A 57,671-nucleotide genomic window follows, 5' to 3' on the forward strand; every position below is an offset into this window, starting at 1 on the left:
TGTAGAAGGACAGGGCTTCATCTGCGCGGTTTTCTTCGCAAAAATCACCGATTTCCTTGAAATAGGCCATCAATGCACGGCCGCCATTGGCAGGCAGTTTGCGCCCCACCAGATCCAGCGCCTGAATACCATTGGCACCTTCATAGATCATGGTGATGCGGGCATCGCGCACATATTGGCTCATGCCGTTTTCTTCAATATAGCCATGACCGCCAAAGACCTGCTGCGCCATAACCGCATGGTCGAAACCTTTGTCGGTCAGCACACCTTTCAGCACCGGTGTCAGCAGCCCGACATGATCGTCAGCCAGCTGGCGCGCAGCTTCATCAGCAGAATGATGGGCAATATCGGATTGCAGCGAGGTTGAAAGCAGCAAGGCACGACCAGCTTCGTTAAAAGCGCGGATGGTCATCAGCGTGCGGCGGATATCCGGATGCACGATGATCGGATCAGCTTTTTTGTCCGGATATTTCGCACCGGTCAGCGCCCGTCCCTGCAAACGATCACGGGCATAGTCAGCGGCATTCTGATAGGCAGTTTCGGCAATCGACAGACCCTGCAATGCCACACCAAGACGCGCTTCATTCATCATGGTGAACATGGCACGCAGGCCTTTGTTTTCACCGCCGATCAGGAAGCCCGTCGCGTCATCATAATTCATCACGCAAGTTGAGTTGCCGTGAATGCCCATTTTTTCTTCAATGGAGCCGCAAGTCACGCCGTTGCGTGTGCCTGCTTCGCCATTGGCATCAAGATTGAATTTCGGCACGATAAACAGCGAAATACCTTTATTACCTTCCGGTGCGCCTTCAATACGCGCCAGCACCAGATGGATAATATTATCAGTCATACCGTGTTCACCGGCAGAGATAAAAATCTTCGAACCGGTAATCTTGTAGGAGCCGTCCGCCTGCGGCACAGCTTTGGTGCGCAGCAAGCCCAAATCCGTACCGCAATGCGGTTCGGTGAGGTTCATAGTGCCTGACCAGCGGCCTTCAATCATCTTTGGCAGATAGGCCTGCTTCTGCTCATCTGTACCGTGGGTAATAATGGCCGCAATCGCGCCCTGTGTCAGCCCCGGATACATCATCAGCGCCATATTGGCCGAGGACATATATTCACCAACGGCAGCATGGAGCAGATATGGCAGCCCCTGACCGCCAAACTCTTCCGGTGCGGCAAGGCCAACCCAGCCACCGGCACAATATTGATCATAGGCTTCTTTGAAACCCTGCGGCACTTTCACAGAAGCATCGGGCAGACGTTCGCAGCCCTCACGATCCCCGCTATAATTGACAGGGAACAATGTCTGCTCGGCGAGCTTCGCGCCTTCCTGCAAAATAGCTTCAATCGTGTCTGCGCTCATTTCCGCATAAGATGACAGATCATTACGGGACTGGACGCCCAAAACATCATTCAGAATAAACTGTGTATCCCGAACCGGCGCGCGATAGACTGGCATGCACTTCCTCCAAGTTTGACGTCGGCAGATGATTGCTCTGCCGGAATGCAGGCGGAGGTGCTCATGAAGACGCCACCTCTCCCGCGCGTTGTCATTCAAACATTCAGAACACAGAATAATCCGCGTCCTGTGGTGCCGTTCTCTTTCTGCCCTGATACGACCGGACTCCTCTCCGGCAGCATCTGCTCGCTTTCCCATGGCGTCTTTAGCAGCCTATCACGGGATCAGTCTGACAGTATGCACTCTTGCGTGAAAACCGTCATTTTTATGAGACAGCAAAAAACTTTACGGCACCTTCGGACTCCAGCCTAATAAATTTTGACGTTTGCGTAAACGTCAAAAATCCATTTTTGAAAATTTAAATTTTGGCTCCAATGCCACAACCCAAAGCTTCATATGCGTCCGAAGGCGGCAAATCACAAAGGGCAAAGCAATCCGGCGCGAGCCTGACAAACATAAAGTTAAGAATTATCACCAAAATTAACCGCTTATTTACCACGTTTCGACAAAACTGCGTCTGAGGCAAAGTCTGTGTTTCGTGTGGTGCCTAGCAACCACCTCAACAAAGACCTCGCTTTGATCCGCCAGCAAGACCTGCAGGCGAAAACAAACGGACAATCTGACCAGCTCCTTTAAGGCGCACAGTTTGAAAAGTGTAAACGGCGATGACAAATCAGCGGTCTCCTCTCGATAATCTGAATATGCGCCGTGAGCGCCGTCCGCTTGCATCGCTTGAGGAATTGAACCGCACTTTGTCCGCCCTTGAAAATCATCTTGTCGAGCGGCGGGAGGCGGAAGACTTTTCCCGTCACACGCAGGCTGCCGATGAAACGGCATCACCTGATGCTCTTGAATTTCTGCGTAATGATCCGGCAGTTGCACCGCGCGCACCATCTGCACCGGCTTCTGCGGACAATCCGCACAAGGAAGCTCTGGCTGCTATTGCCGACGAATTACAGCGTTTGCGCGCCCGTACAGAACTGAGACAGGCAGCAGCAATCAGCGAAAAACTGCATCTGTCTGATACAGGTGTGCAGCACAATCCGGCACGCCTTTCCGCTGCCGACCGCTTTATCGCAGGCACCAGCAATCTGTCCGCCAATAACAGCCCGAATACCGATGCAATTATGCGCCGTGATTTTGAGGAGCTGAAGCGGACTGTTGAGACTCTGGCACGGGAAGAATCCCTGCGCCGTATGAGCCATCGCTGGGATGCGCTGGATGAGCGCTTTGACAATTTTGAACAGCAGCAGACTGAAAAATTCCATGCAAGCCAGTCGGCACATATTGATCCGGCTCTGGATGCGATCACGTCACGTCTTGATGATTTGCGCCATGCCATTGAACAGCTGCCGGACAATCAGAGCCACTCCCTGCGTCAGCTGGACGAACGTCTGGATGAAATCAGCCGCGCAATTCTTGCGACCAGCTATCATCGCCAGCAGCCGGAGCAGGAAAATGCTGTTTTTGAAGAACTCGATCGCCGTTTTGCCGATCTAACCAGTCATCTGGACGAGCAATATCGCAACAGCGCCCATAAAACCGCGCTGAATGATGACCGGTTTATTCAGGCGCTGGAAAACCGCCTCGATCTGATTACCCGTCAGGTCTCGGAACAAACCGCTGTATTGCAGGCTGTGCCTGCAGCACCGGCTGCCGATCAGCAGCTGATGCGCAATCTCGAAAAGCAGCTTGGTTTTATCACAGAACAGCTCAGCAAGCCGGAAAGCCTGCTACCTGAACTGGCAGAGATCAAGCCGCGTCTCGATGTAATTGAACGCGCCATCGACATTAACCGCGACACAGTTCTGAGCGCTGCCCGTGAAGCCGCAGAGGAAGCCATTCGTCAGGTTGTGGACAAAGGCCCTTCCCGCGACACAGATTTTGCCCGCCAGCTTGCCGATGATCTCAAGGCGCTGGAACAGCTGACCCGTGATACGGATGAGCGTAACAGCCGCACCTTTAACAAGGTTCATGATACATTATTGAAAATTGCCGAGCGTCTTGGACAGATTGAAAAAGACAATCTGCAGAAGCCGCCTTTTGCGCAGCCTTCGCGTCCTGCTGGTCAGTCGCGCGAACAGAATAATGCAACACGCTTTACCAGCCAGTTCTCTATTCCTGAATGGGGCAATGATCCGGAACCAACAGCAGGTAATTCTTCACGCAACGCACCATTTTCCGCCGTGCCGTCACCGGCTGCGGCGGCTATTGAAGCTGCACGTGCCGCTGTCAAATCCGCTGCCAATCCTGCACCGGAGAAAATAGCTGCAGATACAGAGACCGAAACAACCGGTACAGCACGCAAATCATTGCTGAGCGGTCTGGCTCAGGCTGTGCGCCGTTCCAAGCCAAACAGTCCGACTTCGGCAACAACCGATGCTTTTGAGATTGAAGACGCAGATCTGCTGACACTGGATACGCCGCCTGCGGCAAACCGTATTCCGGTCAAATCCGAAGAAGAAAGCACCGATCAGACCCTTGCGGCAATGCCGGATCTCAACGCCATTATCCGCCGCGTGCGCGATGAACAGCGTGGCCGCGGGCCGGATCATAATCCCTCCTCCGGCAAATCCGATCTTATCAGCGCGGCACGCCGTGCAGCACAGGCGGCAGCGGATGAAACCGGACGCCTGCGCGATCAGAACCTGAGCGACGGTACTCTGGGCGGCGACATCACATCCGATGAAGACCGCACGACTGCTCCAGACAAGCCAAAGCGCTCCCTGCGCAAGCCGCTTCTGCTGGCTATCGGCGCCATCATCATTGCTGTAACCGGCTTGCAGCTTGGCAACAGCTATCTGACGGAAAAGCAGGACAGCGTTGTTCCGCAGTCACCGGATTTGGCCAGTGTGCAGTCTGCACCGGTTAATACCGCTCCGGCTGTGATTGAAGACAAGAAACCTGCTTTGCCGACAATCACCACGCTTGATAATCCGGCGCAGCTGGAAGAGCAGACTGCATCCACGCTTCAGATTACCAGCCTGAACCATGGTCCGGTTTATGACGGTACAGAAGCGCAGCCGCTTGGGTCACGCGAATTTCCGACAGAGCCTCTCTCCGCCAGACCTATGACCGGCAGCACACAGGCCGTTATCAAGCCTGTTGTTATTAATCCGCCGGTAGCAGCCGCGCCGGACATGCAGCCAATGCCGGAACTGCCTGCAAACAGCACGCCGGTTCACACGGCTCAGGCTGAGACAACAACACCCGATCAGACGACAACACAAAGCCTGCCGCAAAAGAGCGAAGCTGCTGCAACGGCGAATCTGACAGCAGTGCCTGTAGTGCCGAAAGAGGCCGGCCCGATTGCCCTGCGTAATGCTGCTGAAAGCGGCGATGCCCGTGCTCTTTATGAAATCGGTATGCGCTATACAGACGGCCGCGGTGTTGCCAGCGATTTTGCGGAAGCTGCCAAATGGTATGCTCTGTCTGCGGAACGCGGTTTTGCACCTGCGCAGTACCGCCTTGCCAATTTCAACGAAAAAGGCCTTGGTATGCCGCGCGATGCGATCAAGGCAACACAACTCTATGAACAGTCCGCTGCGCAGGGCAATGCCAGCGCCATGCATAATCTTGCCGTGCTCTATGCCATGGGGCCGGACGGTAAGGCAGATCATGACAATGCCGCCAAATGGTTCTTCCGCGCTGCAGAACTCGGCGTAAAAGACAGCCAGTATAATCTGGGTATTCTGACCGCTAAGGGTTTGGGTCGCACGCAAAATCTGGAAGAAAGCTATAAATGGTTCGCATTGGCTGCCAATGCCGGTGATACGGATGCGGCTGACAAGCGCGATCAGATTGCAAAATCCCTCAAGCCTGAACAACTGGAGCGGGCAATCAACCTGACCAAGCTCTGGAAGCCGAAGGACATGATTGAGGATGCCAATTCGGTCAGCATTCCGGATGCCTGGGCTGATGACAAAGCTGTCACCACAGCTTCCGTCGATATGAAGAAAGCCGTCCGTAATATTCAGCTGATCCTGCAGAAAAACGGTTATGATGCAGGCACGGCAGACGGCGTTATGGGCAACAAAACCAGAGAAGCGATTTCCGCTTTTCAGAAAGCCAATGGCATGAAGCCGACCGGCGAAGTGGATCAGAAACTGGTTGAAGCACTGCTCGCCAAGAACAGCTGATTTGCACCGGCAACAATCAGTAATAACAAGAAATCATACCCCTTTGCCGTGCTGGCAGAGGGGGATTTTTATGGCGGTTACGCATAAAATTGCGGCCTAACTGCAACACCTGCCGCACACAATCTCCGGTGACTATTCAGGCTGACGGTTTCGCATCATCTTATGCACAGTGATGGTTTGACTTGGCGCTGCCAAAGGCGCAGAAAATTAACAGTTTTTTGCGACGATGGGTGTGTTGCATTCAAAAAGCACGCAAAAAACGACATCAGCATATGTATTTTCAGGTTTAACGCCGCAAATGGCGGTTAAACTCAGAATTCTGTCAGGTCACGAAGAATAACCGCCCGCCGCCATCGAAAAGCTGCAAAGTCTGACGATAGGCCGGGTATTATTTTCGGGAGAACTCTGCGGGGAGCTTAGCTGTACACCGGATAAAGGGATACAGATTTCAATCTCCGGCAGTGTCATAATAATGGTAGTGGGTCGTGGGTATTTATCTGCCAATAGCAGAAATTTCAGTCAACATGCTGGTTCTTCTCGGCATGGGGGCGGCTGTCGGCTTTTTGTCAGGTCTGTTCGGCGTTGGCGGCGGATTTCTGATTACTCCTCTGCTGATCTTCTACAATATTCCGCCCGCTATTGCTGTTGCTACCGGTGCCAATCAGGTTATCGCCTCCTCCGTTTCGGGCGCGCTTACGCATTTCAAACGCCGGACGCTGGATTTCAAGCTTGGCATATTGCTGGTGATCGGCGGTCTTGTCGGTTCTCTGGTCGGTATTTACATATTTTCGCTGTTGCGTGATCTGGGTCAGCTCGATCTGATTATCTCCCTGCTTTATGTGGTCTTTCTCGGCTCTGTCGGTGGGCTGATGGCCGTTGAAAGCTGGCGCACCCTGCGCCGCAACAAAGACGGCAAAGCACCGGATGTCCGCCGCTCGGGGCAACATAACTGGATTCACCGTATGCCGTTCAAGGCGCGTTTCCGCGCCTCGATGATCTATGTCAGTATTATTCCGGTACTGGCCATCGGCTTTTGTATCGGCCTGCTCTCATCCGTTATGGGTGTCGGCGGCGGTTTTATCATGGTTCCGGCGCTGATTTATCTGCTGCGCGTTCCGACCAATGTGGTTGTTGGTACATCGCTGTTTCAGATCACTTTTGTGACCGCATTCACAACGGTGATGCAAGCAACCAACAACCATACGGTTGATATTGTACTGGCCTTTTTGCTGATGGTCGGCGGTGTGATCGGCGCACAATACGGCGCACGAGCAGGACGCAAATTGCGCGGTGAACAATTGCGTATGCTGCTGGCATTGCTGGTTCTTGCCGTTGCTCTGCGACTGGCTTTCGGCCTGTTCATTCAGCCGGATAATCTTTTCTCAATCGGCTTTGCGGATGAGTAAGATGAAACAGATCATCCGCAAAAGCTTACTCGCAACTGTTTTGCTCTCCGCACTGGTACCGCTCCAGAGCGGTAATGCCGCGACACGGATAAAAGAGCGCGGACAGGAAATGGCCGCGGTCACCAATCTGCAAGATCCGCAGCAATTGCCGGAAACAATTGAGATCGGCCTTTCGACAGAAACGATTGCCATTGCATCCAATTTCAGCGGCACCAATCTGACAATTTTCGGCGCGCTGGATAATGCCGATCCGCTGATCCGCAGGCAAGGACGCTACGATATTATCGTGGTGCTGGAAGGCCCGCAGCGTAATCTCGTCGTGCGTGAAAAGTCACGTTATCTCGGCGTATGGGTTAATGCGGATTCAGAAACATTCACATCTGTGCCGCTTTCCTATTCTCTGGCATCCACGCGACCGCTGCAGGATATTACCGATGAGAAAACCTATCGCCAGCTTTCGCTCGGCGTCAATTATTTCGCGCTGAACCCTGAATATGGCACGCTGACAGATCCGAATGCTATGCGCTTCGGGCAGGAGTTGCGCGATCTGAAATCCCGTCAGGGACTTTACAGCCAGAAAGTCGGCTCGGTCGAATTTGTTTCGCAGACCTTGTTCCGCGCAACACTGGCACTTTCAACCAATGTGCCGGTCGGGCGGCACAAAGCCCGCGCTTTGCTGTTCCGCCATGGCGTATTCATTGGGGAAGCCAATACCCATCTCAATATTGTCAAAGCCGGTCTCGAACAGCAGATTTTTGAGGCCGCGCATCAATATAGTCTTGCCTATGGTCTGTTTGCCGTTTTTCTCGCCGGTCTCACAGGCTGGCTCGGACAATTGTTGTTCCGTAAAGACTAGAGCATTTCACAGTCAAGTTGGATCAACTTGACGGCAGTGATAATGCGACCAAATAAAGAATTTAGAGCGAGCGCTATGATCCAATCTGGACGTAAACCGCTCTAATTAATCTGGTCGCAAAAAACGCGGATGCACAGTGAATATCCGCGTTTCACTGCGCAAATGCACGTCAAAACCACTCACATCAAACAGCCCGCGGAATGCCTTATCCAGCACATTAAGGCTACCCGTATAGGTACCGAATGCCGGCATAATCAGGCGATGGCCATTATTGACAAAACAAGAGCGCCGCACGCTGCGCCCCTGCCGGATAATCTTTGCTGCGGGGTGCAAATGACCGGCCACCTCACCGGCATTATCACCCGCAAGCGGCTCATGCCTGAAGATCAGACCGCCCAGCCTGAATTGCGCCATGGACTCCCCTTCGAGCCCCGCCGGATGCACCGGATCGTGATTGCCTTCAATCCATAACCATTGGCGGCTTTTCATCATCTGACGAAGCAGACTGGATGCCTCATCCGCCAGTCGCGATGCCCCCTGACAATCGTGAAAACTGTCTCCGAGACTGATGACACAAGACGGCTGATAATCATCAATGATGGTCTTGAGCAGCGCTAATGTGGCCAGCGTATCATAAGGCGGCAGCATCATGCCGCGCTTAGCAAAGAATGACCCTTTTTCCAGATGCAGATCAGACACCACCAGCGTCCGGTATGACGGCAAGTATAATACCCCGCGCGGATCGAGATGGCACAGCGTATCATTGATGAGAATATCCGCGCCGCCCTGATGCGCCTGCTTAATCACACTTGTCAATTTTCCAGTGCCTCACGGGTCATGTCTTCCAGCAAATCGTCATCTGTTCCGGCAACCCGTTCTTTGCCGATTTCCAGCATCACAGGCAATGCCAAAGGCGAAATATGCGGCAGGTTACGATGAACAATGTGATCGCGTACACGCTGCAACATTGTTCCGAGACGGGCAATGTCCAGCAGCCCCGCTGCTGCCTCTGCCCGTGTAGCCTGCAGTAAAATGTGATCCGGCTCGTGGCTGCGCAACACATCATAGATCAGATCCGTGGAAATCGTCAGCTGCCTGCCGGTCTTTTCCTTCCCCGGATGACGCCGTTCAATCATGCCGGAAATCAGCGCACAATTGCGAAAAGTACGTTTCAGCAGATAGCTTTCATCCAGCCATGCCTCCAGATCATCGCCGAGCATATCCTGATCGAACAATGTATCCAGCGATAATTCACCACCTTCCATCATCGCATTCAGATCACGTGCCGCCCACAGCCCCAGCGAATAATCCGTTGCCACAAATCCCAGCGGCCGTGCACCTGCCCGATCCAGCCGCCGCGTCAGCAACATCCCCAATGTCTGATGCGCCAGCCTGCCTTCAAACGGATAGCACACCATATAAAACCGGTTCTGACGCGGAAAAGTTTCGACCAGCAATTCATTCTGTGCCGGCAGCAGGGAACGGTCACGCTGCAATTGCAGCCAGTCACGCACCTGATCCGGCAATTGCTGCCAGCTTTTGTCATCCGCCAGCATCGCACGGACTTCCGAGGCCAGATAAGTTGAGAGCGGAAATTTACCGCCCGCATAGACCGGCACTTTCGCATCCTCGCCGGAGGCCTGCGACACCAGACATTCATTGTCGCGGATACCTTCAAATCGCACAGTCTGACCTGCAAAAAAGAACGTATCGCCTTGTGTCAGCGTTTCGAGAAAATACTCTTCAATACGCCCTAATATACGCCCGCCGCGCATGGGGCTGGCAGCACTTCCTGCAAGTTTGCGCCCCTTACGGATCATGCGGATATTCAGTTCCGGTGCTTCAACAATCGTACCGATATTGAGGCGATATTGTTGTGCGACTTTGCCATTACTGACACGCCAGCGCCCGTCCGGCATCGGGCGGATTTTTGCAAACCGCTCATAGACACGCAGCGCATAGCCACCGGTTGCCACAAAATCCAGCACACGGTCAAACTGATAGTGCGATAAATGCTGATAGGGTGCTGCCGAACATATTTCCGCGTAGAGCACATCCGCATGAAACGGTTCGGCACAGGCCATGCCGAGTATATGCTGCGCCAGCACATCCAGAGCCCCGTCGGCCAGAGGCGGTGTATCCTGCACCCCTTCCACATTGGCCACCAGCGCCGCATTGCATTCCAGCACTTCAAAACGGTTTGCAGGCACCAGAACCGCGCGGCTTGGCTCATCCATACGGTGATTGGAGCGCCCGATACGCTGTGCCAGTCTGCTGGCACCTTTCGGCGCACCAATATGGATAACCAGATCGACATCACCCCAGTCAATCCCAAGATCAAGGGTCGAGGTTGCCACAACTGCGCGCAGAGCATTGCGGGACATTGCCTCCTCTACACGACGGCGCTGTGTGGCATCCAGCGAACCGTGATGCAGGCCAATCGGCAAGGTCAGCTCATTGATACGCCAGAGCTCCTGAAAAATCCGCTCTGCCTGCGATCTGGTATTCACGAAAATCAATGTCGTGCGGAATTGCCGGATCAGTTCATAGACATCGCCGAGTGCATAGCCGGCACTGTGACCGGCCCATGGTATCCGCTCGCCGGATTGTAATATGCTGATCTCCGGCTTTGCCCCGCCCTGCACAGTAACCAGTCCGGCAAGTGCAGGAGTATCGCCCTGCGCAACCAGCCAGCGACGCAGATCATCCGGCTCTGCCACTGTTGCCGACAGGCCGATTGTCTGCATCTGCGGTGCAAGATTGCGCAGCCGTGCCAGCCCCAGTGCCAGCAACTGCCCGCGTTTTGAAGTGACCAGCGCATGCAGCTCATCAAAAATTACAAAACGCAAATCCGCAAAGAAATCTGCCGCATCTTTGCCCGCCAGTAACAGAGCCAGTTGCTCCGGTGTGGTGAGCAATATATCCGGCGGTGCCAGTTTCTGCCGCTGCCTTTTATGGGCAGGCGTATCCCCTGTGCGGGTTTCAATAGTTACCGGCAGTGCCATTTCTGCAACCGGCTTCGCCAGATTGCGTTCAATATCAACAGCCAGCGCTTTGAGTGGCGAAATATAAAGCGTGTGAATACCGGAACGGCGCAGCTGATTACGCGCACCGCTCTGCGCACGCAATGTCAGATCAGTCAGTGCAGGCAAAAAACCGGCCAGTGTTTTACCGGCTCCTGTGGGTGCAATCAGCAATGTGGACTGCCCCGCCAGACTGCGCTCCAGCAACTCACGCTGGTGCTGGCGCAGCTGCCAGCCCTTATCCGCAAACCACTGTACAAAGACAGCGGGCAGAACATCTTGACCGGAAGATTTATCGGCAGCGGATATTGGTTTCACAGGGTGAATGTAGGGTGCATCCCGACAGGTGTGAAGTCCCGTTTGTGCTTAAAGCGTCACGGATTGATCTCTGTTCAGACAACAGAAAGCCGAAACCGTACCGGCTCAGCATTTTTGGGCAAGAAAGACATAGCCATCGAGATATTCTCCGCGATCAAGACGCAGAGCAATGCGCTGATAATCCAGTAATTCAAAACGACTGACTTGTAATAAATTTTCGATATAGCGGGCAGAATGGGTAAAACGTAAAGACGGCTGCAAAATCATATTATCACATGAACCGTCTGAACTCTGCGCTTCAGACCGGTCATGTGTTTCCACCGAGAAGGCAAACACCCCTCCTCTCCGTAAACATTCCGCTGCCAGAGCGAAAGCGCGCTCCAGCTGACCGATATAGATAAACACATCGGCAGCAAGGATCATATCCGGTTGTGGCAGAGCCTCATCGACCAGATCCGTCTTGCGGCACTGGTTTACATCTGCCTTAATCAGCCTTGTATAAATTTGCTTCTCATCCGCCTTTTTCAGCATGGCTTCTGAGAGATCCGCACCGCTCAGCAAACCGCTGCGCTGATGGATTTCCTCTCCCATCAGACCGGTGCCGCAGCCCAGATCCAGCACATGCTGGTAGCTGCGCTCCGGAAAATGTCTGGTAATCAGTTCCGCCATTTTTTGCGGCCCGCAATATTGCAGCTTATCGACCAGAGATTCCTCGAAATCCGGCGCATAGGCATCAAACAGTGCCTCAATATAGGCAGGCGGTGCCGCATCCGGTGTTTCACCAAGGCCGCATTGTGCCAGTTTCAGCGCCGCGCCAAAACGGTCTTCAGGATCAAGCTTCAGCAGCTGTCGCCAGAGAGCCACAGCTTCATCTGTTTCGCCCGCATTTTCATGCATTTCGCTGAGCATAAACAGACCCGCAGGCCATTGCCGGAACTGGGATGTCAGATAATCAAGCGATTGGCGCATCAGGTCGGCTGCTGCGGAATGGTCTCCCGCCTCAGACATCATGACCGCATAATGAGCACGGCGATCCGCTATCAGATCACCGGAAGAGAAAAATGCCCGCGCCATTCTTACCGCATTTGTTGCAGAGCACGCGATATGCAGTGATGCGGGGCATTTGACAAGATATTTTTTGAAACCCGAACGGATTTCACACAGCCAATGCGGGTTCAATTTTAGTGCTCACTGCAAACAGACGGCCGCATCGATCCGCACCGGCTATAGTCTTGTTTAATGCTGCGTCCGGACTATGTTATTTCCATGCGTCCCGAAGAGCTGCTGCACCCTGCCCCCGAGGGGCTCTATTGTCCGGCCGGTGATTTCTATATCGATCCGGTGCGACCGGTTGACCGCGCGCTGATTACCCATGGCCATGCCGATCATGCCCGTGCAGGCAGTAATCATGTGCTGGCTACAAGCCAGACGCTGGATATTATGCGCATCCGGTTTGGCGAGCATTATGCGCGCACCAGTCAGATCGCTGATTACGGAAAACCGCTCAATATCAAGGGCGTTACAGTCACCTTTTATCCGGCGGGTCATGTATTGGGCTCCGCACAAATTGCAGTGGAATATCAAGGAACCAGAATTGTCGCCTCCGGCGATTATAAACGTGTTGCGGACAAAACCTGCGCACCGTTTGAACCCGTGGCCTGCGATGTATTCATTACCGAGGCTACTTTCGGCCTGCCGGTTTTCCGGCATCCGCGGCCAAGCGATGAAATTACCAAGCTGCTGCAATCCTTACAGCTTTTGCCCGAGCGCAGCCATATTGTCGGTGCCTATGCGCTTGGCAAGGCACAGCGGGTCATCAGCCTGCTGCGTCAGGCCGGTTATGATGCCCCCATCTATCTGCATGGCGCCTTGGAAAAGCTTTGCCAATATTACCAATCTCAGGGTGTTGCCCTCGGAGAACTCCGTCCTGCCACTTCAGAAACAACACATCAAAAAACAGATTTCGCGGGCAGCCTGATTATTGCCCCGCCCGCTGCAATGGCTGACCGCTGGTCAAGACGGTTTCCTGATCCTGTGAGTTGTTATGCTTCCGGCTGGATGCGCATCCACCAGAGAGCCAAACAATCCGGCATTGAATTGCCACTGATCCTTTCCGACCATTGCGACTGGGATGAGCTGACCGATACAATCACGGAACTCTCCCCTTCGCAGGTCTGGGTGACACACGGGCGCGAAGAAGCTCTGGTACGCTGGTGCACTCTCAACTCCATTGCAGCGAAACCATTGCATCTCGTCGGTTATGAAGATGAGGCTGACATATGAAAGCCTTTGCCGCATTGCTCGACAGGCTGGTGCTCACGCCGCGCCGTAATGAAAAGCTGCTATTGCTGACCGAGTATTTCCGTGCGCAACCTGATCCTGACCGCGGCTATGCACTGGCCGCGCTGGCAGGTACACTTGAGCTGAACAGTGTAAAACCCGCACTGTTGCGTGCACTGACCATGACACGCGTCGACAGTGAGTTATTCGCCTATTCCTATGATTATGTCGGCGATCTCGCGGAAACGATTTCTCTGATCTGGCCTGCTGCCGATAATGTGCAGCCGGTCAATGACTTGTCCCTCGGCACTGTTATCACAACACTCCAGCAAACATCGCGCAATGCCGCGCCGCAACTGGTTGAGACTTTGCTGGATGCGCTTGATGTCTCTGAGCGATATGCTCTTTTGAAGCTCGTCACCGGCGGCTTACGGATCGGTGTTTCCGCAAGGCTGGCAAAGCAGGCACTTGCGGATTTCGGTCAGGTTGAACTCAGCGAAATTGAGGAATTGTGGCACGGGCTGACCCCGCCCTATCTCAGCCTGTTCAGCTGGCTCGACGGCAGCAGCAGCAAACCAGACAATGATAATCCGGCACCGTTCCGTCCCGTCATGCTGGCAACACCGCTGGATGAGGTTGAAACAGAGAAACTCACACCGGAGGATTTTGCTGCAGAATGGAAATGGGATGGTATCCGCGTACAGGCTGTCAGTGAAAACGGGGTCAAAAAGCTCTATTCCCGCAGCGGTGATGACATTACCCATGCTTTTCCCGATATTGTCTCAGCCATCCGTTTTGAAGGCGCCATTGACGGAGAATTGCTGATCCGCCATGCAGACGGCAAAACAGAGCCTGCCTCTTTCAATGCCTTGCAGCAAAGGCTGAACCGTAAAACTGTCACTGCCCGTCAATTGCAGGATTATCCTGCCTTCATCCGTGTCTATGATCTGCTGCATCGCGGCAACCGCCTCACCGGATCGGATTTGCGCAATCTGCCTTTTGCGCAAAGAAGGCAGCATCTTGAAGACTTTATCAAAGAGCTTGATCCGTCTTATTTTGATCTTTCTCCCCTGCTCTCCTTTCGGACATTTGCCGAGCTGCGGCACCTGCGCAACCACCCGCCGCATGCCGTGATTGAAGGGCTGATGCTCAAACGTACGGACAGCGTTTACAGTGCAGGGCGACCAAAAGGCCCGTGGTATAAATGGAAACGCGATCCCTATATTATCGACGCGGTTCTCATTTACGCCCAGCGCGGTCATGGCAAGCGTTCAAGCTATTATTCGGATTTTACATTTGCAGTCTGGTCTGATGCCAGTGAACAGGCACAACTGCTCCCCGTCGGCAAAGCCTATTCCGGCTTTTCCGATGAGGAAATGAAACAGCTCGACCGTTTTGTACGGGAGAATACAATTCAGCGTTTCGGGCCTGTACGGGCTGTCAGGGCAGACCGGCAGCACGGGCTTGTTGTGGAAGTCGCCTTTGAAGGGCTTAACCGCTCCACACGTCATAAATCAGGACTGGCTATGCGCTTTCCGCGCATTTCCAGACTGCGCTGGGACAAACCACCTGCAGAGGCCGATATTATACAAAATCTGATGCAGCTACTGCCGGATAATTGATTATTCTACGGTTTTAACCCGGATTGTATAAATATCGACGCTTTTGCCGGTGCCGTTAATATCACTGGTCAGGACAAGACGACCGGAACTGTTTGCCGACGATACTTCAGGAACCGGAAGATCAAACAGCAAACTGCTTTGCTGGTCTGTCACATCATAGCGCTTGCGTCCGCAATCGCCCAGAGAGCCCAGATCGCAACTGACAGACATTTGCACGGTTCCGCCGTCGTCACTGCGCACCATGACTTCAAATGTCGCCTGCTTGCCTTCAAGCTGATCCAGCACACCCTGACCAATGTCAAAACTGGCCGTATCTGTTGCAGTCGGCGATTTAATACGGACATAACGGGCATTGCCGGAACCGCCGATTTCAGCGGTAGCTTTTCCCTGAACAGAAATACGATCCGGCTGTGCAGGAGTAAAAATCGTCACCCAGTCTTTGCTGTCAGCCTCATTACCCTGCATCGCAGGACCGGCATTGCCGGATTGCGAAAGCGGTGCGTTTCCTACCGGCCCGATGGTGACAAAACTATTATAGAGCGACCAGCCGATCAAACCGGCAGTCACCAAAAATGCCAATGGCAGCGCCAGAGAGAAAATACGGGATTTTTTGCGTTTTTTAGGTTTTGCAGGTTGGCTGAGCCCCTGTTCATAACCCAGATCAGGCTCGGCCTCCGCTTTGCTTTTACGCTTACGGGAGCCCTTACCCTCAGAGCGTACATCACTATGATCAAGATCAGGAACACCCAATCCGCCATCATATTGCGGCGCAGGAGCAAGCATTTCCTCATCAGAAACACGGTTCGCATTCGCGCGCATTTCCTGTTCGATATGGGAAATTGCGGCCTTCAGCCTCTCGCGCCGCTCAGCACGTTGCGGGTCTGAAAGCTGGGCATTCGCGGCCATAGCGCGTTCATGCGCGCTCCAGACGGATTCATAAATCCGCTGGCGCATAGCCGGATCAGACGAATCCGCTTTGGTCAAAGCGTTGCGTATTGCACTTTCGATGCCCTGCAAAATTGTCCCTTCCTACTACCGGCTTGATGCGCTGTTACTCTTATTGATGCACGAATAAGCAGACCAACGCATTAACTTATTTTTAAGTCTTATGAAATCCTAACTATCACGGGGATATAAAAAGATTATATACGATCTTAACATATTGTTCCACAAAGACTATTTGTGCAAAAAACCTCTATTTCCGAAATATGCCGCACCGGCGCATCTTTAGTAAAATTGCCGGCATGGCATAAACATGTTCATTCTGCATATTCCACAGTAAATATTACATATAAGTCAACCGCCAAGCTTTACTGAACTAAAATGATGCGGTTTTTTATATTTTGCCTTTGACATCCTGCAATCCTTATCAGCAATATACCGTTTACGTTTACGTCAATTACGGGACTGCGACATGGCTCTACCGGATATTCTCAAAAACAATCTGCGCTTACCGGCAATCGGTGCGCCGCTTTTCATCATCGCCAATCCTGCACTGGTTATGGCGCAGTGCAAAAGCGGCATCGTCGGTGCATTTCCGGCGCTGAATGCACGCACCGCCACACAGCTGGATGAGTGGCTGGCAGAGATTACCGAAGGACTTCAGCAATATAATCAGGAAAATCCTGACCGGCCCGCAGCCCCTTTTGCCGTCAACCAGATTGTGCACCGCTCCAATCTGCGTCTGCAACAGGATCTGGAATTATGTGTCAAATATAAGGTTCCGGTTGTTATTTCCTCTCTCGGCGCAGTGCCGGAAGTGAATGCTGCAATTCACTCCTATGGCGGGATTGTTCTGCATGATGTTATCAATAACCGCCACGCCAATTCAGCCATCCGCAAAGGCGCGGACGGACTGATTGCTGTCGCCGCCGGTGCCGGTGGCCATGCGGGAACACTGTCCCCTTTCGCGCTGATTGCTGAAATCCGCGAATGGTTTGACGGCCCCGTCGCTCTGTCCGGCGCCATTTCAAGTGGCCGTGCCATTCTCGCAGCACAAGCAATGGGCGCGGATCTTTCTTACATCGGCTCACCTTTTATTGCGACCAAGGAGGCCAATGCTGTTGATGCCTATAAGGACATGATCGTGCAATCCAGCGCGAAAGATATTGTCTATTCCAATTATTTTACCGGCATTCATGGAAATTATTTGCGCCCGTCCATTGAAGCCGCAGGAATGGATCCCGATCACTTACCGGAGGCTGATCCAAGCAAAATGGACTTCCATAAAGCCACCACCGGCGCCAAAGCCTGGAAAGATATCTGGGGTTGCGGTCAGGGGATCAGCGCAGTCAAAGAAGTGCTGCCCGCCGGAGAGTTGGTGGAACGCTGGATTGAGCAATATAAAGAGGCGAAATCCGCGCTTTGCCAGGCTCAATAAAATCGTCAATTCGCTTCAGAAAACAGTACTATAGCTGAGATTTACTCCCTGACAGAATAAACAATCTTGTTCATTTTATCAGGGAGTTTTAAACTTCGAGAATGGCATAACGGAAACCGCTTCTTTTTGCTTTTGCGCCTTGCAATCAGAATGAGATTTCGCTATCACGCGCCCGAACAGACTGCATAAAATTATCGCGTTCTGTGCGGGAGCATCTCCCTGCCGCTTTAGCTCAGTTGGTAGAGCACATCATTCGTAATGATGGGGTCACGTGTTCGAGTCACGTAAGCGGCACCATAAAATCAATAGGTTGCTTTATATTTCAATACTCTAAAATTAATCCAGCAATCAGGGATTATCCGTAATTGTTAGGGAAACTATAAATCGCCTTGTAGCGTGAATTGGTAAGCCCACAGCAAGGTTCCCTTGAAAGGTGGCGCATGGTACGCACCGCCCGCATTGCGGCCATTACAGTGGTTTTTGTCATACCCTGAAAGCCAAGAACCATTAGCACGACGATACAGTGTCGAGACGGTTCTTTAGCCCCCGAAATAGCGTCGTCTGCAGTAAAATAGCGTTGCCTTTTCGTCGTTCTCACGAATATTGATGACCCGCCCGAAGAAGACGCGGTGCGTCGCCTGCTCAATGGCATTGGTGAGCTCGCACTCGAAACTTACCGATGCGTCGGCCAGTACCGGCACACCCGTGAGACCTTTTTCCCATTCGCCAAACACAAACCGATCCGCAACTGGCGTCTTGCCGCCAAAGACATCCGAGATCTCCTCCTGACCCGGCGTCAACGTGTTCACGCAGAAATGGCGCGCGTTGTCAAAAGCCGGAAAACACGAGCTTGTCCGATTGATACAGACGAGAAGCGTTGCCGGAGTGTCGCTGACGCTGCAGACTGCCGAGGCGGTAAAACCGTAGCGCTTGCCGCCAAAAACAGTGGTGACGACGCTTACGGCTGAGCCGAGCCGCGACATGCCATTGCGGAATGCCGCCCTGTCCACGATTTCCAGAGGTTGATCAAATATATCCATTCGGTCCCCGTATCGGGTTGAAGTGTGGGAGCTGGCCGCTAGAGCGTTTTACGTCCGGATTGGATCATAGCGCTCGCTCTAGATTCTTTATTTGGTCGCATTATCACGGGCGTCAAGTTGATCCAACTTGACTGTGAAATGCTTTAACGGCCAATTCCGGAGTGCAGATTTCGTGAAACCGCGTATTTGTTACTGAACGCGAGACATTGCTTGCAGCGCTAGAGCGCTGTGTGCCAGACTTGGCACACAAAACTCGCTCTAACACTTTAAAATTAGAGCATAATTTTACCTTAAACTGCTCCAGGTTTAAGGAGTTATGCTCTAGGCAGTGAGTTCTCTGCGGACGATTTCTGCGCCCGCGCTCAAGGCCTGAAGCTTACCCATAGCGATGGGCCGGGAGAGCGGAGCCATGCCGCAATTGGTGCACGGATAAAGCTTGTCAGCATCAACAAATTGAAGCGCTTTTCGAAGCGTTTGAGCAACTTCCTCAGGCGTCTCAATGGTGTTGGATGCCACATCGATGGCGCCGACCATCACCTTCTTGCCGCGGATAAGCTCAATCAGATCCATCGGGACGTGGGAGTTCTTACATTCCAGCGAGATCATGCCGATGCTGGATTGCTGCAGCTTGGGGAATGATTCCTCGTATTGCCGCCACTCTGAACCAAGCGTACTCTTCCAATCCGTATTGGCTTTAATGCCGTAGCCGTAGCAAATATGCACGGCAGTCTCACATTTGAGACCTTCGATTGCGCGCTCCAGCGTGGCGACGCCCCAGTCATTCACCTCATCAAAGAAGACGTTAAAGGCAGGCTCGTCGAACTGGATGATGTCGACACCAGCAGCCTCCAGCTCTCTGGCTTCCTCGTTAAGGATTTTGGCGAATTCCCAAGCCAGCTTTTCGCGGCTCTTGTAGTGGGCATCATAGAGAGTATCGATCATGGTCATGGGACCCGGCAGGGCCCATTTGATCGGCTGTGTGGTATGCTGACGCAAAAACCTCGCGTCCTCGACGAAAACCGGTTTCTGGCGTGACACAGCCCCGACGACAGTCGGTACGCTCGCATCGTAGCGGTTGCGGATTCGCACGGTCTCGCGCTTCTCGAAATCCACGCCGTCGAGATGTTCGATGAAAGTCGTCACGAAATGCTGACGTGTCTGTTCGCCATCGCTGACGATATCAATACCTGCATGTTGCTGGTCGGCCAGTGACAGCCGCAAGGCATCCCGCTTGCCTTCCAGTAATTCCTCGTTCTGCAGTTTCCATGGCGACCAGAGTTTTTCAGGCTGGGCGAGCCAAGAGGGTTTAGGCAGGCTGCCTGCGGTCGATGTAGGGAGAAGTGTTTTCAAGATAGGTGACCTCTGTTTCGTTTCAGTCAGGCGACGTCGTAAGCGGACCATTGATCGAGAACGGTCCGGTATGGCTTGATGAAATTTTCCTCGGTGAATTTGCCCTGCTCCACAGCCAACCGGCTGCGCTCTTCACGATCGTAGACAATGCGTGTCAGCGAATAATCCCCGTGCTTCAAATTCGGCCGGTAAACCGCGCCTGCAGCAGCGTTGGCATTATAGATTTCAGGCCGATAAATTCTCTGAAACGTCTCCATCGTACTGATGGTGCTGATCAGCTCGAGATTGGAATAATCGCCAAGCAGGTCGCCGATAAAATAGAAAGCCAAAGGCGCAACGCTGCCTGCCGGCATGAAATAGCGAACCTGCATCCCCATTTTTGCGAAATACTGATCTGTCGACGAGGATTCATTCTGCCGGTATTCTGTGCCCATTATGGGATGATGATTGTCAGTGCGATGATAGGTCTTGCTGGTCGAAGCACTGATGCAAATGACGGGCGCTTTGCCGAAGTGGGATGCATATGTCTCTGAGCGCAGGAAAGATTTGAAAAGTTTTCCATGCAGATCGCCGAAATTGGCCGGAATGCTGAATATGGGCTGGTTCTGATTGTGCTCGGGAAGAACAATACTGAAGTCGTAATCACGCACATAGGACGAGAAATTGTTTCCAACGATACCGTCGATGCGCTCATTGGTTTTCTGGTCGACAATGGTTGTCTTGAGGATTTCAATCAGCGGGAATTCATCGCCAGCAATCCCCAACGTGACGGAAATAATGTCCAGCTCGACCGAATAGCGATCGCCTTTGGGGTTATCCCAATGCGCCAAAGCATTGAACCGGTTGTCGATCATCCGCAAGGTGTTGCAGAGGTTCTCACGACGACGATCGCCTCTGGCCAGATTGGCAAAATTGGTGGTGATGCGCGTATTCTCCGAGGGAAGATAATCCTCGTTAAACGGAACGCTCTTGATAGCGAAATTGAAGTTCTGCGACATATTCTGCCCCAATGGAGTTGGGGGGCATGGGTCTGCGGACACATAGCAGTACAGGCCGCGATGCGGCCTCCGCTACGGCACACTGGGACACCCCGCCCGTGGACGTTCTTTCGCCAAGGCAGGTCTCCTGGCTCACGGGTCATCGCTTCCGTCCGTCTTCCCGGGTTAAATCCCAGTGACATGCTGGACGTCAGCTCGCCGCTTACAGTTGCGGGGGCAGCGCCGGCTTTTCCGCATAATACGGAGCACCGGCTTCCCTCTTAGCTCCGGCACGCTGCAGGCAACGACCGGAGAACCTAGGCATCTCTACCTAGCTGCAATCGCAACGAAGTGTCAAGCGCACATAAAGATATTTTTATATCTCCAAGTCTCAAAGTGTGGACACACCTGCGCGAGCGAAGACCATTCAGGTCTGAACCATTGCAAGCTAAAACGACATCAGGAGAAAAGCAGACAGCCCGCACATAAGCAGCACCAGATTGGCAATGCCTTATGATCCGCCGCAGCCGCTATCCACCCGATGCAATGACTCAGGCTGTCTTGCTGTAATACCGATTTCCGCTGCGATTGATTTGGTCGTACAGAATGAGAGGGATAGATTATCCTTAGCCCCGATTATGACGGCATCACAAAACTTGCATAGCCATCGCCAAGCGTCTTGTTAAGGAAACGCGCATATTGATCATAGACATGATCTGCGGTTGTAATTCGTCCAAAAACCGGCGCTTCAAAAACTCTTATCGGGATGAGTGCCAGAGGCACGGATACCGGCGTCAGTTGTGCGCCCTGCCCTGCACGCAATGTCGTGAGAATACCATACATTTCACCTGCGATACTCGGGCGCGAAAGCACCGCCATGCGGTATTGTCCGGACGTATTGGTCACAAGATAGACATGACCTGAGAGATGCGGAACGGAGACACATCCATGCTGCGAAAATGACACGTCGGTACGCTCGCGTTCTTCAAATTTCAGATGTGTGTTTCCGGCATCCCAGACGATGTCCGTGCAATAAGCAAAAATATCGCTGCTATTACCAAAAGAAGGACGAAGCGTGAGGAATGTTCCCTCAAGCCAGGAAACGGCAGCGCGTGAATAGGCACCAAGTTCTTCCGCCGCATGTCCGTTGGCAGCAGCAGGCTTTGGCTTTTCTGTTTCCGCCTGATCGCGCAGTTCAAATCCCATCGCCTGCTCAAGCCGGATGATCGTCGCAAGCGTGAAAGGCCTGTGCCCTGAGAGCGCTTTTTCAAGTGTCGAGAGGCTGATACGTGCTTCATCAGCCAGATGCTGGCGCGAAATCCTGCGACGCGCGATCTCCTCACGCACACGTTCAGCAACGCGGAGATTCAATTGATCGGACAAAACCGCATCGTGCTGAGACATGAGAACTTCCTGAATCCGTATTTTCCTTCACAATTCCACACATAGGCGGAGCCTGCAAGGTGGCTTGCGGCAAAGTACGGACAAAACTTGGCAAAGCTTACGCTGGTGAGGAAACAGCACTCCGGCGCAAATTGTCTCCAGTTATCCGACAGATACAGGAGCTTATAATGTCGCCTGCCATCAGACACTCTCACAACAACGCAAGGGCAATCAGCCTGTCTCAGTTCTGCAAATTCATCTGGTTTGTGAATATGCTATTACTGCCAATCCTGGCCGTTGTTCTTTCGCTTCTCAACGTGGCTTCCGCCCGTGCTGAACAGCCAGCCTATGTAACACCGAATGCAGTGCAAAGCGGCAGCCTGCTGCTGCAAAGCGGTGAAGCCGGCCAATATATCGAAGCACCACGACTTGCCAGTGATTTCAACATTGATGTCAGCGGCCCCACCGCCCGCGCCCGTCTCAGTCAGGTTTTTGAAAATCCGACCAATGGCTGGGTTGAAGGGCTTTATGTCTTTCCTCTGCCTGAAGACAGTGCTGTCTACTCCCTGAAGATGATTGTCGGCGACAGGGTTATTGTTGCCGACATCAAGGAAAAACAAGCCGCGCGCGAAATCTATGAGAAGGCGAAAAGCGAAGGCAAGAAGGCTGCTCTTATCGAACAACAGCGCCCCAACATCTTCACCAATGCGGTTGCCAATCTTGGTCCGAATGAAAAACTTGTCATTCAGATCGAATATCAGCAGGCCGTTCGCCTGAGCGATAATCGCTTTTCTCTGCGTGTGCCGCTTGTTGTTGCACCGCGCTATAATCCTGAAAACAGAGACCCAATTGTTGAAACCGCAGATGTGCAGGGCGGCTGGGGGCAGCAGAAAACAAAACCAGCGCAAAGTTCAGACAATGGCCCCATTGAAACACCCCTGATTATGCCGGATGAAGACCGCATTAATCCGGTGACAATCACTATCAATCTCAAAGCCGGTTTCCCCGCTGCCAATATTAAGAGCCTTTATCATCCTGTTAAGATCAACCAGCATGGCGAACTGGCCTCAACAATTACTCTGGATGGCAAGGCCACGGCTGATCGTGATTTCGTTCTCGAATGGCAGGCTGCTGAATCCGAAATGCCCACCGTCGGCCTGTTTCGTGAACATGTTGGCAATGACAATTATCTGCTGGCCTACATAACCCCGCCGCGCATCAAAAGCCCTGTGAATGAAACACGGGAAATCATCTTTGTTATCGACAATTCCGGTTCGATGGGTGGTACTTCGATCAAGCAAGCCAAAGCCAGTCTCGATTATGCCCTCTCCCGCTTAAAACCCACCGACCGTTTCAACGTCATTCGTTTTGATGACACGCTGACCAAGTTTTTCGATGACTCTGTTCCTGCCACAGCGCTCAATATTACCAATGCACGCGACTATGTCTCTGCGCTTGAAGCGGTAGGCGGCACAGAAATGCTGCCTGCTTTGCACGCGGCACTTGATGACAGCCACCAAAAGAATGGCTTGCGCCAGATCGTGTTTCTGACCGATGGCGAGATCAGCAATGAACGACAAATGCTTGATGTCATTGCATCCCGCCGCGACCGCTCCCGTCTCTTCATGGTTGGTATCGGCTCGGCGCCCAACACCTATCTGATGAACAAGGCATCTGAACTTGGCCGTGGCACCTTCACACATATCGGCGCGGTGGAAGAAGTTGACCAGCGCATGCGTGAACTGTTCGATAAACTCGAAAGTCCGGTTGTTACCAATGTAAAAACCAGTTTCTCACAGGAGGGTATCAGCCTGACGCCGGGTCTGCTTCCTGATCTTTATCAGGGTGAACCATTGGTGCTCGCTGCACGTACCAAACAGGTCAGCGGTACGATGACGGTTGAAGGCACAGTCGGAAGCCGTCCATGGACAGTGACCCTGCCGCTTGATGCAGCCAGTCCGGCGGAAGGTATTTCCAAGATCTGGGCGCGTCGCAAGATCGACGATGCTGAAGTGGACATGAAGCTCGGCAAGATCACCGAGCTGGCAGCCGATACGCGTATCCTCAGCCTCGCATTAGAGCATCATCTGGTAACACGTCTCACAAGTCTTGTTGCCGTCGATCAGACACCGAGCCGCCCAGCCAATACCCCGCTCACCCGCGCCGACATTCCTTTGCAGCTTCCTGCTGGTTGGGACTTTGAGACACTGTTCGGTATTCGTGCAGACCGCAGCGTGCTTGATCATGCCGATGCAGGCAAAGAGCAGATATTGGCTCGAGGCAAGAACCGTACTGCCGCACCGAATATTCCGGCACCCGTCATGTCACTGCCGCAAACCGCAACTCCGGCAATGCTGAATATGCTTCAGGGATTAGGCATTATGTTTATCGGGTTTCTCATCTTCTGGTTGGCACGTCGCAAGGAGAATGCATGATGGGTATTCTTGTTGCAGAAGATACAAAGGCAAAGGGGCGCACTTTCGTGCGCTCCCCACTCATCTTTCTGTCGATTGCGGTGATGGCCTGCGGCCTTATTCTTCTCAGTCAGGGGCTGTGGATTCATGCAAAAGCCTATGCAGCTCAGTTCCTTCTTGAGCGTGCTTTCACCCAGAGTATTGCAACAGGTGAAAAGGTTAAACCTTGGGCATGGGCGGACACGTGGCCGGTAGCACGTATCGAAGCGCCGCGTCTGGCTGCATCAGCAATCGCTCTCAATGGTGCAAGCGGACAAGCTCTGGCTTTTGGGCCCGGTCATCTCCAGAACACACCCAAAGCCGGTGAGACAGGAACTGCCGTTTATGCCGCCCACCGCGACACGCATTTTGCTTTTCTCAAAGATATTAAGAAAGGCGATCTTATTCGCATTACCCGCACTGACGGTAAAACTTATACCTATCGTGCCACGCAAATGAGTGTTGCGCGTTGGGATGAAGCGCAGATCGATATCCATGCAGCGGGTTCTCAGTTGGTTCTTGCAACCTGCTATCCCTTTGATGCGGTTACCCAAGGGCCGTTTCGTTATCTCGTTTATGCCACTTCAATCCAGTGATTTGAAATTGCTGCAGACAAGCAATTTTCATGGGGATTACGCACAAGCTTAACATTTATGTTTTTTGAATGAACGATGGGATCTGTTCACAGCACAACAATGTTCCGTCATTTCAACAAGTTGTAATTATCCTGAGACTTTGGCACGCTAAAGCATCAACCATCTGATCGGATATTGTCGGCGCCGGTCAGGCAAAAATCGACTGGGATGTCGCCGGGTACAGAAATGGGAAACCTCTCCCGCTTTCTCCGGCAATTTAGCTCTTGGAGCATAATAAACCTAATCTGCACTTCCTTCTCACCCCCCATATTTCTGTCGATCACAACCGCTTGTTTCAAGTTCAAGAGCTGGTTTTAAAGAGGTAATGTTACCGTAACAGTCGAATTCTAAACATCACTCCAATTCGATGCTTCACCTAAAAGCAGGTGACATAAAGATGGAGATGTTCTTTGAAAAGAAAATTATCAAGAAAATTCTATGAAAAACCATTCGAAATTTTCGTAATATTCATCGGAATTTGCCTTGCAAATATTGTAAACAATCACAAGATTTCCACGCCATCATACGAAATCACAGACAAATCCATTTCAACAAATGGATTAAGTCTATGATTTACAAAAAGATCAGATCCGCAATAAATTTTATGCTTTTAACGATCATACCCGTATCTTTACTATGGGGGCCAATCGCCATAGCTATAATATCGAGAATAGATTCACTTTGATATTAATCGCTTAACCTGCGGGGAAGGTCAAACTCACGACCAATCCCCCGCCAGTCGCATCGGATAATGCAACAGATCCATTATGGGCGCTCATAATCTGGGATACAATTGCAAGTCCCATCCCCGCCCCTTCAACCGCAGTACCCGCCCCTCTCACAAAAGGCTTCAGCATACTGCTCCGCTCTGCATCGGGAATACCCGGCCCCCTGTCAGTAACACGCAATATGCAAGGATGAAGCACTTCGATCACCAGCATTTCTGTTCCTTGCGCATGGCACAGCGCATTCATGATTAAATTATCCAGCGCCACCCGAAGCGCCGCCTCTGAGCCCGAAATGATTATCCGTTCTTCAGGTGCTTTGAACTCAATCTCCACGCCCTGCCTGAGAGCAGCCGGAACATGCTCAGCAACAATTTGACGGGCTGCATGCGCGAGATCAACCGGAGCAAATGCCAATGACTGGCCGGATAATCGCGCCAGTTGCAAAGAAGTCGTCACGATTGAAGCCAGACGCGCCGTATCGCGTATCAGAACATCACGTATTGCCGGCTCTTCTATCTTTTCAAGTTTTATTCTCAGCTTGGTCAACGGCGTTCGCAACTCATGCGATGCACTGGCAAGAAAAAAACGCTGCGCTTCAAACGCATCATCAATACGCGACAGAGCCGTATTAAATGCAGCAACCATCGGCTTTAATTCCGAGGGAGTATCACGATCTGAAATACTGCGGCCATTGGGCAGACCGTCAATCTTTTCCGCAGAGTTTACAACCCTTCTTACAGGCGATGCAATGACACGCTTAACCGCTATCGCCGCAATCGTCGCCGTAGCGACCAGCACAACCCCAAGCAAATGATACAAGCCCTGAGAGCCTATCCCCCATAATGCAACGAAAATTGTTTGCACTCCGGTAAATGAAACACCGCCCAGCACAACAAATGCCTGAGGATTGGCGTCATCAACAAGGCGCAGGCCTTGATAGGTTACTTCACCCGTTGTGTAATGAAACTGAAATGAAGATATTTGATCAGAAACTGTATTAAGTGCTTTTTGAACAGACGGGGGTACAACCCCATGGGTTATCGTCTGAGTTCCGTCACTCAGCAAATACCAAAAATCCGGTTGCTGCTCTGCAGAACCAATAATATCGGCAGATATGCCGCCAATATTAAGTTTTAACTGACCTGAGGGCGTATAGGACTTACTGGACTGCAGTAGTTTTCCCAGAATATCCAGCGGTACAGTTTGCCGCCCCTCCGTATCCGAAGACAACAATAAAAACGTGAGTGTTAATATTGTACTGATTGTCATCATCAGCGCCATGCCGATAACAAGCATAACGACAACCGGAAAAGCGATGGAGCGCATAAATTTCATTCCTGCACCATCATGTAACCTATACCGCGTATAGTGCGTATTGTTACATTACACTTGGCCTCCCGCAGACGCCGCCGCAGTCTCGACACATGGGAATCTATGACATTAGAGCCCAGTTCATCATCAAGGCCATAAACGGATGCTTCCAGATTATCACGCTGGACAACACGCCCCGCCCGTCTGATGAGCGCCTCTAAAATAGCAAGCTCACGTCTTGGCGTATTCATAATACTCCCCTCAACCATAGCGGAACGGTTGATAAGATCGAATGATAAATTGCCGAACTGCGTGCATCCGGTCTCATCCAGATTATATCTGCGAAGCACAGCCCGCGCTCTTGCAATAAGCTCCATTGGTTCAAATGGTTTACTGATATATTCATCCGCGCCTTTATCCAGAGCCGCAACAATATCAGCCGGATCATCTAATGCTGTTAATATCAGGGTAGCTGGTCGCGGCCGAAGCTGCCGTAAAGTGGGCAGCAGAGACAGACCGTCACCATCCAGAAGATGACGGTCGATAATTGCCAGATCAAATTTGAAAGCAAGCAAAGCAGATTCTGCATCTGCAACGGTGTCAAATGTGTCCGCAACACCAATGGATGCCTCCATCATAGCCTTCAGCGAGGCCGCCAATTCACGATCATCTTCTACTATCAGAATATGCATGAGCCGCCATTGATATGATCAGAGTCAAATTGATTGCACATTGCGAACACCAAAGTTTTTAGCATGTTTTCAGAGCCGCTTAGCTTACCACATTAAAAAACGTGTCAGTAAAAACGGACAACCGGAACTAGAGAAGATCCCCGCGGGAAACACCATATGCCGGAGGCGGATATGCCCTTCTCAAATGGTCTTTGTCGGACATATCCAAGCGCTGCACACATTGCGCATAGGCATCTGTTCCGGGAAGAAATCCGTATTCGTTACAACGGCCTCTATAGTCTGTCGTCTCGCAGCCCATCAGCGCCATCAGGAGACCTATCGCAAAATAATTACGCATAATATCCTCAATAAGTTTATATATGTCAGCATATGACCAATCCGGCCTGAACATTACGGCAACGTTACGTGGCAGGTGCCAAGCTATAAATAGTCATGCCGGTCAGGGAGTTGTTTGCGCAGACAGGCTGCTTTGTTTTGGCGCAGAGAGGGATTTAGAGCCTTTATCCGTCCATGACGGAGGCGCTCCCAATGAAGCGCCGATCGCCCCCAAAACACCCGGCTGACGACCGAAATTTTCGCAAAGAACCGATCCCGGCCTTCCGCCCAGTTTTGTGCGAATTTCATATCCGGACGGCAAACCAAGGTCAAAATTACCCGGCTCTTTACCCTCGATAATCAGTCTGGAAAATTCGGAACCAAAAGCCGCAGCCAAATCATAGGCATCCCCCACCTGCGACACACGCGCCTCACTGGTGAATGAGTTTGCCCCCTTCGACCAGACGATTGCCGCAACCTGAGCCCCTTGCGGATCCGTAGCCTCCGCCTCAACAGCCAGTCCGCCCAGCCCGAACGGCAATCGCGGAACCCCTACAGGTAAGACAATGGCTGTACCGATAGAAATCGCCTTTGCAGCGCCCGCAATACCAGACTTTGTAGGCACAACATCGGTAATAACGGTACGGATTGTGAGATCAGCCGGCTCACCGGTAGGAACAATTTTATATTTTTCACTCAGAGTGTAGCAAACAGCGCGATCAATCGCATTTACCAGCAGGGTTCTGTCCTGTACTTTATCAACGCGCCGTTCAGCAGAATTTATAAAGGACGTCGGAAATATACTTACGGTTCTTACTTTTTTTAACACGCCAAAATTCAAGTAAAGTTTTTTCTTGGCAAACTTTCCTTTCGGCTCACTTAAATTACTATAGGAAGTAAGAGTACCCCCCTCTTTTAAGGGAACACTCGCACAACCACTTAACAGGACGATAATCGGAAAATATTTTATCAAGTTTGATGTATTTTTTTGTAACGCCCAAGCTATTGTTTTTTCGAAATTTATTTTGTTGCTCCGCACGACCGGTAACCCCGCTTTTAAACAGCAATTCGGGGAGCAACCTGACTTTTGTACCTTGCGGCAACATTACGCAAATTATAACAATGAATTTTCTTTGAGTGATTTCATTACAAATATCGTAATATTACGGTAATGTTCCGATGTTCTTTTTCAAGAAAATTGAACAGGTGCACAATGTACATAACTCTTATGTTAATCATTCTTACAGTATATTTAATAATTCTGACCGGAATATTGTTAATAGCGATTTGAAAATTCCCGAACAATAAACAGTTTATCCTCAATTTGCTTACAGATTTACGCAATGCGCTCAATCATATTGCTCTATCGCTCCAGTTGCCGCCGCTTCTCAACCAAAAAATCAACGAAAACGCGCAGTTTTGCAGGCATCTGATCCCGTGAGGGAACATAGAGGTTGAAACCATCAAAGGGCGGACACCAATCTTCCATCACGCGCACCAGAGCGCCGGATGCAAGATGCTGGCTGACTGCAAAGTCCAGATGCATCACCAGACCTATTCCCTGAAGCGCAGCATTCAGCATGACATCATCATTATTCGTGGCGAATGTTCCGGCAGGCTGGAACAGCCTTTCCTCCCCTGTAAGCGGATCGGTCAGTTCCCAGCGGAATACAGCTCCGCTACCCGACAGACGAAAACCGAGGCAATTGTGCTGTGTCAGATCCCTGAACACTCTCGGCGGAGGATTAGTTGCAAAATAAGCAGGTGAACCAACCACGGCAAGAGAAACCGGCGGAGTGACCGGCACTGCAACCATCGTATCTATCACACTTTCACGCAGGCGAATACCCGCATCACAACCTTCCCGAATAATGTCACCTAACCCGTCATCGACAAATAACTCAACGCGAACCTCAGGATACCGGCGGGCGAACTCTCCGAGATACGGCTCAATAAAATGATGCGTGGCAACCCGCGGCGCATTCAGTCGGATTTCACCGCTTGGCTTTTCGCGTGCCTCACCGACAGCGACGACCGCATGTGATATCATTGCAAGACCCGGTTCGATCTGGGAAAGTAATTTCCGGCCGTCATCTGTCAGCGATACCGAGCGTGTCGACCGGTTAAGCAGACGAACGCCGAGCTGCTGCTCTAACATTCTGATCGTTTGCGACAAAGCCGATGGCGAAATACCGATACGACCAGCCGCACGAGTATAGTTCCCTTCGCGGGCAACCTCCGCAAAGGCAGCAAGAGCAGGCAGAAGATTACGATCCATTATACGCTCATTATGAATTACAGCTTCAAACTGATTGAAGGATGCTCCCATTTTTCCGTTAGGTCGAGTGGATTATGTTAAATTCATGAAATGAATATACGGAGCAAAATAATGAAGAAAATTGCAATCCTTGGCGCAAGCGGTCAGATCGCACAGCATGTGGTTGATATGTTGGCAGAACGCGGCGACACAGAGATGACGCTGTTTCTTCGCGATGTGAGGAAGCTTAGTCGGGATATTCCTGACAATGCCCGTGTGATTGAGGGCGATGTTCACGACACTGCCAAGCTGAGAGATGCCGTGAGCGGTCAGGATGTCGTTTATGCGAACCTTGCCGGAGATGTCGATGCGCAAGCTGCAGCCATTATCACCGTCATGAAAGATGCCGGTTCGCGGAAGCTGATTTTCTGCACAACGCTTGGCATTTATGACGAAGTACCCGGCCAATTCGGTTCGTGGAACAACCGGGAAATCGGTGAATATTTACCGCCATATCGCAAGGCTGCCGATCTCGTGGAGGCATCAGGTCTGGATTATGTTGTCCTGCGCCCTGCCTGGCTGACCGATGCAGACGAAGTTACGTATGAAACAACTGAGCGCCACGAGCCTTTTAAAGGCACGGAGATCTCACGCAAAAGCGTGGCTGCCTTGGTCGTGAATCTAGCCGAAACGACCGGTGCACTTGGCAACCGCAATATCGGCATTAACAAACCAAACACCGGTGGTGACAAACCTGCCTTCATGTAAACCGGCCAGTGAGAATGTCACTCGCCTCCGGAATTAAGGAGATCACATCATGGAAACCGTGAAAATCCGCAATCACGATATGTATTGGGATATCGCCGCCGATATCCACTTCCCGCCGCATTTCGACAAAACGAAGAAATATCCGGCCATCATCAGCGCACACCCGATCGGAAGCTGCAAAGAACAAACCTCGGGCAATGTCTATGGCGCAGCGCTGGCCAAAGAAGGCTTTGTTGTCATCGCCTTTGATGCAAGCTTTCAGGGTGCAAGCGGCGGCGAGTCTCGCTTTATCGAAGACCCGACACTGCGTGTCGAAGATTTCCGCCATGTTACCGATTATCTTGTGACGCTTCCTTATGTCGACGAAGAACGCATTGGTGTACTCGGCATTTGTGGTGGCGGCGGCTATTCAATCAATGCTGCAATGACTGAGCGCCGCATCAAGGCGGTTGGCACCGTTACCGGCGCGAATTATGGCCGTCTGATGCGCGGTAATTTCACTGCCCTTAATCCGATCGCCGCGCTGGAAGCAATGGCCAGACAGCGTACAGCTGAAGCGCGCGGCGCAGAGCTTCATGTTGACAATCTGCTTGCCAATTCTGTTGAGGAAGCCCGCGCTGCAGGCATCACTGATCGCGATCCGCTGGAGGCAACTGATTATTACCGCACACCACGTGGTCAAAAGCCCAACGGTCTGAACCGCTCGCTCCTGTCGCATCAGGCAGCAGCAGTGGGCTGGGATGCCTTTCATCTGGCGGAAGTACTCCTGACGCAGCCGCTTTGCATTGTGGTCGGTGATAAGGTCGGCGCATTCGGCGCCTATCGCGACGGCTGCGAGATTATTGAGCGCGCAGCCTCCAAACAGAAGGAGCTTGTGGTTCTCGAAGGCTGGTCGCATTACGACCTGTATGACAAGGAAGAACCGGTCAGACTGGCACTCGCCAAGCTCGTTCCGTTCTACAAGGAAAATCTCTAAGCACGCTCAGGCGGCTTCTAACGTCACAATCCTGATGAATGTTACAGTCCGTGCTCAGCAATATAAATCTTTGGAATTTTGAAAAATACCGCAGAAACAATACGGGCAGCTTTCGCTGCCCGTATTGTTATTATCCGTATAGTGATCCGGCTCAGAACTTGCCGATAAAATTCACAAACATGCCACGGTCATCAAGGCTCAGGTCACGCAGATCATCCGAAAAGCGGCCGAAATTATAACCGGCACCAACTTTGAAATTCTCGCCCACATGACGATAAACCGCTGCCAGCGCGCCAAAATCGGTAGTTTTGGCTTCCGGCATATGCATCACACGACCTTCAAGCAGCAGATCCCACTTTTTAACAACATGCAGATCGGCACGGATAACACCCAAATGGGCGGATGAACGCTGCCAGTCCTTGTCAAATTTATGATCATTTTCTGCCGGACGGTATTTCACGTCACCAATACGGAAACCGTATTTGGCACCGACTGAAAGCCACGGCACCAGATCATAAGTAAAGTCTGCCGACAGAATATGGCTGCGCTGTGCAGGCGCATAACGATAGTTGGAAACACCGCTGCCCAGCTGACCATTGCCCGGCATGTCATAGAGCCAGCTATATTTGAACAGCGCGTTCAGGCGGTCATTTTCCACCGGACGATAGGCATAACCGAATGAGGCTTCGACATAATCCGTGTTCTGGAACGAAGTGACATCCGATTTCGTATCCGAGAGAACCGCATCCACACTGACCAGTGCACGCCAGTCCGGATTGGTTTTCCATGAATAGGCACCGGCCAACAGATAAGTGTTCTGGTCACGGGTATGATCGTCTGAGCGCTCGACACGCACTTCACCGCGCAAACGACCGGTAATGCCGCGCTCCTCGTCCTTATAGCCGATGGCCAGCGACGGCGCATAACGGTCAAAGTCAGAATATTCAACGCCAGAGGAATTTGTGGTGTTGTCGCGAACACGGCCACCTTCAAAACCACCGTCAAATGTCCAGACATTATCCGGCGTATAGACCACACCATAAGTGTGTGTCAGCGCACTGCGAACACCAAACAAGTCATAATTGCCTTCCGAATAGGCTGAAAGCACATCATTCATACGGCGCTTCACACCGCCGACAATGGCACCCTTATCACGGCCGATCAGATCATAGCTGCGATTGAGATCAAAGGCTCTGTCCGGATCAAGACGGTAACCGACATAATAATGATCATCAGCATTCGGATCATAGGTCAGAGCGGCCAGACCGCCGAGACCATTTGTGCCATAGGAGATCTCTGCCTGTGTGCCGATTGTATCGGTCAGTTTCAGTTCTGTACCAACACCGATACGATCATTACGTTTGATATCACCGGAGCGACCGGCTGTTACCTGCCCGAAGACATAATAAAGGTGATCGTCGTCCTGACGGTAATCAATACGCATACCTGTATCTATGCGGGAACCGTCATAGCCGGTTTTGCCTGAGCGGATAGCGGTCGGTGACATCAGTTCGGTGTAAGTCACACCAAATGACACTTTCCAGTATTCGTCAATCTCATGGCTGACGGAGGTCTTGCCTTCACGCTTGATCTGACCGTCCGCATCCCAGAAATCATCATAGATGAGTTTCAGACGGGTTTTGTCCGTCACATCCAGATCGGCATGGGCACCCCAGAGACGCTTATCGACGCTGGTATTGTCGAAAAGACTGGAGAAACCGGCTTCTTTTTCTTCATAATAGCCGCCGATTTTACCCTGTACGCCGTCTTCCTGAATATCGGCCAGATCAACCTGACCTTTCAGGCGCCATGCCAGAGCGGTACGACCTTTATTGCCTGTAGCAAGGGTGTTGCTATTGGTCAGACCACCATCGGTGGAACGGGTAAAGCCAAAGCCCTGCCCGTCAGAACCGGCCACTTCCCCCTCGATGAAAGTGGTGTCGGAATGGCGCACACGAATATCAACGCCGCCGGCCTTCTGATCGGCAGTGCCGGTAGTTTCCTGATAACCGGTCGCACCCACGCGCACATTGTCATTCAGCCATTGCTGGCCACGGCCACCAAGGCTGTAGCCGTCGAGATCACCGGCAACCGGCTCAAACTCATATTGTGCCAGCACATAGGTTTTGTTGCCGCCCAATGCACCGTCACGTACCGGATCAGATGTACCGGCAGAGGATGAAAGCGGACGGTTGAGGATCAGCACGCCCTGCATATAATCAAAGCGGTAATCTTCTCCGGCTTTGAGTGTACGGCGCTCAATAACACGACCGGTTACTGAATCGCGGAACTCAACCGTAATGGTTTCAGAACCTTCAACAATGTTCTGGCGGCGCATGAAATAAGCCGAACCACCGGTTGCCAGATATTCCTCATATTGCGGCAATGTATCCGGCTGGGCAGCGTATAAATCAACTTCGGTTTTACGCTCGCCAAAGCTTGTTGTTTCTTCCGAACGGTAAACGCCCTGCGCACCATAAAGTGCCCGGTCAGAGCGCATAAACTCTGTGCCGGTGATGCGGGTTTTGAAATTACCCCATACTGCACGGCTGTCACCATGCTCTAAACGGACGTAGAATTTACCATTGGTCGGTGCATCTTCCAGAAAAGTAGAGTCGTCACCATAGACCGGATAATAATCATCCGGATCGAGCTTGCGCAGCAGATGACGCGGGTTCTGCTTGCCGAAATTACGGAACATCTTATCGAGTTCGTCATCGGTTGTGTCAGCAGCAGCCGTCAGCAGATACTCGCCTTTGATTTTACCTTTAAGATAAAATGCCAGACGGCCATTAGTCGTGGTGCTGTCATATTCACCCGGACGCACAGCTTCAATACCGCTGTCGCCGTTGCGCTTGCGAAGCGTAATGTCGGCCAAACCGACATAGAACCAGTCATTATCCGGAATATTAATATCGCGGTTAAAGGCCAGACCGTCGCCCTTCAACCCGTCATTAATGCCGACATCAATATCGTGATCGCCGGGACGCAAAATGCGCTGCACCACGAATTTCTGTTGGCCGTCAACCGGAATAGTTTCGCCAAAAGCTTTGACCTTATAGCCATCCGGTACATTGGTGCCATGAACTGTTACCGCACCGCCCTGCACACGAATATTGCGGAGTGCAGTTCTGTCTTCGCCCATACCCGGTGCAACAGCTTCCGCACGATCGCCCAGAATGTCTTTCTTTTCGCTACGGCGCAAAGTCAGCGCTTCGGTTTCGTCAAACCGGCCTTTTTCATCATAAACACGCAGTACATAGGCATATTCACGCTCATCGGCTTGTGCCGGCATCACCCATTGCGCTTTGGCATTAGTTTTTACCGGTACAACAGCCACAGGCTTATCAACCGATTTGCCGTCACCGATGGCAAAAATGCGGATTTCCGAACGCTCAATAAAAGCCGGATAGTTGGTGGTTGCCAGAAATTCGACAGTTTCATTGGCGCTATAGCTGCGACGCACCGGCATGGTCGAAACATTGAGGATCGGTGATGCATCCAGACCATCAAATTTGATCTGAATATCAACGCCACTCAAATCCACATCGGTTTTGCGCTCACGATCAATCTGACGTGGTGTTTGAGCTGTTGGTTTCGAGGCACTGGTTTCAACCGTGTCACCATCCACACTGATCATAAACGGAATATTGCCCGCATCGGCAACAATACCTTTTTCGGTATTTTCGCCGATTGTCAGATGACGCAGTGAGCTGTCATCCGACATTTTACCGCGCAAATCTGAGCCTTCAGTGGTTTCAGTCTTGGTTTGCGCCAAGACTGAAACGGTTGAGAAATGGCCTGCCATCAGTGCGGAACTGGCCAAAAGAGCGAGGCGGGAGAAAGAACCGAGTTTGAACTGAGACATTTTCATAACCTTAAATTGCGTGGCGGTTTTCACTGAGCGGCTCATTTGCTCACCTCCACGCGTGTCTCGATTTCAAGCGGGTAGTTATCTCCTTTGCGCTTCCACAGATCACCGATCTGCTTGCGAACATGTTTCATACGTTGTTTGGCCAGCGACTGCTCATTGCCTGCCATTTTGTAGCTCAGACGCAGAACCGAGATTTCCTGTTTCAGGACTTCCACGAGCTGCGGCAGGTTGTCAGCCCACTGCTTTTTCAGCTCGACGCGGTTTGCTTCAAAAGCTGCATCCTGAAGGTCAAGACGAACAACACGGCTGATCGATGCACCAAAATTCAGCTTGGTCATTTTACCGGCAGTCAGACGGACAACACGCGGGTTTTCAGTCGTCAGACGGTAGCCTGTCGGCAGCGTGCGGGTATCAAGCTTCATGATGAAATTGGAACCGATGCGCTGATCCGGCATCGCCGCACAAGGCACATGGAAACGACCATATTCGTCCGTTGTGATCAGCCAGCCCTTAGCGGTTGCAACACGCACACCGGCCAGACCTTTTTCGCCTTCGTCCTGATAACCATTGCGGTTCTTGTCATCAAAGGCAGTGCCGATGATTTCACCACAGTCGAAAACAGGTTCAGACATGATCTCGACAATCGCCTGTGCATCAGGTGCAACCGGCTTGCCGTCCTTGTCCGTTACGGTGGCAATATTGATGTGCTTGCCGGGACCTGCCGAACTCAGAACCAGCAGTTCAAGACGGATCTCGATCGTGCTGTTTGCGCCCATCGGCTGTCTATCAAAGCTGAGACGACGACCACTGATCTCCGGTTCAGTTTTTTCACCATTTACAGTAGCCGTTCCTTCAACATAGCGGAAACCGGAAGGCATAGTATCGATGATATTCAGCAAACCTACATTGCTCGACGAAGTGTTCTCAACCTTGATGATATAAGGTACGCGGTCACCACGACGAACCTGATGCAGCAATGCCTGTTTGGTGATTTTTACCAATGAAGGCTCGGTAGCAGGCAGATTGATTTTCGCCTTATCTTCCTCAGATTCATAAGGCTTGCCGTTACGCTGATCGCCCTTGGCCAAGGCAATATTGGTCAGCGTTTCCGGAAGACCGGCAGTTGCATCAATATCTGCCTGTGCCAATACATACGTTGCTTTGAAAGTCTGGCTTTCACCCGGTTTCAGGGTCACCGGTGCCGGAGTGATCGCGGACAGCTGATTGGTACCGCGCTTGCCTGCAAAAAGCGGACCTTCATCCTGCACAGTCACATTATTGAGCAGCGCATTCCCCTTATTGGTAACATCGAATGTAAATTCGAGTGTCTCACCAACTTCCGGATAGCCATTGCCGTTAGCGTCGTTCCATTCACCCTTTTTAATGATTTCCAGCTCAGGCAGCGGAGGCATAACCGGCACAATGGTCGGCTCGTCTGTATCCACTGTCGGGCCTGAAGGATCTTCAATGTCTTTCGGTGTGGTCAGATCGCCATAGGTGCCCTTCACTGTTGCCTGATTGATAACCTTTTCGGCATCAATATCCGCTTCAGTAATGGCGTAAGTGGCTGTGAATACCTGCTGCTCACCCGGCTGCATTGTGCCAACATTAAAGCTGTTTGGTGTGATACCTGCCAATGGATCATTCAGAACCACATTATTCAGCACCATATTACCGGTATTATGGACAGTGAATGTATATTCAATTTCCTGTCCGGCTTCTGCCGGTTCGGTCAGCTTGGAGTTCGCTTCCTTGACGACAGCAATACCCGGCTTCTGCTCCAGCGGAACTTTAATTTCCTCTGAAACATCCGGTGTTACCGGTTTCTTGGTCTTATCGGCAGGGTCAACATAGTCACCGGTAACAGTGGCCTGATTGACGACTTCACCTTTTTCAATATCGGCTTGTGTGACTTTATAAGTTGCTGTCAGCGTCACTGCGTTCGCATCACCCGGCAACAGCGTGGCAATGGTGAAAGGCATATCCGGCACGAGACCAACAAGCGGATCTTCCACAATGACATTGGTCAGTGTCAAATTGCCGGTGTTGGTGACGAGGAACGAGTAGGTGATGACTTCACCCACCTGTGTCGGTGAAGAAAAAGCATGGGTTTCCGATTTGACAATCGTCACCGATGCCGAGGTTTCCAGCTCCACAACGGTTTTATCGTCATTCGTCAGATCAGTACCGGAAATATCGGTTACGTCATCCGGCATACCGTTTACACTTGAGCCGATTACCTGTGCCGTGTTGGCAAAAGTACCTGCATCAATATCAGACTGTTTCAATGCATAGGTTGCAGTGAACGCATCCGTGTTAACTTCACCAGGCTCCAACGGACCAGTCCAGCCGGTCTGATTGATGACCTGTACATCGGTAACCAAATCAACAATGCGGATCTTTTCCAGAGTCACATTGCCGGTATTGTGGACGGCAAAGTTGAACTTGATAACGTCACCAGCCTTAGCAGGCTTCGGCAATGAAGACGCTTCAAGTGTTTTGATAAGCTTGATGGAAGGGTCGCGATCCAGTGGTGTATCGGTGCTGCTGTCATCCGTTACCGGTGTCTTGTCACCATGCTCAGGAACACCCTTAACATCGGCGGTGTTTTCAACCTTACCGGCATTAATATCGGCAACCTTCAGCTTATAAGTACCGTAAACAACAGTCTGAACTTCCGCATCATTGTCTTTAGCAGCGTTGATCGGCTGCAAAATCAATGTTTCCAGACGTGTCAGATCAGCAGCATCAATAACAACACCCTCGAGATGATCGGTCAGAACCAAACCATTAAGCGCGACGTTACCGGTATTGCGGATAGTGAAGCTGTAGCGAAGTTCATCACCGATCTTTGCCGGATTGCTCAGACCATCAAGAATAGCCACCTTCTCAAGGCTGATCGAAGGCTTATGTGCAAGCGGCGTTACAACTTCATTAGAATCCACCGGCGGTTGCGGGTCTGTCGGGTCTTCAAAATCAGCCTTGGCAGTGTTGACCACCTTACCATCATTCAGATGGTTCTGCTGGATTGGTGCTTTAACCATAAATGTACCACTTTCACCCGGTGCCAATGAAGCAAGAGATGCCGGTGCGATAACTGCACCCACCAGCGGATCGCTGACTTTGATATTATAGAGAGTGACATTGCCCTCGTTGGTCGCTGTCACAGTCCATTCCAGCATATCACCGGCATAGGCTGGTTCCGGCACAACCGAGCTTAATGCTTTCACAAGCGTCAGCTTCGGATCACGGTAAGTCGGAACTTCTACTTCTGAAGGCGGTGTGGTGATCTTCTTGTCATCAGGACCATAAGTGCCGGTGGCCAGTGCTTTATTGACAACTTTTCCGGCATTAATATCCTGCAATTTCAGCAGGTAATAAGCCTCAACAGTCTTCGTTGTTTTCGGCGCAAGTGTACCGATGTTAAAGGCACCGCTATCCACCACACCAGCCAATTCATCTGTAATCACTACATTGTTCAATGTCGTGTTACCGGTATTGGTGACTATGAATTCATAGGTGATCTTGTCACCAACAATTGACGGGGTTTTAACCTCTGACTGCTTCAGTTTCTTCTCAAACCTCAGAGCAGGTTCGCTCAGCGGCAGGTCAAATTTATCTGTTGAAGTAACCGTTTGCGGCGTGCCGCTAAAGTCACCCCAAGTCCCTTCAGTCCTCGCTGTATTTTCCAGCGTACCATTATCAATGTCTGTCTGTTTGACGACATAGGTCGCTTTAAAGGTCGTATCATTACTGGCGCCAACGGCGAGTTCTGCAATCTTTGTATTCGCAGTCCAGACCAGACCAGTTTTCGGATCGGTTACAACCACATCAAAGAGCGGTGTTTTACCGGTATTGGTAACTTTGAATGTATATTCAATCACGTCACCGGCTGTAATCTCGCCAGTTCCGCCAATGCGCGCACCGGTTTTTTCCAGCTTAATCGCTGCTTCCGGCACAATATTAACGGTGGTCGGCACGTTCCGGTTCGGATAGTTTTCACCACCGGCTCTGTTGTCTGACTTGTCCGCAATGCCGGTTTTGCCGGAATATTCACCGACTGCTGTAACGTCTGCCTGATTGGTCAGAACAAGCGGATTGGCTTTCCATGGTTTATCAGGATTAACCCGCACGACTACAGTGGCAATCAGCGTTGCATTCGGCTGCAGCACGGCATTACCAACGATCAGCGTATTGGTTGCACCATCAAAAGCAGACGACAAAGTGCCGCTGTTCGTGCTGACGGATGTAACCTTGTAGAACCCTGGCTGCGGAACATTATCCGCTGATGGAGAACCAAAATTCTGTGCGCCACCATTCAGAACATCCGTCAGCGTGATGTCCTTCAACGGTTCCTGACTGAGGTTTTTGGCTGTGAATGTATATGTGACAGTGTAAGTACCATCACCCATTGAAACAGGTGCATTGGCTACCTTGCTCAGGCCAACCGAAGGCGTGACGTGGAGTGTGAAGTTATTTTCAACACTCTTGGAATCTTTTTCAATGACAACCGAACCAAGGGTTGTGTTGTTCACTGATGAAGTCTTGCTATCATTATAATCATTGGTACCAGACACAGAAACACCGGTCTGGTATTTGCTGCTGTCCGGCACATTGCTGTAGCTGACCTGATATTCACCGGCAGGAACTCCTGTGAAATTATAATTACCATTGCTATCCGTGATTACTGTAAAAGTAAGCTTCTCATTATCATGCTGAGCTTTACCAGTCAGAGTAACGGTCACACCGTCGACGCCGGTATCCATACCAGTATTGAAATCAGCTTTTTCGTTGAAATCGACGAAGATTTTACCGCTTACCGAACCACCGAGAACAGTTTTAACACTATCGCTAGATGTATTATTCGCTGAGTTTTTGTCGAAAGATTTTGTCGCGACAGAAGCGGCATTGGTCATTGCCTCTGCCTTCATATCTGTAATCTTGGTGGTAAGTTTAATGACTGTTTTTTCCGCCGGTTCCATATCACCGAGTTCACATCTGATCTGACGTGTACCGATAACACCGAGACACGAACCACCCTTACCGCTGGTAATCTCAGGAACTTCAGTCAGCACCATACCTTCCGGCAAAGTGTCGGTGAGAATAACTTCTTCAGCAACTTCGAGGCCGTCACCTGACAGACTTTCAACCGTAAGCGTCCAGGTAAAACTTTGACGCAGGTCAACAACCGGCTCGTTGGCTTTTTTGACAACGCTGACATCGGACTTCACACGAACAGTGGTTGTTTCATCATCCGCATTATTAGCCGGATTACGGTCATAGTTTTTAGCTGTTTCGTCTGAAGTTATTACAACTTTATTCTGATAAGTGCCGCGTACCAACGATTTCATTTGGACTTTGAATTGCACTTCAGTACCGGCTTTAAGCACCGGAATAGAGCAAGTAAGCGTACCGCCTGCCTGCCCAGCATTCACATTTGCTGGTAAACAGGTAAGGCCTGCCGACTGACCTTCTACTTTATCATAGGAAAAACCGGCTACCGGAAATGTATCAACAATATTGACATTATACGCATCCGACGGGCCATCATTTTTGGCTACAATCAGATAAGTTGTATTGCTGCCTTTCTCGACCGGATCATGTTGCTCGCCATCAACCGTATCGGTTTTGGTCACCAACAGATCAAGCGCAGGCGCATGAATTTCCACCGAAACGCTGGCAGCATTGTTGGTCTTGTCTGTTTCTTCAGTCGTGGTGCTGACCGTTGCATTATTGACAAGCTCATCTCCAACCTGACCGGTCGAAGGCTTAACCTCAATAGCCACTTCTTTCTGGGTGCCGTTTTCGAGACGCACCCATGTACAGGTGATGGTGTTATTGACAGAAGTGACGACCTCACCTTCCTTGAGGCTTGTCGAACAGATTGCGCCATTTTCGGTAATACCAACGAAACGAACACCGAGTGGCAACTTATCTTCAATAACCACATTGTCCGCACCACTCAGACCATTATCATTGACACGGGCAGCAATGGTATAAACCAGACTCTGCCCCGCAGGCGCACCGGTCTTTTCAGACGAGCTGGATTTAATAACCGTTACATCTGTCAGTGGTTCAACAGTGTAATCAACCGATGATTGATTATTAGATTGATTACCATCCGGCGTTTCGGTGGAGTAAACAACAGCCGTATTCTTTTGCGCACCTTCGTCACCGGCAAATGTACTGATCTCAATGAACGGATAAAGTTTACCCGCTTCATGAACCGGCAGACTTGCAATTGTACATTTCAGCTGAACTTCCGTAGCGCCGCTCGAAAGCTGCGTACAAACGATACCACTTGAGCTTGTCACTGCGATGGTTGCCTGACCACCCAATGGGCCGCCGACAATATTTTTCAGCGTATCATCAATAACAACACCAGTTGCCAGTGCTTTGCCGTGATTGATAACTTCAAGCTTAAATTTAAGCGGATCACCGGCTTTGACAATTGCAGGTGTCAGCAGCGTCTTCCTGATCTCAAGATCAGCCAGAGTTTCTTCTTTTTCAGAACCAGCATTACCGCCGATTGAGTCAGTATTATTACCCAAGAGGTCTGACTTTTCTGCACCCTTAGGCCCTGAAACGGTCATCGAATTGGTAAACTTACCACTCTGCTCCATTTTAACGGTCAGAGTGACTGGTCCGGCAGTAGCACCCGGTTTCAACGGTTCTTCAGATGTATATTGATCCGTCTCGCAAACAAAATTACGGGGCCCAGTCATCGGCAATGCAGAACAAGTCCAACCGTCTGGTACAGCAACGTCTGTTACCGTCATATTTTCAGGCAAACGATCAATTATGGTCAATTTGCCGTCAAAGCCGGAATTGCCAATATTCTTGCTTTTTAACGTATATTGATATTCTTCGCCGACAATGACCAAACCGTAGTCCGGCCCACCTGTTTTATCAGCTTCCAAATCAAAATATGGGTCAACAATACTCGCACCACCGTCATTGATGATGTTATTGCCCACATAGTCCAGATCTTCATTCTCAGATGTTATTGTCGCTTGATTATAAACAGACGTACCGGCTCCCTTACCGTCATGGGTTGCCTTAACAGCTGTAGTATTAATTTTGATCGGTGCTTTATAGTTGCTGTCAGCGGATTTGGTATATTCACACACCACTTCTCTGCCGGTTAAAGTACAAGCCCAACCGGTGCCAGCCAGATCTCCAAAACCAACAAATTCATAATTTTCCGGCAAGACATCTTTAATCGTTGCCTGTGAAGGCTCGTCACCGGCAAATTGTGGCGTCAAAGTAAATTCAACCGGAGAACCGGTTAGAATAAGATCTTGCGGTGAGCGCACCTTGCTCAGACTCACATCCGTACCGGCAAGAACCTTCATATTTGCAAGTGCTTTATTATTTTCAACATTCGGATCAAGCGGCGAATTTCCAATCACTTTCGCATCGATCATAATGTTGGAGCTGTTTCCGACTGTTACCTGTCCGGAAAAGCCAAAATCCAGAGACTGGCCTGGCTCAATTTCCTGTTTGATTTCACAAGTGACAATATTGCCCGACAATGTGCAGCCATTTTCCATCGGCTGGTCCATCACAACACCTGAAGGGACAGGGAAGGTAAGTGTTGAACCCTTTGACGGATACGGGCCTTCATTTTTAACAGTCGCGGTAAAGTTAACTTTGCCACCACCCTTAACTTCAGCAGGAGCATTCAATGTCAGGGCTAAGTCAGCGCCTTTGTTAACAGTAATGCTGCGGTTCTGCTCAGCGCCATTCTTGGCAATTTTACCATTAAAAACGACAACACCCTCTTTCTGAGGGCTCAAACGGATTTTAGCGGTTACGCTTTCCTGCGGCTGAAGTATACGCACTTCACAGGTAATTATCGCATCGTTAGTCAGCTCTACGCCAATGGCTGGCATTGGGGCGCAACCGCTGAAAACGTCCTTATCAACATCAAGGCCGTAAAACTTAACCGATGCTGGGATCGTAAATGCAACGCTCGTCGGCGTGGTCGGGAAGTTATCACTGTTATTTACAGTCGCAGCAAACTCAATCTCAGTACCGGCCGCCAGCGGACTTTGTTTGTCAGCATTAATATTGAGTGTCCAGCCTGTTACGCTTTGCGCATAAACGCCAGACAGAGAGTTGAACATGGCAAAAACCGCCATGATAAACACTGTAAATAACCGTTTCATTTCGTCCCTAAAACCTATGCTTACACATCGGTCGGGACATAAAAGAAAGCGCTGCTCATCCGTGTTTAACAAAAACACAAGCGCGCAGAATCAATTACCCGCGAACTGAAAGTTCGCGGGTAATTAAAACATATTCGATTAGGCCCCCACCTTGATGAGGGGCACTACATGATTCGAAATAGTTAACCAATAATTAATTGATATTTTTGAATAATTTTTCCATGACGTGACTCTTAAGCACAAAAACGAACCTAAATGGAGGTTCTGTTGTATGGGAGACCGATCTCGCAAAGAACGCGATCATCCGCGACAAACGAATGGTTGGCGCAAAAGATAACGGACAGTACACTGCTGATTGAAACCACCCTGCTCAACCCCGCCAATGCTATCAGGGCGTAAACCTCTCTCCCCGCATATAGTCTTAAGGGCTGCTGTTTTGCGGGCAGGTATTCTCAGGCTTGCAGACGAGTCCCGTCTGCGCCAGCAGATCAGCCACCCCGTCACGCGCTCCCAGCCCCTCGGGATCACATAAATATTCCATGTGATCACTCAAATATCCGGCCATTGGTGCACGCCAGTCCGGTGAAGTTTCGACCATCTGCTCAGCCGTATAAAGCAGATATTCGACATATGCCCCATAAGCGGTGAGCTCAGTTTTCTTGTTGATCGAACAATAATCAGCACGCGCCAGTTCGGGCTTTTGCACAGTCAGGTTCAGAAATTCTCGATATATTTCGCGCGCGGTCTGATCCCGCTGTATCAGATCGGCCTGACCGACCTGATATGGAATAATAATCAGTGCTGAAAGCGCGGCAAAGGCCGTAGCAATTCCGCCCAAAGCGGCCAAGGGTTCAGTATTGCGCCGTAACCAGTTCCACATATTCAGACCTTGGGTTGTTCATGGGTTGCACAATGGATACCACCGCCAACTTCCCCTACCGGATCGATATTCAGTGTAACAATCTCGCGACCGGGATATAATTTGCTAAGTATAGCAGCAGCCCGCTCGTCGGCCTCACGATCTCCGAATTCCGCAGCAATCACCCCGCCGTTACAAACATAATAATTTACATAAGAAGACACAAAATCGCGGCTCTTCGAACGAATATCGTATGGCTCCGGCAAAATAACCATGTCCAGTTTACGCCCTTCGGCATCAGTCGCTGCGGCCAGAATGTCATGCGTCTCGAAGGAGGCAACCGACCATGGGTCTTCGGCGTCAATTTCATCACCCATCTGGATCAGCAATTGTCCCGGTTTAACGAAACGGGCAAGCGCATCAATATGATAATCAGTAATATCTGCGCCAATAATTCCAGGTGCCCAGATCATCTTGCGCGCACCCATCGTATCCAGCAGCATCTTCTCAATTTCAGCTTTGCTGCCCCGATTGCGATTGGCATTGACGAAGCTGCTTTCGTGAGCGATCAGCGTGCCGTGGCCATCGGTTTCAACGCCGCCCGCTTCCCCGACCAGACCTGCATCAAAAACCTGCAAGCCTAATCGTTCGGCTATCTGTGCAGCGATCTTACCGTCTGCGCTGTGGGTCTGCTTGTCCCCCCAACCATTAAAATTAAACTGTGTGACGGCCAGTCCACCTTTTCCATTGACGACAAATGAAGGACCGGAATCGCGACACCATAAATCGTCAGTCGGAATGTCCCATAGCTCTACTTTCTGCGATACCAGCTTGCGAACAGCACCGTGATGCTTTGCTGCAGCCAGCATCACAACCGGCTCAAACTCTGCGATCGTATTGGCGATTTTCGCAATCGTTTTCTGAATATCATCAAGAAAATCAGGATCATCATAGACAACAGGATTAACCGGCCACTGCATGAAAGTGCGCTCATGCGGTTCTGTTTCTTCCGGATACCAAAATCCCGCAGCACGCGCTGATGAACCTTCCGCCTGCCCCCGACGCGCTTGCATCGACAGACCAACGGCAGCGGCGGCAGCACCCAGTAAAGTTTGACGGCGTGTCATCATCTTATCACCATGAAAATAAAAAAGGAAAATCGATATTTTAGAATGTATTTACATAAAGTAGAGCACCCTTAAGCGCTGTCAACGGATGTTGAACACATTCACGCATATTGCAGGGATATTTTTTGACACTCTGTCCTGTTCAATGCCGCATTATTGGCGAGAGGTGACGCGGTGACAGGTAAACAGCGCATCATATTTTTACGTCAGATTATCGTAATAAAGCAGTAGCGAGACAACAAATGTCAAAGCACCAATCATAGCCAGAATAAAAAGCCAGCGTGCTGTAATCGGCTTTTTTACGCATTGGCTGGCAATCAGCAGAATGACTGACCAGAGACAAGTAAAAAGCAGCAGGCACAGCGTGTAAACAAATCCGGACAGGTCATATCCGCCACCGCCAATCGACGGATATTGCGGAGGTGCAGGATTGAGCAACAGATTTACAAAGGCTGTGAAAAGTATAAAGAATGCCAGAAGACTGAAAAATACCGTATTTCTCAATAGCATCCCCTTATTCCAGATATTCAACGCGGCTGTATGACCGCGTTGAATATACTGGCAGGTATCGCGCGTCTAGGCCAGCTTCGGAATGGCATCCAGCAGCATCTTTGTATAAGGCTGCTGCGGGGCTTCAAAGATTGTCTCGGCCATACCTTCTTCAACAATCTTGCCGTGATGCATAACGATAATGCGGTCACAGAGGTGACGCACAACGGACAAGTCATGGCTGATGAACAGCAATGTCAGGTTCAACTCTTTGCGCAATCGCAGAAGCAGATTGAGAATTTGTGCCTGTATGGACACATCAAGCGATGCCACCGGCTCATCGCAGACAATCACCTCTGGTTTCATCGCCAAAGCACGGGCAATGGCAATGCGCTGCCGTTGACCGCCGGAAAACTGGTGCGGATAACGATCAGCAAAGGCCGGATCAAGGCTCACCGCTTTCAACCAATGTGCCACATAGGTACGAGCTTCTCTTTTAGTGATCAGACCATGAGCAATGGGGCCTTCAGCAATTGACTGGCCAATGGTGCGGCGCGGATCAAGCGATGCAAACGGATCCTGAAAAATCATCTGGATTTTGGTCGTCAGTTTGCGTCCGTGTACATGGTCAGACATGACAGGCTGGCCGGATAGACGGATCTCCCCCTCAGTCGGCTGATAAATTCCGCAGACCATGCGGCCGAGCGTTGATTTACCGGATCCGGATTCTCCGACCAGCCCCAGCGCCTCCCCTCTGGCGATGGTCAGGTTGACATGATTGACGGCGATAACCGGTTTGCGTGGTTTGAGCAGGCCGATTTTCTGGCCGAGCCTGCTCCAGACATCGCTTTTCCATTCAAAGCGTTTGATCGCATTGCGGACGGTCACAAAATCCGGTTTGGCTTCCGTTACCGGTGTCGCGATTTGAAACGATGTTTCTTCTTCATCCGTCGGTTTTCCCAGCATTTTCCCCGGTTTGGAGCGGGATGGCAGGGCATCGAGCAGACCTTGTGTATAAGGATGACTCGGTGATTTCAGCACTTCTGAAGCGGGGCCGGTCTCGACAATTTTGCCCGATTTCATCACGGCAATGCGTTTTGAAATTGAGGCAACAGTTGCCAGATCATGGCTGATCCAGATCATCGAAATGCCAAGCTCGGCGACCAGTGCTTTCACCTCGGTCAGAATTTCCGCCTGTACGGATACGTCAAGTGCTGTAGTCGGCTCATCCGCAATCACGACCTTCGGATTGTGCAACAAAGCAATGGCAATCGCCACGCGCTGGCGCATACCACCGGAAAATTGATGCGGATAGAAATCAACCTTATGTTCCGGATCAACAATGCGCACACGGCGAAGCGCTTCCACACAACGCTTACGCGCATCACTGTCCGAGATGGTTTCATGCGCACGCAGTGCCAGTGTCATCTGGTCGAGAACGGTGAGCACTGGATTGAGTGTCATCATCGGGTCCTGAAAGACCATCGAGATTTCACGGCCGCGCAATTTGCGCAACTCGCTTTCACTCAAACCGACAAGTTCACGGCCTTCCAGTTTGACAGAGCCTTGCACGATGCGTCCCGGTTTGTCGATCAGACCAATCAGGGAAAAACCGGTGATGGATTTTCCGGAACCGGATTCCCCGACCAGCCCCAGAATTTCGCCACGGTCGAGATAAAAGGAAACACCATCGACAGACTTGACCGTACCCGTGCGGGCTTCGAAATGCGTATGCAGATCGGTGACTTCAAGAAGATGAGCTGTCATTTGTTCAGCCTCGGATTAAGCTGGTCGCGGATCTGATCACCAACAAGATTGATCGCCATGATGAGAATGATCAGTGCAACACCCGGATAAATCGAAATCCAGTAGCGGCCGGACAGCAAATACTGAAAGCCGTTGGAGATGAGCATGCCGAGTGACGGTTCTGTCGGCGGCAGGCCAACACCTAAAAAGGACAGCGTTGCTTCCAGTGAAATCGCCGAGGCGACCTGTACTGTTGCAACCACGATCAGTGGCGGCATAGCATTGGGCAGAATATGACGGGTGACAATGAACCAGCCGCTCATCGGCACAGAAAGCGCGGCCTCGACATAGTCTTTATGGCGTTCAGCAGAGGCTGCACCATGAGCCGTACGCACAAAATAGGCATATTGCGAAAAGACCAGAGCGATAATCAGCTGGCTTTTTCCTTGTCCGAGAAGCGCTGCCACCACAAAGGCCAGCAGAATGGCCGGAAAGGAAAGCTGCAGGTCGATGACGCGCATGATAAAAGCTTCGAACCGTCCGCCGACATAGGCAGCCGATGAGCCGACCAATGCGCCAATGGCAAAGGCGATTGCACCGGCGAGCAAGCCCATTTCCAGTGAAATGCGCAAGCCGTACAGAATGGCGGAGAAGAGATCGCGTCCCTGTCCGTCGGTTCCCAGAATATGGGTATAGCCGCCCTGACCGATATAACCGGGTGCACGGCGTCCGTCCCGCAGCACAAGGCTGGAAAGATCGTAAGGATCCTGCGGTGCAATCAGCGGTGCGAAGACGGCCAGCAAAATGATGAGCAGCACTATAAAAGCGGCCACCATCGGCACCGGATGGCGTTTGAATTCCGACCAGAATTGTAATGATCTGCTGTTGAGCAATGACATTATTTGCCACCTCCCTGACGCATGCGCGGATCGAGCACGGCATAGGACAGATCCACAATCAGATTAATCGTGATGAAAAGCAGAGAAACCAGCATCAGATAGGCCACCATTACCGGTCGGTCGAGTGAGGTGATACTGTCAATGATCAGCTTGCCAAGACCCGGCCATGAATAGATCGTCTCCGTAACAACGGCAAAAGCAACGGTTGAGCCAAGTTCCAGACCAAAGACGGTAACAAGCGGAATGGAGATCAGGCGCAGTACATGACGGCGCAAAATTGTGCGCTCGTTAATACCGGCGGCACGGGCAAATTTAATCGTGTCAGTCAGCATGATTTCACGCGTGCCGGACGCTGCCAGACGGATCATCAGCGATAATTTGAATAGTGAGAGATTAATGGCGGGCAGTGCCAGATGATGCAGACCGTCAAGCGTGAGGAAGCTGACAGGAACACCGAGCACGGAAATTGTGGCACCGCGCCCACCCGCAGGCATAATGCCAAGCTGCACGGCAAAGACCATAATCAGCATCAGCCCGATCCAGAAAGTCGGAACGGAAAAGCCGAGAATAGACAGCGCCATAATGATTTTCGACGCCCAGCTGTCCGGCTTGTAACCGGCATAAATACCAAGAGGAATACCAATAAGGCTGGCCATGAACACAGCCGTCAAGGCCAGCTCGGCAGTTGCAGGCAGGCGCGATGCAATCAGCTCGGAGACAGGCATATTATAGACGAAGGATCGTCCCAAATCGCCATGAAGCAGATTGCTCATGAATTGCAGATATTGCTGCCATACCGGCAGGTCCAGCCCATATTGCGCGATCACCCTGTCACGGATTTCCTGTGTCGCATCCGGTGAGATCAGTACATCGACAGGATTGCCGATGACAAAGACCCCCATAAACACCAATAGCGACATGACAAGCATCACCAATGCTGCCTGCCATAAGCGTCTGACAATAAATGCAATCATCAGCTATGCTCCCCCAAAAGCGGATAACAGACAGTTTCCTCCCGCCGTATCCGCTTAACTATTTCTAACGCCGGACAGGATTTCTCCTGTCCGGAAATTTATGATTATCAGTGCCAGCCGTTTTCCAGTTCAAAGCGGGTTTCACGCACAGCAACATCCCAGATCGCCAGCATGTCAGCATCAGGACGTTCAAAAAGGCCGTGATAATTGCCTTCGCAGCTCTCCAACAGCGCACGTTTGCGACCGGCGTCAACGCGTGCCATAGCGCCGAAATCAATGCGCTCTACCGCATGTTCCGGTTGCTGAACGCCTGCAAGACGCGTCCAAGGAAAGTTTTCCATCCATGAGGCGTGCGAAGCGCGGCTGTCAATTTCCAGTACCTTGCCCATGGTTTTCGGAGCACGCCACCAGTCGTGCATTTTGACACTGGCATCGCGGTTGCGGTTCAGCCACTCAGACACAACAGTACCGGCAGGCGCATTACCGCCATGGCCGTTGACAATCAGGATACGACGGAAACCGGCGCGGTAGATACTGTCGAGAATATCTTCAATCACGCCGATATAGGTGCGCAGGCTCAGGGATACTGTGCCCGGAAAATCGGCAAAGCTGGATGCAAGCCCATAAGGGAGCACGGGAAATACTGGCACACCCAGCGGCTCTGCGGCATCAAGCGATACTTTTTCCGCCAGGATCATATCAGTGCCAAGGCTGATGCGGGCATGTTGCTCAACGCTGCCGATCGGCAGGATACAGCGGTCGTCCTGTTTGACGCGCTCTTCAACCTGCGCCCAGTGCATGGCGTTAATATGCATGTGAAATTCCTCTCATTTCGAATGTGTTCCCGAGTCTGCGCTCATGGGTTTCTGAAAACTATTATCCATGAAAATATTTCGCATACAAGTTCCAATTGGAACAAAAATTACGTTTGACATCCTTAAAACAAGCTATATCTTGTTCTGAATGGAACTTAATTGCTAAACTGTCACGGGGAGAAGTGATGGAGGAACGCGTAGCAATCGCTCTGTTAGAGGGGCGCGCAGGGCGTAGCGAGGCGGCGGACAGCCGCATCAGCGAAAGCGATATTCTGCATACAAAATTATGGGAAAATCCGTGCTGGCTGTCCTTTCGGATCAACTATCTGGCACTGCATTATAACAATCCGATCTACGGGTTGATCGGTACTGATCATGATCTGCTGCGGCCGGAATTTGTGGTGCTGTATTCGCTGTTTCTGCGCGACCGCACGACTTTGTCCGAAGTGGTTGCCGGTTCCGGTTTTCCGAAAAACACACTGAGCCGCGCCACCAAAAAGCTGACGCGCCTGAAACTGGTGCAACGCGAGGATGACAGTGATGACCTGCGCCGTGTGGTGCTGTGCCTGACCGATGAAGGGCGCGCCATTGTTGAAGCGAAAATGACGCCGATGCTGGAGCGGGAACGCCTGATGCTGGAAACACTTAGCCCTGCTGAGCGCATGATGCTTTCGGAATTGCTGACCAAACTGGTGATCGCCTCCCGCGAATGGCCGGAAACAATTGCCTCCGATCTGCCGGAGCGTGATGAAGAGTTTGAACAAGACTAATAAATGGGGACTGGACTATTCACATGAAAAAAACACTGCATGCTTTAATGCTTGGCACAACATTGCTTTTTAGCGCCGGACAGGTTTTTGCCGCCGATCTGGTTATGGCAATTAAAGCCGGCCCTGCCTCGATGGACCCGCATTTCACGGCAACTGCCGCCAATGCCGAAGCGACGAAACATATTTTCGATACGCTGATCCGCTCAGGCAATAACCTTGAGCTTGAGCCGTCGCTGGCCGTGAGCTGGCAGGCACTTGATGATACGACATGGGAATTCAAACTGCGCGAAGGTGTGAAGTTCCATGACGGTTCGGATTTTACAGCGGAAGATGTTAAATTCTCCATCGAGCGTATTCCGCATGTAACAGGACCAAATCCGGCAACGATTTTTGTGCGCCGTGTTAAATCGGTAGAAGTGGTTGATCCGCTGACTGTGCGCGTGATAACAAATTCTGCGGCACCGACATTGCCGAATGATTTTATCCGCCTGTTTATCACTTCACACAAAGCAGCAGCTGCCTATTCAACGCAGGAAACCGCAGCAGAAGGTTTCAATACCGGCAAAGCGACAATCGGCACCGGCCCTTATAAATTCGTTTCATGGGCACCGACACAGGATCTGGTTCTGGAGCGTTTTGACGGTTACTGGGGCGGTGCACAGCCGTGGGATCGCGTTATCCGCAAGGAAATTCCGAATGATGCTGCCCGCGTTGCCCAGCTGAAAGCCGGTCAGGTTGATGTTATTTCCAAAGTGCCGGCCTCGGATGTGCCTGTACTTGAACAGGATTCATCGCTGACGGTGGTGAAAAACGAGAGCATCTATATCAGCTATCTCGAATTTGACTTCCGCGAAAAAAGCCCGATGGTATTTGCCAAGGATGGCAGCAAGCTGGATAAAAACCCGTTGCTTGATCCGCGTGTGCGAGAAGCTTTTGATCTGGCAATTGACCGCGAAACCATTGTTGAATTTGCACTGGAGGGTATGGCAGCCGTACCGACACAATTGGTGACCTCCAATATTTTCGGCTATGACAAGTCGTTGCAGGCACCGGAATTCAACATTAATCGTGCAAAAGAGCTCCTCACAGAAGCCGGTTATCCGGATGGTTTCAAAATTACACTGAGCTATTCGAATGACCGTATGCCGAATGAGCTGGGACCTACAGTCGCCCAGATGCTGGCTGCGATCGGCATTACTGCGGATGTAAACGGTGTTCCGGCAGCGGTGTTTAACCCTGCGAAAACCCGCGGTGAATATTCGCTCTATATGGCAAGCTGGGGTACATTGACCGGCGAGGCTAACTATATGCTGTCATCGCTGATGCATTCCAATGAACCGGCAAAATCACTGGGTGCGTTTAACGTGCGCGGCTATGCCAATCCGGAAATGGACAAGCTGATTGAAGATGCAGCGGCAGCGATGGATGCAGATGAGCGCCGCACATTGCTTGAAAAGGCGAATAATCTGGTGGCAACAGACCGTCCTGATCTGCCGCTTGCCATCCAGCTCAGTGCATGGGCTGTGAAGAAAGACAAGGTGGAACTGACACCGCGCGCTGATGAAGACACGCTGGCGATGAATATCAAACCAGTAAAATAAATGAATAAAAAAGGCCGGTTTAAACCGGCCTTTTTATTAGGGCTCTGCGAATGAATGACTTTTACCTATTACACTAATTTCCCCATCGGCATTAATGCACCGCGTTGCATCACCACCTGAGAGGCAACAGCATGACCGGCTTTGACAGCCGTCTCAATGTCTTTACCGCTCAACAGTGCTGCCAGAAAACCGCCATTGAATGAATCTCCGGCACCGGTTGTGTCCACCGGTATGAGCGGCTCAATATCCGTGATCTGACGTGTGCCATTGTCATCAGCAATCAGCATTGTACCGCCACCGTTTTTAACCACAACGACCTGTGCACCGGCAGCGCGATAGCGGACAGCGCAATCCTCTAAACTACGATCACCAAACATTGCCGCTTCATCATCAAAACTCGGCAAAACAATCTGCGCAACCGCTGCCGCCTGCATGATCGTTTCGCGCAAAATATCGTAGTTCTCCCACAAACGCGGCCTGATATTGGTATCAAGCACCACTGTTTTTCCGGAGCGGGCAGCATCTCGCAAATGAGAGATAAATACTGTCCGCTGCTCAGGACAAAGAATAGCCAGCGTAATCGCAGAAAAATAGATGATATCGGCATCGGAAAAAGCTTTGGCGAGCAATGGCTGATTGACCGCCAGCAGACGTGCTGCCGACTGATTGCGCCAATAGGTAAAATGCCGCTCGCCGTTCTCAACTTCGATCAGGTAAAGACCAGCCTGACGCTGCGCATCTTCCTCAATATAGTCAGTACCGATCCCGTTCCGGTTCAGAAAATCTCTCATCTTGGCAGAAAAACTATCCGTACCGATACGGGTAAAATACGACACATCCCAGTCCTGCACAGGCAGGCAAGCGCGCGCATACCATGCGGTATTTAAAGTATCGCCTGCAAAGCCAAGATGAAACTCACTGCCTCCCAGTGAGGACATTTCAATCATGCATTCACCGGCAGACAAAAAGAGCTTTTTCCTCACCATTCCCCCCGTCATGCTATTTGTTTGTCAGGTCGTTGCCCCGAGCTGCCATGGCACAAATTCATTGTCGCCATAGCCGTAAATCTCGCTCACAGTCTTACGGCCGGAAGCAACAGCGATAATCTCCTCAAAGATACGTTCGCCTGCCTGCTGGATACTCTCTTCACCGGTAACAATGCCACCGCAATTCAGATCCATGTCTTCCTTCATATGCTTGTACATATCTGAATTGGTTGCGATTTTAATACTCGGCGCCGGCTTGAAACCCGAGACCGAACCACGCCCTGTGGTGAAACAGATGAGGTTACAGCCCCCTGCCACCTGCCCTGTTACAGAGACCGGATCATAGCCCGGTGTATCCATAAATACGAAACCCGCTTCATCAATCGTCTGCGCATATTCATAAACCTGACGCAGTGGCATAGAGCCGCCTTTGGCCACGGCACCGAGCGATTTTTCGAGGATTGTGGTCAGCCCGCCCAACTTATTGCCATGAGACGGATTATTATTAAGTTCATCGCCGTTGCGCTGCGTGTAATCACGCCACCAGTCAATCCGTGACAAAAGCTTTTCAGCAATGTCCGGCCGCGCCGCCCTGCGGGTCAGCAAATGTTCAGCACCATAAATCTCCGGTGTTTCCGACAAAACGCTGGTGCCGCCATGTCGCACAAGCAAATCCGATGCATAGCCGAGTGCCGGATTTGCGGAAATGCCCGAATAGCCATCCGAGCCGCCGCATTGCAAACCGAGTTTAAGCTGCGACAAAGGCTGTTGTGTGCGCTGCGCCGCATTCACAACCGGCAACATAGTTTCAATCGCTGCAATCGCCGCTTCAATTGTCTTCCGTGTGCCGCCATATTGCTGGATGGTCAGCGTCTGCAAACGCTCGCCTTCTTCCAGCTTGTAATGCTCAAGGATCGGAGCAATCTGGTTGGTTTCACAACCCAGCCCGATCAGCAACACGCCGCCGAAATTGGGATGACGGGCATAGCCCTGTATCGTGCGGGTCAGAACCCGATAGGCTTCCGACTTTGTATTGATCCCGCAGCCGCCCGCATGTCCGAGCACCACAACCCCGTCAATATTGTCATAGTCTTTCAAACCGCCCATGCGGTTGAAATGATCCGCCACATATTGCGAAACAGTGGCTGAACAGTTTACCGTTGCAATCACACCAATATAATTGCGCGTACCAACCCCGCCTGCACCGCGGTCGAAACCCAGAAAGCTGTGTCTTTCCGCTTCCGGAAACAGTTCCGGCTCCGCATAATCAACACAGAATTCATGCTCGTGCTGTGACGGCAGCATTGCCAGATTATGCAGATGCACATGCGCACCCGCAGCAATATCCTCTGTCGCGACACCAATCACATTGCCGTATTTGCGGATTTCCTGTCCTTTTGTGATGGGTACAAGTGCAACTTTATGCCCTTTGCCGATCAGATTAGCGGCGACAAGTTCACCACTGCCGACAGGTTCTCCGGCGCGGATTGTTACCCGCGCAACCGCCACATGGTCAGACGGATGAAGGATAATAACCGGACTGTTCTGACGGGTCATCGCTCACCCGCCCACCTTTGCCGGACATAAAGCACCGGCATCCAATGCAGTGATTACCCCGCGCAATTCTGCAAGGCCACGTAACCGCCCGATAACCGGATAACCCGGTGTCACCTGTTTTGCCAGATCATCCAGCATACGGTGACCATGATCGGAGCGAAAAATAATCTTTGATCCGCTATCCCGCTTGCGGTCTTCCTCGACCAGCGCACGCAGCAATGCAACCATATCCACATCGCCTTCCAGATGGGCGGCTTCATAGAAGCTGCGCCCGTCACCCTGTCGCGTGGTTGCCCGTAAATGCGAGAAATAGATACGTGATGCAAAACGGCGCGCCATTGCAGGCAGATCATTATCCGCCCGCACACCAAGACTGCCGGAACAGAAACACATGCCATTGGCCGGTGATGGCACCGCATCAAAAATCGCGGCATAATCGGCTTCATTTGAAGCAATGCGCGGCAGTCCGAACAGGGAGCGCGGCGGATCATCCGGGTGCAGGGTCAGGCGCACGCCCAACTCGTCCGCAACGGGGGTCACTGCTTCCAAAAAAGCGATCAGATTTTGCCGCAGCTTATTAGCATCAACATGGGCATAGGTTTCCAGCTTGTCGCGGAAAGCCGGTATCGTCAGCGGCTCGGTTGTCGAACCCGGCAAAGCACTGGCAATATTGAAAATCAGCTGATTAATCTCAGCCTCGCTCATCGCCTCATAGGTTGCACGGGCAGCAAGACGGTCAGCTTCGGAATAATCCCGTTCCGCATTTTTACGCTGCAAAATATGCATATCAAAAGCAGAAAAACGATCCTGATCAAAACGCATGGCAGTCGCGCCGCTTGGCGTGACATAGTCCAGATCGGTGCGGCACCAGTCCACAACCGGCATAAAATTATAGCAAATGACTTTAATATCATGTGCCGCCAAAGCCTCCATTGAGGCAATCCATGCGGTGATATCCTGTTTTGCGGCACCGCCTTCACGCTTGATCGCATCTGAAATCGGGATGCTCTCCACCACAGACCAGACAAGCGGCGTGCGGTCAGCAGGGGTATTTTCAATCAGCGTCTTGCGTTCTGCAATCTGACCAGATGTCCATGCCTGTCCGATCGGCACATCATGCAAAGCAGATACAATATCTGTCGCTCCGGCCTGACGTACAGCATCCAAAGGCACACCGGCATCCGGCCCGAACCATCTCCACGCTTGACGCATTAACCCCTCCTCCGAATAAGTTTTTATATTTTATGATTTTGAAAATCTGCGGCAGCGGACGAACGCCTGATCAGACAAAGAAATCCGGATGGCTTTTCCGCAACTCGTCAATATCAGGCAGAACCGCGCTGAGATGATGCTTCATCGCCTTTATCGCCTCCGGAGCATCTTTGGCGGCAATGGCATCCCTGATAAGTTTATGTTCGCGCAAAACCTGATC

The 57,671-nt window shown here is 51.3% G+C and carries 38 protein-coding genes, 1 tRNA gene and 1 riboswitch (2 of these 40 cut by a window edge); of the genes, 13 read left to right on the forward strand and 26 right to left on the reverse strand.

Annotation, left to right across the window (positions count from 1 at the left end):
- Nucleotides 1–1,462, reverse strand: the 5' portion of a protein-coding gene (locus F7P81_RS02685; RefSeq protein ID WP_151158472.1) for an acyl-CoA dehydrogenase C-terminal domain-containing protein. It extends 332 nt beyond the left edge of the window; 1,462 of the gene's 1,794 nt are visible here — the first part of the coding sequence; it begins with the start codon at nucleotides 1,460–1,462; its stop codon lies beyond the left edge, outside the window.
- Nucleotides 1,463–2,127: 665 nt separating this feature from the next.
- On the opposite strand from F7P81_RS02685, the gene F7P81_RS02690 reads away from it, so the two are divergent.
- From F7P81_RS02690 to F7P81_RS02700, 3 genes are all read left to right on the forward strand, one after another.
- Nucleotides 2,128–5,601 (forward strand): peptidoglycan-binding protein, encoded by a 3,474-nt coding sequence (locus F7P81_RS02690; RefSeq protein ID WP_151158473.1) that lies wholly within the window; start codon nucleotides 2,128–2,130, stop codon nucleotides 5,599–5,601.
- A 485-nt stretch (nucleotides 5,602–6,086) separates the two neighbouring features.
- Nucleotides 6,087–7,007 (forward strand): sulfite exporter TauE/SafE family protein, encoded by a 921-nt coding sequence (locus tag F7P81_RS02695; protein ID WP_022711093.1) that lies wholly within the window; start codon nucleotides 6,087–6,089, stop codon nucleotides 7,005–7,007.
- A gap of 1 nt (nucleotide 7,008) precedes the next feature.
- Entirely contained in the window at nucleotides 7,009–7,863 is an 855-nt protein-coding gene (locus tag F7P81_RS02700; protein ID WP_022711092.1) for a TIGR02186 family protein, read from the forward strand.
- Nucleotides 7,864–7,968: 105 nt separating this feature from the next.
- Here F7P81_RS02700 and pdeM read toward each other — a convergent pair whose 3' ends face one another.
- The 3 genes from pdeM to F7P81_RS02715 form a co-directional block, all read right to left on the reverse strand.
- On the reverse strand, nucleotides 7,969–8,679 hold the full coding sequence (pdeM, locus tag F7P81_RS02705) for a ligase-associated DNA damage response endonuclease PdeM (protein WP_151158474.1): 711 nt from the start codon (nucleotides 8,677–8,679) through the stop codon (nucleotides 7,969–7,971).
- A complete protein-coding gene (locus F7P81_RS02710) occupies nucleotides 8,676–11,204 on the reverse strand; it encodes a ligase-associated DNA damage response DEXH box helicase (protein ID WP_151158475.1) in 2,529 nt (842 codons plus the stop codon). Before F7P81_RS02710 ends, pdeM begins: the two co-directional genes overlap by 4 nt.
- Before the next feature lie 105 nt (nucleotides 11,205–11,309).
- Nucleotides 11,310–12,278: a class I SAM-dependent methyltransferase gene (locus F7P81_RS02715; protein WP_151158476.1), complete on the reverse strand. Its 969-nt coding sequence runs from the start codon at nucleotides 12,276–12,278 to the stop codon at nucleotides 11,310–11,312.
- 192 nt (nucleotides 12,279–12,470) lie between these two features.
- Between F7P81_RS02715 and F7P81_RS02720 the strand changes: the two genes are divergently transcribed.
- Nucleotides 12,471–13,487: a ligase-associated DNA damage response exonuclease gene (locus F7P81_RS02720; RefSeq protein WP_151158477.1), complete on the forward strand. Its 1,017-nt coding sequence runs from the start codon at nucleotides 12,471–12,473 to the stop codon at nucleotides 13,485–13,487.
- A complete protein-coding gene (locus F7P81_RS02725; protein ID WP_151158478.1) occupies nucleotides 13,484–15,106 on the forward strand; it encodes a cisplatin damage response ATP-dependent DNA ligase in 1,623 nt (540 codons plus the stop codon). Before F7P81_RS02720 ends, F7P81_RS02725 begins: the two co-directional genes overlap by 4 nt.
- Here F7P81_RS02725 and F7P81_RS02730 read toward each other — a convergent pair whose 3' ends face one another.
- Entirely contained in the window at nucleotides 15,107–16,123 is a 1,017-nt protein-coding gene (locus tag F7P81_RS02730; protein ID WP_151158479.1) for a hypothetical protein, read from the reverse strand.
- Nucleotides 16,124–16,520: 397 nt separating this feature from the next.
- Between F7P81_RS02730 and F7P81_RS02735 the strand changes: the two genes are divergently transcribed.
- Complete coding sequence (locus F7P81_RS02735) at nucleotides 16,521–17,486, forward strand: NAD(P)H-dependent flavin oxidoreductase (RefSeq protein ID WP_151158480.1); 966 nt, start codon at nucleotides 16,521–16,523, stop codon at nucleotides 17,484–17,486.
- Between the two features lie 221 nt (nucleotides 17,487–17,707).
- Nucleotides 17,708–17,783 (forward strand) — tRNA-Thr (locus F7P81_RS02740).
- A gap of 242 nt (nucleotides 17,784–18,025) precedes the next feature.
- On the opposite strand, the gene F7P81_RS02745 is transcribed toward F7P81_RS02740, so the two are convergent.
- The 4 genes from F7P81_RS02745 to F7P81_RS02760 form a co-directional block, all read right to left on the reverse strand.
- A complete protein-coding gene (locus F7P81_RS02745) occupies nucleotides 18,026–18,526 on the reverse strand; it encodes a flavin reductase (protein WP_022711055.1) in 501 nt (166 codons plus the stop codon).
- Between the two features lie 321 nt (nucleotides 18,527–18,847).
- The gene (locus tag F7P81_RS02750; RefSeq protein ID WP_151158481.1) at nucleotides 18,848–19,876 is read right to left on the reverse strand and encodes a methionine synthase; all 1,029 of its coding nucleotides are present in this window, start codon (nucleotides 19,874–19,876) and stop codon (nucleotides 18,848–18,850) included.
- Nucleotides 19,877–19,902: 26 nt separating this feature from the next.
- Entirely contained in the window at nucleotides 19,903–20,874 is a 972-nt protein-coding gene (locus tag F7P81_RS02755) for a DUF1852 domain-containing protein (protein ID WP_075654335.1), read from the reverse strand.
- A gap of 100 nt (nucleotides 20,875–20,974) precedes the next feature.
- A riboswitch (cobalamin riboswitch) is annotated at nucleotides 20,975–21,189 on the reverse strand.
- Between the two features lie 300 nt (nucleotides 21,190–21,489).
- Nucleotides 21,490–22,257 (reverse strand): helix-turn-helix domain-containing protein, encoded by a 768-nt coding sequence (locus tag F7P81_RS02760; protein ID WP_151158482.1) that lies wholly within the window; start codon nucleotides 22,255–22,257, stop codon nucleotides 21,490–21,492.
- A gap of 167 nt (nucleotides 22,258–22,424) precedes the next feature.
- Here F7P81_RS02760 and F7P81_RS02765 point away from each other — a divergent pair, with 167 nt between their 5' ends.
- Nucleotides 22,425–24,671: a marine proteobacterial sortase target protein gene (locus F7P81_RS02765; protein ID WP_151158483.1), complete on the forward strand. Its 2,247-nt coding sequence runs from the start codon at nucleotides 22,425–22,427 to the stop codon at nucleotides 24,669–24,671.
- Nucleotides 24,671–25,285, forward strand: a complete 615-nt coding sequence (locus F7P81_RS02770; RefSeq protein WP_151158951.1) for a class GN sortase — start codon at nucleotides 24,671–24,673, stop codon at nucleotides 25,283–25,285. The genes F7P81_RS02765 and F7P81_RS02770 overlap by 1 nt, the downstream gene beginning before the upstream one ends.
- Before the next feature lie 734 nt (nucleotides 25,286–26,019).
- Here the strand turns inward: F7P81_RS02770 and F7P81_RS02775 are convergent.
- From F7P81_RS02775 to F7P81_RS02790, 4 genes are all read right to left on the reverse strand, one after another.
- On the reverse strand, nucleotides 26,020–27,387 hold the full coding sequence (locus tag F7P81_RS02775) for a sensor histidine kinase (RefSeq protein WP_151158484.1): 1,368 nt from the start codon (nucleotides 27,385–27,387) through the stop codon (nucleotides 26,020–26,022).
- Complete coding sequence (locus F7P81_RS02780) at nucleotides 27,384–28,055, reverse strand: response regulator transcription factor (protein ID WP_022711047.1); 672 nt, start codon at nucleotides 28,053–28,055, stop codon at nucleotides 27,384–27,386. Before F7P81_RS02780 ends, F7P81_RS02775 begins: the two co-directional genes overlap by 4 nt.
- 439 nt (nucleotides 28,056–28,494) lie before the next feature.
- On the reverse strand, nucleotides 28,495–29,409 hold the full coding sequence (locus tag F7P81_RS02785) for a DUF3313 domain-containing protein (RefSeq protein WP_246176020.1): 915 nt from the start codon (nucleotides 29,407–29,409) through the stop codon (nucleotides 28,495–28,497).
- A gap of 324 nt (nucleotides 29,410–29,733) precedes the next feature.
- Complete coding sequence (locus F7P81_RS02790; RefSeq protein ID WP_151158485.1) at nucleotides 29,734–30,648, reverse strand: LysR family transcriptional regulator; 915 nt, start codon at nucleotides 30,646–30,648, stop codon at nucleotides 29,734–29,736.
- A 111-nt stretch (nucleotides 30,649–30,759) separates the two neighbouring features.
- On the opposite strand from F7P81_RS02790, the gene F7P81_RS02795 reads away from it, so the two are divergent.
- Together F7P81_RS02795 and F7P81_RS02800 are read left to right on the forward strand one after the other, a co-directional pair.
- A complete protein-coding gene (locus tag F7P81_RS02795; RefSeq protein WP_151158486.1) occupies nucleotides 30,760–31,395 on the forward strand; it encodes an NAD(P)H-binding protein in 636 nt (211 codons plus the stop codon).
- Nucleotides 31,396–31,444: 49 nt separating this feature from the next.
- Nucleotides 31,445–32,371, forward strand: a complete 927-nt coding sequence (locus F7P81_RS02800) for an alpha/beta hydrolase (RefSeq protein WP_151158487.1) — start codon at nucleotides 31,445–31,447, stop codon at nucleotides 32,369–32,371.
- 151 nt (nucleotides 32,372–32,522) lie between these two features.
- Here the strand turns inward: F7P81_RS02800 and F7P81_RS02805 are convergent, their stop codons facing one another.
- From F7P81_RS02805 to F7P81_RS02845, 9 genes are all read right to left on the reverse strand, one after another.
- Nucleotides 32,523–36,284: a TonB-dependent receptor gene (locus tag F7P81_RS02805; RefSeq protein ID WP_151158488.1), complete on the reverse strand. Its 3,762-nt coding sequence runs from the start codon at nucleotides 36,282–36,284 to the stop codon at nucleotides 32,523–32,525.
- Nucleotides 36,281–44,416, reverse strand: a complete 8,136-nt coding sequence (locus tag F7P81_RS02810; RefSeq protein ID WP_151158489.1) for a DUF7507 domain-containing protein — start codon at nucleotides 44,414–44,416, stop codon at nucleotides 36,281–36,283. Before F7P81_RS02810 ends, F7P81_RS02805 begins: the two co-directional genes overlap by 4 nt.
- Nucleotides 44,417–44,837: 421 nt before the next feature.
- Nucleotides 44,838–45,296 carry a hypothetical protein gene (locus tag F7P81_RS02815; RefSeq protein WP_151158490.1) on the reverse strand — a complete coding sequence of 153 codons (459 nt, stop codon included), beginning with the start codon at nucleotides 45,294–45,296 and terminating at the stop codon, nucleotides 44,838–44,840.
- A gap of 2 nt (nucleotides 45,297–45,298) precedes the next feature.
- On the reverse strand, nucleotides 45,299–46,405 hold the full coding sequence (locus F7P81_RS02820) for an agmatine deiminase family protein (protein WP_183956621.1): 1,107 nt from the start codon (nucleotides 46,403–46,405) through the stop codon (nucleotides 45,299–45,301).
- A gap of 198 nt (nucleotides 46,406–46,603) precedes the next feature.
- On the reverse strand, nucleotides 46,604–46,906 hold the full coding sequence (locus F7P81_RS02825) for a hypothetical protein (RefSeq protein WP_151158491.1): 303 nt from the start codon (nucleotides 46,904–46,906) through the stop codon (nucleotides 46,604–46,606).
- A 72-nt stretch (nucleotides 46,907–46,978) separates the two neighbouring features.
- Nucleotides 46,979–48,658, reverse strand: a complete 1,680-nt coding sequence (locus F7P81_RS02830; protein ID WP_151158492.1) for a dipeptide ABC transporter ATP-binding protein — start codon at nucleotides 48,656–48,658, stop codon at nucleotides 46,979–46,981.
- Nucleotides 48,655–49,536, reverse strand: a complete 882-nt coding sequence (locus tag F7P81_RS02835) for an ABC transporter permease (protein ID WP_151158493.1) — start codon at nucleotides 49,534–49,536, stop codon at nucleotides 48,655–48,657. Before F7P81_RS02835 ends, F7P81_RS02830 begins: the two co-directional genes overlap by 4 nt.
- Nucleotides 49,536–50,510 (reverse strand): ABC transporter permease, encoded by a 975-nt coding sequence (locus F7P81_RS02840; RefSeq protein ID WP_022711035.1) that lies wholly within the window; start codon nucleotides 50,508–50,510, stop codon nucleotides 49,536–49,538. Before F7P81_RS02840 ends, F7P81_RS02835 begins: the two co-directional genes overlap by 1 nt.
- Nucleotides 50,511–50,617: 107 nt before the next feature.
- Nucleotides 50,618–51,325: a creatininase family protein gene (locus F7P81_RS02845; RefSeq protein ID WP_151158494.1), complete on the reverse strand. Its 708-nt coding sequence runs from the start codon at nucleotides 51,323–51,325 to the stop codon at nucleotides 50,618–50,620.
- 185 nt (nucleotides 51,326–51,510) lie between these two features.
- On the opposite strand from F7P81_RS02845, the gene F7P81_RS02850 reads away from it, so the two are divergent.
- Nucleotides 51,511–52,095, forward strand: coding sequence for a MarR family winged helix-turn-helix transcriptional regulator (locus tag F7P81_RS02850; protein WP_151158495.1), 585 nt, complete (start codon nucleotides 51,511–51,513; stop codon nucleotides 52,093–52,095).
- 23 nt (nucleotides 52,096–52,118) lie between these two features.
- Nucleotides 52,119–53,696, forward strand: a complete 1,578-nt coding sequence (locus F7P81_RS02855) for an ABC transporter substrate-binding protein (RefSeq protein ID WP_151158496.1) — start codon at nucleotides 52,119–52,121, stop codon at nucleotides 53,694–53,696.
- A 68-nt stretch (nucleotides 53,697–53,764) separates the two neighbouring features.
- Here F7P81_RS02855 and F7P81_RS02860 read toward each other — a convergent pair whose 3' ends face one another.
- The 4 genes from F7P81_RS02860 to F7P81_RS02875 all read right to left on the reverse strand — a co-directional run.
- Nucleotides 53,765–54,643, reverse strand: a complete 879-nt coding sequence (locus tag F7P81_RS02860) for a sugar kinase (protein WP_246176021.1) — start codon at nucleotides 54,641–54,643, stop codon at nucleotides 53,765–53,767.
- A 63-nt stretch (nucleotides 54,644–54,706) separates the two neighbouring features.
- On the reverse strand, nucleotides 54,707–56,239 hold the full coding sequence (locus F7P81_RS02865) for a UxaA family hydrolase (protein ID WP_151158498.1): 1,533 nt from the start codon (nucleotides 56,237–56,239) through the stop codon (nucleotides 54,707–54,709).
- Nucleotides 56,240–56,242: 3 nt separating this feature from the next.
- Nucleotides 56,243–57,451: a mannonate dehydratase gene (gene uxuA / locus F7P81_RS02870; RefSeq protein ID WP_151158499.1), complete on the reverse strand. Its 1,209-nt coding sequence runs from the start codon at nucleotides 57,449–57,451 to the stop codon at nucleotides 56,243–56,245.
- Between the two features lie 70 nt (nucleotides 57,452–57,521).
- Nucleotides 57,522–57,671: the 3' end of a GntR family transcriptional regulator gene (locus F7P81_RS02875; protein WP_246722464.1), read on the reverse strand. Its footprint extends 561 nt past the window's final position; only the last 150 of its 711 coding nucleotides appear in the window; its start codon lies beyond the right edge, outside the window; it ends in the stop codon at nucleotides 57,522–57,524.

It is taken from the genome of Pseudochrobactrum saccharolyticum, assembly GCF_008801715.1.
In the GTDB taxonomy this organism is placed as follows: domain Bacteria; phylum Pseudomonadota; class Alphaproteobacteria; order Rhizobiales; family Rhizobiaceae; genus Pseudochrobactrum; species Pseudochrobactrum saccharolyticum.

What these genes read in the sequence shown, in the direction of transcription:
- F7P81_RS02795 (WP_151158486.1), top strand. Translation starts at nt 30,760, where the DNA reads ATGAAGAAAATTGCAATCCTTGGCGCAAGCGGTCAGATCGCACAGCAT.
- F7P81_RS02835 (WP_151158493.1), bottom strand. Translation starts at nt 49,536, where the DNA reads ATGTCATTGCTCAACAGCAGATCATTACAATTCTGGTCGGAATTCAAA.
- F7P81_RS02860 (WP_246176021.1), bottom strand. Translation starts at nt 54,643, where the DNA reads ATGATTGAAATGTCCTCACTGGGAGGCAGTGAGTTTCATCTTGGCTTT.
- F7P81_RS02815 (WP_151158490.1), bottom strand. Translation starts at nt 45,296, where the DNA reads ATGTGGAACTGGTTACGGCGCAATACTGAACCCTTGGCCGCTTTGGGC.
- F7P81_RS02840 (WP_022711035.1), bottom strand. Translation starts at nt 50,510, where the DNA reads ATGATTGCATTTATTGTCAGACGCTTATGGCAGGCAGCATTGGTGATG.
- F7P81_RS02830 (WP_151158492.1), bottom strand. Translation starts at nt 48,658, where the DNA reads ATGACAGCTCATCTTCTTGAAGTCACCGATCTGCATACGCATTTCGAA.
- F7P81_RS02820 (WP_183956621.1), bottom strand. Translation starts at nt 46,405, where the DNA reads ATGATGACACGCCGTCAAACTTTACTGGGTGCTGCCGCCGCTGCCGTT.
- F7P81_RS02745 (WP_022711055.1), bottom strand. Translation starts at nt 18,526, where the DNA reads ATGGATATATTTGATCAACCTCTGGAAATCGTGGACAGGGCGGCATTC.
- F7P81_RS02770 (WP_151158951.1), top strand. Translation starts at nt 24,671, where the DNA reads ATGGGTATTCTTGTTGCAGAAGATACAAAGGCAAAGGGGCGCACTTTC.
- F7P81_RS02700 (WP_022711092.1), top strand. Translation starts at nt 7,009, where the DNA reads ATGAAACAGATCATCCGCAAAAGCTTACTCGCAACTGTTTTGCTCTCC.
- F7P81_RS02805 (WP_151158488.1), bottom strand. Translation starts at nt 36,284, where the DNA reads ATGAGCCGCTCAGTGAAAACCGCCACGCAATTTAAGGTTATGAAAATG.
- uxuA (WP_151158499.1), bottom strand. Translation starts at nt 57,451, where the DNA reads ATGCGTCAAGCGTGGAGATGGTTCGGGCCGGATGCCGGTGTGCCTTTG.
- F7P81_RS02725 (WP_151158478.1), top strand. Translation starts at nt 13,484, where the DNA reads ATGAAAGCCTTTGCCGCATTGCTCGACAGGCTGGTGCTCACGCCGCGC.
- F7P81_RS02735 (WP_151158480.1), top strand. Translation starts at nt 16,521, where the DNA reads ATGGCTCTACCGGATATTCTCAAAAACAATCTGCGCTTACCGGCAATC.
- F7P81_RS02845 (WP_151158494.1), bottom strand. Translation starts at nt 51,325, where the DNA reads ATGCATATTAACGCCATGCACTGGGCGCAGGTTGAAGAGCGCGTCAAA.
- F7P81_RS02850 (WP_151158495.1), top strand. Translation starts at nt 51,511, where the DNA reads ATGGAGGAACGCGTAGCAATCGCTCTGTTAGAGGGGCGCGCAGGGCGT.
- F7P81_RS02775 (WP_151158484.1), bottom strand. Translation starts at nt 27,387, where the DNA reads ATGAAATTTATGCGCTCCATCGCTTTTCCGGTTGTCGTTATGCTTGTT.
- F7P81_RS02780 (WP_022711047.1), bottom strand. Translation starts at nt 28,055, where the DNA reads ATGCATATTCTGATAGTAGAAGATGATCGTGAATTGGCGGCCTCGCTG.
- F7P81_RS02800 (WP_151158487.1), top strand. Translation starts at nt 31,445, where the DNA reads ATGGAAACCGTGAAAATCCGCAATCACGATATGTATTGGGATATCGCC.
- F7P81_RS02810 (WP_151158489.1), bottom strand. Translation starts at nt 44,416, where the DNA reads ATGAAACGGTTATTTACAGTGTTTATCATGGCGGTTTTTGCCATGTTC.
- F7P81_RS02720 (WP_151158477.1), top strand. Translation starts at nt 12,471, where the DNA reads ATGCGTCCCGAAGAGCTGCTGCACCCTGCCCCCGAGGGGCTCTATTGT.
- F7P81_RS02760 (WP_151158482.1), bottom strand. Translation starts at nt 22,257, where the DNA reads ATGTCTCAGCACGATGCGGTTTTGTCCGATCAATTGAATCTCCGCGTT.
- F7P81_RS02690 (WP_151158473.1), top strand. Translation starts at nt 2,128, where the DNA reads ATGACAAATCAGCGGTCTCCTCTCGATAATCTGAATATGCGCCGTGAG.
- F7P81_RS02755 (WP_075654335.1), bottom strand. Translation starts at nt 20,874, where the DNA reads ATGTCGCAGAACTTCAATTTCGCTATCAAGAGCGTTCCGTTTAACGAG.
- F7P81_RS02855 (WP_151158496.1), top strand. Translation starts at nt 52,119, where the DNA reads ATGAAAAAAACACTGCATGCTTTAATGCTTGGCACAACATTGCTTTTT.
- F7P81_RS02715 (WP_151158476.1), bottom strand. Translation starts at nt 12,278, where the DNA reads ATGGCGCGGGCATTTTTCTCTTCCGGTGATCTGATAGCGGATCGCCGT.
- F7P81_RS02790 (WP_151158485.1), bottom strand. Translation starts at nt 30,648, where the DNA reads ATGGATCGTAATCTTCTGCCTGCTCTTGCTGCCTTTGCGGAGGTTGCC.
- F7P81_RS02765 (WP_151158483.1), top strand. Translation starts at nt 22,425, where the DNA reads ATGTCGCCTGCCATCAGACACTCTCACAACAACGCAAGGGCAATCAGC.
- F7P81_RS02865 (WP_151158498.1), bottom strand. Translation starts at nt 56,239, where the DNA reads ATGACCCGTCAGAACAGTCCGGTTATTATCCTTCATCCGTCTGACCAT.